At 61.1% G+C, this 55,904-nt stretch carries 56 protein-coding genes and 1 pseudogene (2 of these 57 running past the window's edge); 24 read left to right on the top strand and 33 right to left on the bottom strand.

Going from position 1 to position 55,904, the window contains the following annotated elements; translation table 11 throughout:
- Positions 1-821: the 3' portion of an RNA polymerase sigma factor gene (locus PQR54_RS14185; protein ID WP_408246606.1), read on the top strand. Its footprint begins 454 nt before the window's first position; only the last 821 of its 1,275 coding nucleotides appear in the window; its start codon lies off the left edge, out of view; its stop codon occupies positions 819-821.
- Positions 822-847: 26 nt separating this feature from the next.
- Here PQR54_RS14185 and PQR54_RS14190 read toward each other — a convergent pair whose 3' ends face one another.
- The 6 genes from PQR54_RS14190 to PQR54_RS14215 all read right to left on the bottom strand — a co-directional run bounded on the left by PQR54_RS14190 (position 848) and on the right by PQR54_RS14215 (position 5,497).
- Positions 848-1,480, bottom strand: a complete 633-nt coding sequence (locus tag PQR54_RS14190) for a LysE family translocator (RefSeq protein ID WP_408246608.1) — start codon at positions 1,478-1,480, stop codon at positions 848-850.
- Between the two features lie 42 nt (positions 1,481-1,522).
- A complete protein-coding gene (locus tag PQR54_RS14195) occupies positions 1,523-2,101 on the bottom strand; it encodes a DUF4337 domain-containing protein (protein WP_408246610.1) in 579 nt (192 codons plus the stop codon).
- A gap of 128 nt (positions 2,102-2,229) precedes the next feature.
- Positions 2,230-2,406: a DUF1427 family protein gene (locus tag PQR54_RS14200; RefSeq protein WP_106299882.1), complete on the bottom strand. Its 177-nt coding sequence runs from the start codon at positions 2,404-2,406 to the stop codon at positions 2,230-2,232.
- 55 nt (positions 2,407-2,461) lie between these two features.
- Positions 2,462-3,427: a quinone oxidoreductase family protein gene (locus tag PQR54_RS14205; protein ID WP_408246612.1), complete on the bottom strand. Its 966-nt coding sequence runs from the start codon at positions 3,425-3,427 to the stop codon at positions 2,462-2,464.
- Positions 3,428-3,576: 149 nt separating this feature from the next.
- Positions 3,577-4,407, bottom strand: coding sequence for an AraC family transcriptional regulator (locus PQR54_RS14210; RefSeq protein WP_408246614.1), 831 nt, complete (start codon positions 4,405-4,407; stop codon positions 3,577-3,579).
- 145 nt (positions 4,408-4,552) lie between these two features.
- The gene (locus tag PQR54_RS14215) at positions 4,553-5,497 is read right to left on the bottom strand and encodes an AEC family transporter (RefSeq protein WP_408246616.1); all 945 of its coding nucleotides are present in this window, start codon (positions 5,495-5,497) and stop codon (positions 4,553-4,555) included.
- A gap of 122 nt (positions 5,498-5,619) precedes the next feature.
- Here PQR54_RS14215 and PQR54_RS14220 point away from each other — a divergent pair, with 122 nt between their 5' ends.
- The gene (locus PQR54_RS14220) at positions 5,620-6,486 is read left to right on the top strand and encodes a LysR family transcriptional regulator (RefSeq protein ID WP_408246618.1); all 867 of its coding nucleotides are present in this window, start codon (positions 5,620-5,622) and stop codon (positions 6,484-6,486) included.
- Between the two features lie 10 nt (positions 6,487-6,496).
- Here the strand turns inward: PQR54_RS14220 and PQR54_RS14225 are convergent, their stop codons facing one another.
- Positions 6,497-7,171 (bottom strand): VC0807 family protein, encoded by a 675-nt coding sequence (locus PQR54_RS14225; protein ID WP_408246619.1) that lies wholly within the window; start codon positions 7,169-7,171, stop codon positions 6,497-6,499.
- Positions 7,172-7,365: 194 nt separating this feature from the next.
- Between PQR54_RS14225 and PQR54_RS14230 the strand changes: the two genes are divergently transcribed.
- Complete coding sequence (locus PQR54_RS14230) at positions 7,366-7,899, top strand: GNAT family N-acetyltransferase (protein WP_408246620.1); 534 nt, start codon at positions 7,366-7,368, stop codon at positions 7,897-7,899.
- Between the two features lie 83 nt (positions 7,900-7,982).
- On the opposite strand, the gene PQR54_RS14235 is transcribed toward PQR54_RS14230, so the two are convergent.
- On the bottom strand, positions 7,983-8,723 hold the full coding sequence (locus PQR54_RS14235) for a GNAT family N-acetyltransferase (protein ID WP_408246621.1): 741 nt from the start codon (positions 8,721-8,723) through the stop codon (positions 7,983-7,985).
- 125 nt (positions 8,724-8,848) lie between these two features.
- Here PQR54_RS14235 and pdxR point away from each other — a divergent pair, with 125 nt between their 5' ends.
- Together pdxR and PQR54_RS14245 are read left to right on the top strand one after the other, a co-directional pair.
- Positions 8,849-10,369, top strand: a complete 1,521-nt coding sequence (gene pdxR / locus PQR54_RS14240) for a MocR-like pyridoxine biosynthesis transcription factor PdxR (protein WP_408246622.1) — start codon at positions 8,849-8,851, stop codon at positions 10,367-10,369.
- 229 nt (positions 10,370-10,598) lie between these two features.
- A complete protein-coding gene (locus PQR54_RS14245; RefSeq protein ID WP_012428912.1) occupies positions 10,599-10,931 on the top strand; it encodes a hypothetical protein in 333 nt (110 codons plus the stop codon).
- A 68-nt stretch (positions 10,932-10,999) separates the two neighbouring features.
- Here the strand turns inward: PQR54_RS14245 and PQR54_RS14250 are convergent, their stop codons facing one another.
- Positions 11,000-11,803, bottom strand: coding sequence for an aminoglycoside phosphotransferase family protein (locus PQR54_RS14250; RefSeq protein ID WP_408246623.1), 804 nt, complete (start codon positions 11,801-11,803; stop codon positions 11,000-11,002).
- Positions 11,804-11,989: 186 nt separating this feature from the next.
- On the opposite strand from PQR54_RS14250, the gene PQR54_RS14255 reads away from it, so the two are divergent.
- A complete protein-coding gene (locus PQR54_RS14255) occupies positions 11,990-12,574 on the top strand; it encodes a flavin reductase family protein (RefSeq protein ID WP_408246624.1) in 585 nt (194 codons plus the stop codon).
- A 31-nt stretch (positions 12,575-12,605) separates the two neighbouring features.
- On the opposite strand, the gene PQR54_RS14260 is transcribed toward PQR54_RS14255, so the two are convergent.
- Positions 12,606-13,091: a GNAT family N-acetyltransferase gene (locus tag PQR54_RS14260; RefSeq protein ID WP_408246625.1), complete on the bottom strand. Its 486-nt coding sequence runs from the start codon at positions 13,089-13,091 to the stop codon at positions 12,606-12,608.
- A 368-nt stretch (positions 13,092-13,459) separates the two neighbouring features.
- On the opposite strand from PQR54_RS14260, the gene thrS reads away from it, so the two are divergent.
- The 3 genes from thrS (at position 13,460) to PQR54_RS14275 (ending at position 17,781) form a co-directional block, all read left to right on the top strand.
- The gene (gene thrS / locus PQR54_RS14265; protein ID WP_408246626.1) at positions 13,460-14,674 is read left to right on the top strand and encodes a threonine--tRNA ligase; all 1,215 of its coding nucleotides are present in this window, start codon (positions 13,460-13,462) and stop codon (positions 14,672-14,674) included.
- A 255-nt stretch (positions 14,675-14,929) separates the two neighbouring features.
- Positions 14,930-17,116, top strand: a complete 2,187-nt coding sequence (locus PQR54_RS14270) for a hypothetical protein (RefSeq protein WP_408246628.1) — start codon at positions 14,930-14,932, stop codon at positions 17,114-17,116.
- Positions 17,113-17,781, top strand: a complete 669-nt coding sequence (locus PQR54_RS14275) for a hypothetical protein (protein WP_408246630.1) — start codon at positions 17,113-17,115, stop codon at positions 17,779-17,781. Before PQR54_RS14270 ends, PQR54_RS14275 begins: the two co-directional genes overlap by 4 nt.
- Positions 17,782-17,837: 56 nt before the next feature.
- On the opposite strand, the gene PQR54_RS14280 is transcribed toward PQR54_RS14275, so the two are convergent.
- The 8 genes from PQR54_RS14280 to PQR54_RS14315 form a co-directional block, all read right to left on the bottom strand.
- Positions 17,838-18,587 carry a maleate cis-trans isomerase family protein gene (locus tag PQR54_RS14280; protein WP_408246632.1) on the bottom strand — a complete coding sequence of 250 codons (750 nt, stop codon included), beginning with the start codon at positions 18,585-18,587 and terminating at the stop codon, positions 17,838-17,840.
- Positions 18,588-18,607: 20 nt separating this feature from the next.
- Positions 18,608-19,987 carry an isoxanthopterin deaminase gene (locus tag PQR54_RS14285; protein ID WP_408247162.1) on the bottom strand — a complete coding sequence of 460 codons (1,380 nt, stop codon included), beginning with the start codon at positions 19,985-19,987 and terminating at the stop codon, positions 18,608-18,610.
- An 80-nt stretch (positions 19,988-20,067) separates the two neighbouring features.
- Positions 20,068-21,408, bottom strand: coding sequence for a nucleobase:cation symporter-2 family protein (locus PQR54_RS14290; RefSeq protein ID WP_408246633.1), 1,341 nt, complete (start codon positions 21,406-21,408; stop codon positions 20,068-20,070).
- Positions 21,409-21,497: 89 nt separating this feature from the next.
- Complete coding sequence (locus tag PQR54_RS14295) at positions 21,498-22,586, bottom strand: CobW family GTP-binding protein (RefSeq protein ID WP_116122862.1); 1,089 nt, start codon at positions 22,584-22,586, stop codon at positions 21,498-21,500.
- Positions 22,587-22,626: 40 nt separating this feature from the next.
- Entirely contained in the window at positions 22,627-23,217 is a 591-nt protein-coding gene (locus PQR54_RS14300) for a UbiX family flavin prenyltransferase (protein WP_408246636.1), read from the bottom strand.
- Complete coding sequence (locus tag PQR54_RS14305; protein ID WP_408246638.1) at positions 23,214-24,608, bottom strand: UbiD family decarboxylase; 1,395 nt, start codon at positions 24,606-24,608, stop codon at positions 23,214-23,216. The genes PQR54_RS14300 and PQR54_RS14305 overlap by 4 nt, the downstream gene beginning before the upstream one ends.
- 80 nt (positions 24,609-24,688) lie before the next feature.
- Positions 24,689-25,615 (bottom strand): amidohydrolase family protein, encoded by a 927-nt coding sequence (locus tag PQR54_RS14310; protein WP_012428924.1) that lies wholly within the window; start codon positions 25,613-25,615, stop codon positions 24,689-24,691.
- Positions 25,615-26,571, bottom strand: a complete 957-nt coding sequence (locus PQR54_RS14315; protein WP_408246640.1) for an amidohydrolase family protein — start codon at positions 26,569-26,571, stop codon at positions 25,615-25,617. Before PQR54_RS14315 ends, PQR54_RS14310 begins: the two co-directional genes overlap by 1 nt.
- 241 nt (positions 26,572-26,812) lie before the next feature.
- Between PQR54_RS14315 and PQR54_RS14320 the strand changes: the two genes are divergently transcribed.
- Positions 26,813-27,700: a LysR substrate-binding domain-containing protein gene (locus tag PQR54_RS14320; protein ID WP_408246642.1), complete on the top strand. Its 888-nt coding sequence runs from the start codon at positions 26,813-26,815 to the stop codon at positions 27,698-27,700.
- On the opposite strand, the gene PQR54_RS14325 is transcribed toward PQR54_RS14320, so the two are convergent.
- Positions 27,697-28,593, bottom strand: a complete 897-nt coding sequence (locus PQR54_RS14325) for a LysR substrate-binding domain-containing protein (RefSeq protein WP_408246644.1) — start codon at positions 28,591-28,593, stop codon at positions 27,697-27,699. The genes PQR54_RS14320 and PQR54_RS14325 overlap by 4 nt on opposite strands.
- Before the next feature lie 147 nt (positions 28,594-28,740).
- Here PQR54_RS14325 and PQR54_RS14330 point away from each other — a divergent pair, with 147 nt between their 5' ends.
- Together PQR54_RS14330 and PQR54_RS14335 are read left to right on the top strand one after the other, a co-directional pair.
- A complete protein-coding gene (locus PQR54_RS14330) occupies positions 28,741-29,268 on the top strand; it encodes a (2Fe-2S)-binding protein (protein ID WP_408246645.1) in 528 nt (175 codons plus the stop codon).
- Positions 29,269-31,527, top strand: a complete 2,259-nt coding sequence (locus PQR54_RS14335; RefSeq protein ID WP_408246647.1) for a xanthine dehydrogenase family protein molybdopterin-binding subunit — start codon at positions 29,269-29,271, stop codon at positions 31,525-31,527. It begins immediately after the preceding gene.
- Positions 31,528-31,854: 327 nt separating this feature from the next.
- On the opposite strand, the gene PQR54_RS14340 is transcribed toward PQR54_RS14335, so the two are convergent.
- The 5 genes from PQR54_RS14340 to PQR54_RS14360 all read right to left on the bottom strand — a co-directional run bounded on the left by PQR54_RS14340 (position 31,855) and on the right by PQR54_RS14360 (position 34,223).
- Complete coding sequence (locus tag PQR54_RS14340; protein ID WP_408246649.1) at positions 31,855-32,430, bottom strand: hypothetical protein; 576 nt, start codon at positions 32,428-32,430, stop codon at positions 31,855-31,857.
- An 87-nt stretch (positions 32,431-32,517) separates the two neighbouring features.
- Positions 32,518-32,673, bottom strand: a complete 156-nt coding sequence (locus PQR54_RS14345) for a hypothetical protein (RefSeq protein WP_408246651.1) — start codon at positions 32,671-32,673, stop codon at positions 32,518-32,520.
- Positions 32,674-32,992: 319 nt separating this feature from the next.
- Positions 32,993-33,271 (bottom strand): hypothetical protein, encoded by a 279-nt coding sequence (locus tag PQR54_RS14350; protein WP_408246653.1) that lies wholly within the window; start codon positions 33,269-33,271, stop codon positions 32,993-32,995.
- 375 nt (positions 33,272-33,646) lie between these two features.
- A complete protein-coding gene (locus PQR54_RS14355) occupies positions 33,647-33,898 on the bottom strand; it encodes a GNAT family N-acetyltransferase (protein WP_408246655.1) in 252 nt (83 codons plus the stop codon).
- 103 nt (positions 33,899-34,001) lie between these two features.
- A complete protein-coding gene (locus PQR54_RS14360; RefSeq protein WP_408246656.1) occupies positions 34,002-34,223 on the bottom strand; it encodes a DUF6434 domain-containing protein in 222 nt (73 codons plus the stop codon).
- A 366-nt stretch (positions 34,224-34,589) separates the two neighbouring features.
- Here PQR54_RS14360 and PQR54_RS14365 point away from each other — a divergent pair, with 366 nt between their 5' ends.
- Positions 34,590-34,760 carry a hypothetical protein gene (locus tag PQR54_RS14365; protein WP_408246658.1) on the top strand — a complete coding sequence of 57 codons (171 nt, stop codon included), beginning with the start codon at positions 34,590-34,592 and terminating at the stop codon, positions 34,758-34,760.
- A 576-nt stretch (positions 34,761-35,336) separates the two neighbouring features.
- Here the strand turns inward: PQR54_RS14365 and PQR54_RS14370 are convergent.
- Both PQR54_RS14370 and PQR54_RS14375 read right to left on the bottom strand, forming a co-directional pair.
- The gene (locus tag PQR54_RS14370; protein WP_408246660.1) at positions 35,337-35,939 is read right to left on the bottom strand and encodes a hypothetical protein; all 603 of its coding nucleotides are present in this window, start codon (positions 35,937-35,939) and stop codon (positions 35,337-35,339) included.
- A 255-nt stretch (positions 35,940-36,194) separates the two neighbouring features.
- The gene (locus PQR54_RS14375; protein ID WP_408246662.1) at positions 36,195-37,085 is read right to left on the bottom strand and encodes a LysR family transcriptional regulator; all 891 of its coding nucleotides are present in this window, start codon (positions 37,083-37,085) and stop codon (positions 36,195-36,197) included.
- A 105-nt stretch (positions 37,086-37,190) separates the two neighbouring features.
- On the opposite strand from PQR54_RS14375, the gene PQR54_RS14380 reads away from it, so the two are divergent.
- Positions 37,191-38,306, top strand: coding sequence for an NADH:flavin oxidoreductase (locus PQR54_RS14380; protein ID WP_408246664.1), 1,116 nt, complete (start codon positions 37,191-37,193; stop codon positions 38,304-38,306).
- 77 nt (positions 38,307-38,383) lie between these two features.
- Here the strand turns inward: PQR54_RS14380 and PQR54_RS14385 are convergent, their stop codons facing one another.
- On the bottom strand, positions 38,384-39,340 hold the full coding sequence (locus PQR54_RS14385) for an AraC family transcriptional regulator (protein ID WP_408246666.1): 957 nt from the start codon (positions 39,338-39,340) through the stop codon (positions 38,384-38,386).
- Between the two features lie 119 nt (positions 39,341-39,459).
- Here PQR54_RS14385 and PQR54_RS14390 point away from each other — a divergent pair.
- Together PQR54_RS14390 and PQR54_RS14395 are read left to right on the top strand one after the other, a co-directional pair.
- Positions 39,460-39,998 (top strand): annotated as a pseudogene (locus tag PQR54_RS14390) (carboxymuconolactone decarboxylase family protein).
- 65 nt (positions 39,999-40,063) lie between these two features.
- Positions 40,064-41,458 (top strand): FAD-dependent oxidoreductase, encoded by a 1,395-nt coding sequence (locus PQR54_RS14395; RefSeq protein WP_408246668.1) that lies wholly within the window; start codon positions 40,064-40,066, stop codon positions 41,456-41,458.
- Between the two features lie 459 nt (positions 41,459-41,917).
- Here PQR54_RS14395 and PQR54_RS14400 read toward each other — a convergent pair whose 3' ends face one another.
- From PQR54_RS14400 to PQR54_RS14410, 3 genes are all read right to left on the bottom strand, one after another.
- Positions 41,918-42,643, bottom strand: coding sequence for an alpha/beta fold hydrolase (locus PQR54_RS14400; protein ID WP_408246670.1), 726 nt, complete (start codon positions 42,641-42,643; stop codon positions 41,918-41,920).
- The gene (locus PQR54_RS14405) at positions 42,562-42,966 is read right to left on the bottom strand and encodes a hypothetical protein (RefSeq protein WP_408246672.1); all 405 of its coding nucleotides are present in this window, start codon (positions 42,964-42,966) and stop codon (positions 42,562-42,564) included. The genes PQR54_RS14400 and PQR54_RS14405 overlap by 82 nt, the downstream gene beginning before the upstream one ends.
- Before the next feature lie 63 nt (positions 42,967-43,029).
- Entirely contained in the window at positions 43,030-43,905 is an 876-nt protein-coding gene (locus PQR54_RS14410; protein ID WP_408246674.1) for an AraC family transcriptional regulator, read from the bottom strand.
- 350 nt (positions 43,906-44,255) lie between these two features.
- Between PQR54_RS14410 and PQR54_RS14415 the strand changes: the two genes are divergently transcribed.
- The 5 genes from PQR54_RS14415 (at position 44,256) to hutG (ending at position 48,269) form a co-directional block, all read left to right on the top strand.
- The gene (locus PQR54_RS14415) at positions 44,256-45,005 is read left to right on the top strand and encodes an IclR family transcriptional regulator (protein ID WP_408246676.1); all 750 of its coding nucleotides are present in this window, start codon (positions 44,256-44,258) and stop codon (positions 45,003-45,005) included.
- A gap of 84 nt (positions 45,006-45,089) precedes the next feature.
- Positions 45,090-45,845, top strand: a complete 756-nt coding sequence (locus PQR54_RS14420) for a transporter substrate-binding domain-containing protein (RefSeq protein ID WP_408246678.1) — start codon at positions 45,090-45,092, stop codon at positions 45,843-45,845.
- A gap of 17 nt (positions 45,846-45,862) precedes the next feature.
- The gene (locus tag PQR54_RS14425; protein ID WP_408246680.1) at positions 45,863-46,531 is read left to right on the top strand and encodes an amino acid ABC transporter permease; all 669 of its coding nucleotides are present in this window, start codon (positions 45,863-45,865) and stop codon (positions 46,529-46,531) included.
- Complete coding sequence (locus tag PQR54_RS14430) at positions 46,528-47,304, top strand: amino acid ABC transporter ATP-binding protein (RefSeq protein WP_408246682.1); 777 nt, start codon at positions 46,528-46,530, stop codon at positions 47,302-47,304. The genes PQR54_RS14425 and PQR54_RS14430 overlap by 4 nt, the downstream gene beginning before the upstream one ends.
- Positions 47,301-48,269, top strand: a complete 969-nt coding sequence (gene hutG, locus PQR54_RS14435) for a formimidoylglutamase (protein WP_408246684.1) — start codon at positions 47,301-47,303, stop codon at positions 48,267-48,269. Before PQR54_RS14430 ends, hutG begins: the two co-directional genes overlap by 4 nt.
- A 301-nt stretch (positions 48,270-48,570) precedes the next feature.
- Here the strand turns inward: hutG and PQR54_RS14440 are convergent, their stop codons facing one another.
- Positions 48,571-49,542 (bottom strand): AraC family transcriptional regulator, encoded by a 972-nt coding sequence (locus PQR54_RS14440; RefSeq protein ID WP_408246686.1) that lies wholly within the window; start codon positions 49,540-49,542, stop codon positions 48,571-48,573.
- A 208-nt stretch (positions 49,543-49,750) separates the two neighbouring features.
- Between PQR54_RS14440 and PQR54_RS14445 the strand changes: the two genes are divergently transcribed.
- Positions 49,751-50,452 (top strand): alpha/beta hydrolase, encoded by a 702-nt coding sequence (locus tag PQR54_RS14445; RefSeq protein ID WP_408246688.1) that lies wholly within the window; start codon positions 49,751-49,753, stop codon positions 50,450-50,452.
- 298 nt (positions 50,453-50,750) lie between these two features.
- Here the strand turns inward: PQR54_RS14445 and PQR54_RS14450 are convergent, their stop codons facing one another.
- Positions 50,751-52,430 carry an ABC-F family ATP-binding cassette domain-containing protein gene (locus PQR54_RS14450; protein ID WP_408246691.1) on the bottom strand — a complete coding sequence of 560 codons (1,680 nt, stop codon included), beginning with the start codon at positions 52,428-52,430 and terminating at the stop codon, positions 50,751-50,753.
- A gap of 455 nt (positions 52,431-52,885) precedes the next feature.
- On the opposite strand from PQR54_RS14450, the gene PQR54_RS14455 reads away from it, so the two are divergent.
- Together PQR54_RS14455 and dctA are read left to right on the top strand one after the other, a co-directional pair.
- Positions 52,886-53,818, top strand: a complete 933-nt coding sequence (locus tag PQR54_RS14455) for a LysR family transcriptional regulator (protein WP_211608437.1) — start codon at positions 52,886-52,888, stop codon at positions 53,816-53,818.
- Positions 53,815-55,116, top strand: coding sequence for a C4-dicarboxylate transporter DctA (gene dctA, locus PQR54_RS14460; protein WP_408246693.1), 1,302 nt, complete (start codon positions 53,815-53,817; stop codon positions 55,114-55,116). The genes PQR54_RS14455 and dctA overlap by 4 nt, the downstream gene beginning before the upstream one ends.
- Before the next feature lie 15 nt (positions 55,117-55,131).
- Here dctA and PQR54_RS14465 read toward each other — a convergent pair whose 3' ends face one another.
- Positions 55,132-55,904, bottom strand: partial view of a substrate-binding domain-containing protein gene (locus tag PQR54_RS14465; protein ID WP_408246695.1) — the 3' portion only. It continues 10 nt past the right edge of the window; 773 of the gene's 783 nt are visible here — the last part of the coding sequence; its start codon lies off the right edge, out of view; its stop codon occupies positions 55,132-55,134.

Raw genomic sequence — 55,904 nt, forward strand, 5'->3', positions numbered from 1 at the left:
TCGCGCGCGCGTTTCTCGTGCCGGAGCCGACCGTCGCACAGCGCATCGTGCGGGCCAAGCGTACGCTGTCGGCGGCCAAGGTGCCGTTCGAGGTGCCGCAAGCGGACGCGCGCGCGCCGCGGCTCGCTTCGGTGCTGCAGGTCATCTATCTGATTTTCAACGAAGGCTATTCGGCCACCGCCGGCGACGACTGGATGCGTCCGGCGCTCTGCGAGGAAGCGCTGCGGCTCGGCCGCGTGCTGAGCGGTCTCGTGCCCGACGAAAGCGAAGTGCACGGCCTCGTCGCGCTGATGGAGATCCAGGCCTCGCGCACGCATGCGCGCACGGACGCGCAAGGCCGTCCGGTGCTGCTGCTCGATCAGGATCGCAGCCGCTGGGATCCGCTTCTGATCCGTCGTGGACTGGCTGCGCTCAACAGCGCGCATGCGCTGGGCGGCGCAAGTGGCCCGTACGCGTTGCAGGCAGCGCTCGCCGCATGTCACGCCCGTGCCCGTCGCGCGGACGATACCGACTGGGCGCAGATCGTCGCGCTGTATGACGCGCTGTCGCAGGTGGCGCCGTCGCCGGTAGTCGAGTTGAACCGCGCGGTGGCGGTCGGCATGGCGTTCGGTCCGGCGGCCGGCCTGGAGATCGTCGATGCACTGGCAAGCGATGCCGCGCTGGCGAACTATCACTGGTTGCCGAGCGTGCGCGGCGATCTGCTGGCGAAGCTCGGACGCGTGGAAGAAGCGCGCGCCGAATTCGAACGTGCTGCCGGGATGACGCGCAATGCGCGCGAGCGCGAGTTGTTGCTCGAACGTGCGCACGGTATCGCGCATTGAGCGCAGCACGTTAAACGTTGTAACCGCTAGCGGATCAACTGACGCACGCCCAACGCGACGATCAACCCGCCACATACGCGATCGATCCACGCCTTCCAGCTCCGGTACGCGATTGCAATGCGCTCATGCGACAAGGTCAGCGCGACGAATCCGTACCAGCTGCTCGCGACCATGCCAACCATGCCGAGCATCGCCACAAACGTGCCGACGCTGACATGCGTTGGCGCGGCGGAAGAGAACACGGCGGCGAAGAACGCCATCGACTTCGGATTCGCGATGTTAGTCGCGAAGCCTTGTGCGAACGCTTGCCGGAAATCGCCCGCCGCAGTATTCACGCCGGTGGTCGGCTTGCCCGCCGAAGCGTTGACGATCAGACGTCCGCCGAACCAGATCAGATAGCCGGCGCCGGCCAGCTTCACCGCCAGCGCGAGCCACGGAAAAGCCGTGAACACGATGCCGACGCCGAGAATCGCGCAGCTCGCCCAGAACAGATTGACCAGCACGATGCCGCCTACCATCGCGAGCGCTTCGACGCGCGTCGCCGATGCGGCCTTGTGCGCGACCGCAACGAAGTTCGGCCCGGGAATCACCACGCCGGCCACGTACACAGAAAAAACGCCTAGAACTGCGGATCCATCAACGACGCTGTACTCCTTCATTCGCGGCGTGCGGCGCACTATCGCCGCACGCCGTTTCGCTCATCAAGCCGAGAAAAACGCCAACGCGCCGGTGATCACGCCCGCGCCGGCCACGACGAACGAGAGATTGCGCAGCCACTTCTTGCGCGTCAGCAAAGTGATCGCGCACAGGGCGATCGCCACCTGAATCAGCGTGGTGGCCTGTGCCCAGCGATGATGGCCATGCAGCAACGCTTCGCTGCGCGCGTCGTTATCGACGACTTCCTTTTCGATCGCTTCGGCCTTCGCGCGGATCGGCTCTTTCTGCTGCTTGTATTTGTCGACGTCGGCGAGAAATTTCGTATGCGCGTCCGTGTTGCCGGCGGACAGCGCCGCGCCGAGTTCGGCGAGGTTCTGCTTTTCGCCCTTCGCCTGGTAGTAGTTCCACTGGTTCGACGCTTCGGTCTTCTTGATCGCGGCTTCGTTCTTGTAGTACAGCGCGAGATTTTCGCTGTTGCCGCTCTGGTACGCGCACAGCGCGCCGATTGTCGCGAGAATGGCCGTGATCACAGCCATGCGGCTCGAAAACGGATCCGCGTCGTGATGACCGGCATGTTCCACGGCATGGTCGTGCGGACCATGTACTTCATATTCTTCAGGCATCTGATTCTCCGAGGCAAAACTTTTCTTGTCGTCTGCGGGCGACGCACGAGCCCGTCGGGCTCAATCTTAGCGTGTGACGCAGGGTGACGGAAAAGGTGCCTCTGAGAGACACGGCCGCAAGATGCGTGTCAATGAATGCCCGATGCCAGCCAGGTCCGCACCAACGGAATCATATGTTCGCCGCCGAGCATGCCGAGCAGCCCGACCAGCGCGACGGTGGGCGGCGCGGGCGACTTCACGTCCATCACGCTGTAGAGGAGGCCGACCAGCACGCCGGCGGCCAGCGAGATCAAATACGCTTTCATGACTGTTGTATCCAGGTGAGAGGCGGGCTGCCACGCCCGCCGGTCGCAATGGCGATCACATCGTGATGACGACCCGGCCGCGTGTGCCGGCGGCCACGGCCTCGTAGGCTTCGCGAGCGCGTTCGAGCGGGAACGTCTGCGCGATGGCCGGACCGGTCAGCTTGCCGGTTTCGAATCCCTCGACCAACGCAGTCATCAACGGCGCCGATTCCGCGACGCCGAGTTTCGCGCTGTCCACACCCAGCAATTGCGTCTCGTTGTGATAGAAGTCGATCAGATCGAATTCGACGCGGCGCTTGCCCGTGCCGCTGATTTCGAGCACGCGGCCGCGACGTTTGACGAGGCTCAACGCGGTCTCGAACGCCACGCCGCCGACCGTGTCGTACACCACGTCCGCGCCCGCGCCGTCGGTGAGCGCTCTCAAGCGGTCCGTGACGTTTTCATCGAACGGCACGTAGTCGTCGATCAGGCGGCCCGCGGGTGTGTCCGCGTCGAGCGGATGACGGTCCACGGCGATCACACGAGCGCCGCGCGCCTTGGCGATCTGCACCACCGCACCGCCCACGCCGCCACCCGCGCCGATCACGGCGATGGTTTCGCCCGCTTGCAGATGCGCGTACTCGACCGTGCCGAGCCAGGCGACCACGAAGTTCACGCCGATCGCGGACGCTTCGGCATGGTTCAGCGTTTTGGGTTTGCGCGAGAGTGCCGCGAGCGGCACCTTGATGAACTCGGCGTGCGTGCCGTCGCGCGTGAAGCCGATGTCGCCGCCGGTGCCCCACACTTCGGCGCCGAGCCAGGATTGCGGGCCGCCCACCACCACGCCGCTGAAATCGCGGCCCGGCGTGCGCGGCAGCACCGTGTGTGCGAAATGCCCGGAGACGTTCTTGACGTCGCTCGGGTTCACCGAGGCGGCCTTGACCTGCACGACGACGTTGTCCGCATCGGCTTGCGGGGTCGGCAGATCGGTGTAGTCGAGCACTTCGGGGCTGCCAAAAGATTTGAACTGGATGGCTTTCATCGTGTGTGGCTCCAATTGGATTCCGGACTGCGTTGCGCAGCAGATTGAACGTTAGTCTAGGTGACCGGCACAAAGGCGTTGAGACAAAGACTTTCGAAATTCGGACAAGACGTTTGGGGACCCTCGCGCCCGTAACGCAGGGAACCTGATCAACTTTGGCGGCTTTTCACAGGCTCGGGCGAGACAGCAGAGGTCGCCTCGCTCAACGTGCCGCTCGGATCGAAGCTGGTCGGCGGCGCGCCCAGTTCGCGCCGGAACATGTCGCTGAAGCTGCTCGGCTGAAAACCGAGCGAGCGCGCGATGCTGCTCACCGGGCGTCCTTCGGCGAGCCAGGAGACGGCGACCGCCAGTTGCACCTGGCGGCGCCATTCGGCAAAGCCGACGCCCAGTTCGCGTGTGAAGAGCCGCGCCAGTGTCCGCACGCTCGCGCCAACGGACGCCGCGTGCTGTTCGAAGCTGATCGCAATCGACGGATTGTCGATCACCGCGCGGCACAACGCGTGGAGCCGCCGGTCCGACGCGTCGGGCAGCGCGATTCGCAGCGACGAGCGCGGCGCATGTCCCAGTTCCAGCATGGCGAGTCGGTAGGCGGCGTCGAGATAGGTTTGATCGCGCGAATCGCTGCCTTCATGCTCCGCGATCGAGGTGATCAGTTCGCGCAGCAGGCCGTTCACCTCGAACACGTCGCTGCGGCGGCTCAGGTGACCGACATTGCGCGCGTGGAGATAGAGATTGCGCATCTCGACCTCGCTCATCATATGGATGGAGTGCAGCGTGCCAGCCGGCAGCCAGACCGCGCGTTGCGGCGGCACGACCAGCGCTTCGCGGCCGACCTCGACCCACATCACGCCCGACACCGCATACAGCACTTGCGCCCACGTGTGCGAGTGCGGGTCGATGCGCAGCCCGCGCGGATAGTGCCGCGCGAGCGAACGCGCGTCGGCGTCGTCGTGGAGTTCGGGTGGGCGGGCTTTGGGCACGGCGGCTTAGGTCAGGCTCCGCACATTGCGGATGACGGTCGCGGACCGGGGCGATCCGTTCGCGAAGCATAGCGCGAGGCGCGCGCCTGTGCAGCTTGCGCGCCGGCCGGCGCGTTCGGATGCGCCTGGATGCGCTTATGTGCGCTTACGTGCGGTGGCCCATCAACAGCAGCAGCAACGAGAGGGTCACGATCGAGCCCACGGTCGACAGCAAGATCGTTCGCGAGGTGATGTGCGCCTCACGCTCGTAGAACTCGGCGAGCATGAACGGGCCGGTACCGGTGGGCAACGCGGCGAGGATGACCGCCATCTCGACCAGCGTCGACGAGAGCCCGAACACGCGCGCCGCGAGCCACCACGTCAGCGCCGGCTGCACAAGCAGCTTGACGCCCGTCAGCAGCCAGGAAATGCCTCGTGCACCGGCGTCGGCCGGGCGCTTCTCGGCGAGGAACAGGCCGAGGCTCACCAGCGCGCACGGGCTCGCCGCGCCGCCCAGCAGTTTCAGGAAGGTCTCCGCGCTGGCTGGCAACGCGACATGGAGGCTGGCAAACAGCACGCCCACAATCGGCGACACGATCAGCGGGTTGCGCGCGAGCGAGCGCAGCACTTTCAAACCCAGCTTATGCGGCGTGCGTTCGGTCTGCAGACCCACTTCAATCAATACGATTGCAACCGCGAACAGCACGCACGCGACGAGGATCGTGGCAATCGTGGTCGGCGTCAGGCTCGCCGAGCCGAACGCGATCATGCCCAGCGGGAAACCGATATAGCCGGTGTTCGGATACGAAGCGGCAATCGCATCGACGCTTGCATCCGCGAGATGCCGGCCGGTCATCAACCGCATCGCCAGAATCAGCACGAACACGCTGACGCACGCAATCGAAAATGTGGCGACGAACGCCGGTTGATAAAGCTGCTGCCACGTGGCGTGCGCCATGATGTCGAACAGCAGCGCCGGCAGCGCCAGCCAGACCACGAAGCGGTTCAGTTCCGACGCCGAGTTCGGTCCGAGCACGTTGCGCCGGCGACAGGCAAAACCCGCGAAAATCAGACCGAAAACGGGAAGCAGGATTTCGAGCGTGGCTAACATCGGCGCAGAGATGTGGGAAGGAGGGCGATTCGCCAGCGTAGAGGTTAGCGGCGATACAATCCAATACTGTTTTCTGCGCTCAATAATACCTTTTTTGCATTGTCATTTCGCGTGAGGGCGTCGTGATCGATATCAAGCCGCTGCGCTACTTCGTGATGCTTGCCGAGACGCGCCATTTCGGCCGGGCGGCAGCGCGTCTGAATCTGTCGCAGCCGCCGTTGAGCCGGCAACTGGCGGCGCTAGAGGCGAGCGTCGGCGTGACGCTGGTCGAGCGCAGTCCGCGCAGCGTGAGTTTGACCGCCGCCGGCGAGCGTTTTTACGCCGACGCGAAAGCGATTCTCGCCTCCGTGGAGCAAGCGGTCAGCAATGCGCAAGCCGCCGCGCACGGTGACGCCGGCAAGCTCGCCATCGGCTTCACGATGTGTGCGGCGTATAGCGTCGTGCCCGGTTATGCGCGGGCTTTCGGCGCGGCGTATCCTGAGGTCGCGTTGAATTTGCGCGAGGTCGTCTCCAACGATCTCGCCGCGCAGGTGCTGGCCGGGCAGATCGACGCGGCCATCATGTTCCCGAATGTGCCCGACAAGGGACTCGCCACACGCACGATTCTCAGCGAGCCGCTATGTGTTGCGCTGTCGCGCAGCCATCCGCGGGCGCGCGCGCGGCGTCTTAAGATCGCGCAACTGGCCGGCGAGCCGTTCGTGCTAGCGTCCGAGGAAGTCGTGCCGACATTGCGCGCGACGATCCTCGAGCATTGCCGCTCGGGCGGCTTCGAACCCGACATACGTTTCGAAGTGCAATTGCAACAGACGGTGCTGAGTCTCGTCGACGAAGGGGTGGGCGTGGCGCTGGTGCCGGCTTCCATGCGCCGCGCACAACTCGCGGGTGTGGTGTTCCGGCCGTTGGTCGATGCGCCGCTGATCGAACAGGTGTTGGCGTGGTCGCTGGCGAATCGCAACCCGTGTCTGGCGCGCTTTCTCGAGTTGGCGTGAGGGCTTGGGCTTATGAACTGGCGAGGTGATTTGTCTTTGTCGCGTCTACGGTGTCGTCCGGATAGCGCAGCGCATCTCGCTTGATGAGCCGGCGGCACCAGAAAGTCCAGGCGGTCAGGCCGGCATAGACGCCGTACCTCAGCACGTTGGAGGCAATGACCGAGTGCGGATCGTCGGGCCATTGCCACACGATCAGACTGCGCAAGATGTTCTCGCCCGTCATGCCGATGCCCCACACGAGGGTCATCAAGCGAATGTACGCGACGAGCGAGGGACGTTCGCGCCAATGCTTTTCGAAGCTCTCGACGCTGCGATGATCCTCACGCGACATGGTCGAGCGGGCGAGGTAAAACACCAGCGGCTTGGGTAGCATGAGCGACAGCAGGAACGATACGCCGATGATGCCGGAGACCATCGGGTCTGCGATCTCGCGCATTCGCGTGTTGCCGCCGAAGCCGATGCTGAGTGCAAGCAGCGACAGCATGATGCCGATCAGCACTTGCGCGCTGAGCGCGTCGAAATGGCGATAGCGCAGCAGGTCCCAACTCATCCACGCGATCAGCGGCAGCGCCGACGCGGCCAGCGCGCCGAGCTGGCCCCAGTGCGGGAACGCGAGCCGGTAGGCGAGCACGGGCAAGGCGACGTTCACGATCAGCGCGGTGAGGTAGCGCAGGCGAGGTTTCATCGACGGAGCGGTGGTGAGCGTGGCAACGATGTATGGCCGTACCCGGCGAGTGTAGGGCGAAGTCTCTTCGCATGCCATAGCTTTGCGGCACGCGCGCGCGGCGGGATTTTGTCCACGTCCCTGACGCGCAAAAAATCTGCGATCATCGAGCCGCTGATTGCCGAGCCACTCCACCAACTATCCGCTCCTACGCAATGTCGATTGCTCCCACGCTCCTCACCACCCCCCGCCTCACCCTGCGACCCCACACGCGCGACGATTTCCTCGAGAGTTACGCGATGTGGTCCGATCCCGAAGTGATCCGCTATATCGGCGGCAAGCCCTTTACGCGCGAAGAAGTCTGGGCGCGTCTGCTGCGCTACGCGGGACATTGGGCGATGCTGAACTATGGCTATTGGGTCGTGCGAGAAAAGGAGAGCGGCCGGTTTCTCGGCGAAGTCGGCTTTGCCGACTACCATCGCGAGATCGAGCCGTCATTGATGGTGCCCGAAGTCGGCTGGGCGCTGGACCCCGCCGTGCATGGCCGCGGCTACGCGACCGAAGCCGTGCGCGCCGCGCTGGAGTGGGCCGACCAGCAGTGGCCGGATAGCGAAACGGCCTGCATCGTTGCGCCGGAGAATCTACCGTCGCTGCGCGTTGCTCATAAGTGCGGGTATCGTGAGCAACTCCGCACCACGTACAAAGGCAAGCCGACCATCGTGCTGCGTCGGCAGGCCCACGCGGTTTGAGCCGGCGCGCGGCGAGCGCCGCGTTCGCCGGTTATGTCGAGCGAGCCGTTGTGCGCCGGCCGCCGCCCGGCTCGACAATCAGCTCACTGCGCGTCGCCGCTTGCGGCTGCGCGCTGCCGTGCAATCAGATCCACCAGCCGTTCGACCTGCCGGCCTTGCGCATCGAAGTTGCCGGCATCGAGCCATCGCGTATAGCTCGGACGCAGCGCGGGCCATTCGCTGTCGATGATCGAAAACCACGCAGTGTCGCGATTGCGTTCGCGATACACGATCGCCTGGCGGAAGATCCCCTCGAATGTGAAGCCGTAGCGCAACGCCGCCGCGCGCGACGGCTCGTTCAACGAATCGCACTTCCATTCGAAGCGCCGATAGCCGAGTTTGTCGAACACCTGCGTCATCAGCAGAAACATCGCTTCGGTGGCGATGCGGGTGCGCTTCAAGCGCGGCGAATACGTGACGTGGCCAACTTCGATTACGCCGTTCGCGCGGTCGATCCGCATCAGCGCCAGCGTGCCGACAGCCTTGCCGGTCGCAAGGTCGATCACCGCGTGGTGCAGCGGATCGGCGGAGGCGGCGGCGCGCGTCAGATGCTCGCGATAGGCGGCGAGACTCTCGAACGGACCGACCGACAGATAGGTCCAGTCGCGGCCATCGGCGGCTGAACTGTACGCGTCGTAGAGGTCCTCGGCGTGACGTTCCACGTCCACCGGTTCGATCCGGCAATAGCGGCCTACCAGCGGCTCGCGGCCAGGAGCCTGAGCGCCGTTCCAGTCCGGCACGGGGGCGCCGATCGGCTGGTCGAATGCGTTGCGTCTGGATTCCATATCGTTGGTCCCATGCAGGGTGGTTGCTGTCGGTTACGAATGATCGTCGATGGTGAGAGAACGATACGGCAAACGTGGTATGTTAAAAAGATCCAAGCCAATGTCATTTGATAGGTCCAGCCGCGATGATCGAGATCATTGGCCCACTTACCAGCCCGGTTGCGTCCGCGGCCGCCGGCAGCGCAAAGCCCGAGCCGCTGCAAAAACAATTGCTCGAGCGCCTGCAGCAGGCGATTCTCGCGGGCCGTTTGCCGGCGGGGTCGCTGCTGCCGTCGTCGCGCCTGCTCGCGGCGGAAATGGGCGTGTCGCGCAACACGGTGGTGATCGCGTACGAGCATCTGGCCGCGGTGGGTTATGTGGTCGCCGACAAGAAGGGCACGCGCGTGAGCCCGCTCTCCAGCCCGTCCGCACGCGGTGAGCCACCCTTGCAGCCGGCCGCGCGGGATGTGGCCTACGCGTCGCGCGTCGGGCAGTTCGCGGCCACGCGCACCCACGCCGACAACACCTTCCCTCTGACCCCCGGCACGCCCGCCCTGGACCGTTTCCCGCTGACCGCGTGGCGGCGCGCGCTCGAACGCTCGATGGAGCGCGCATTGCCCCTCGCGCTGGGCTACGGCACGCCCGCTGGCGAGCCGGCGTTGCGCGACGCCATTGCCGCACATTTGCGCATGGCGCGCGGCGTGCGCTGCGAAGGCTCGCAGGTGGTGATCACCGAGGGCGCGCAGGAGGCGCTGAACCTATGTGTGCGCCTTTTCACCAACCCGGGCGATGTCGCGTGGGTCGAGGATCCCGGCTATCGCGGCGCGAAGGCCGCGTTCAATCTGGGCGACCTGACCACGCTGCCGATACCCGTCGACGCGGAAGGCATGGCGGTGCCATCCGACGCATGGCGCGCGCAGCCGCCGAAGCTGATCTACACGTCTCCCGCGCATCAGTACCCGACGGGTTCGGTGCTGTCCGTGGCCCGTCGTCTGGAGCTGATTGCCCAGGCGCGCCGCAGCGGCGCGTGGCTGATCGAAGACGATTACGACGGCGAGTTCCGCCACACTGGCGAGCCGATCGCCAGCATGCAAGGGCTGGTCGAGGACGCGCCGGTGTTGTACGTCGGCTCCTTTAGCAAAACGATGTTTCCCGCGCTGCGCATCGGCTTCGTGGTGTTGCCGCGGCCGATCGCCGAGCACACCGCCGTCGCGGTGCAGGAGATGCTGCGCGGCGGACACCGGTTGGAGCAACTGGCGCTCGCGTATTTCATCGAGAGCGGCGAGTTCGGGCGGCATCTCGGGCGCATGCGGCGTCTGTATCGCGAGCGCCAGCAGGCGCTGCGCGACGCGCTGACCGAGCATTTCGCGCCGTCGCAGATTCTCGGCGGCAACTGCGGCATGCATCTGACGCTGCGCTTGCCGCCGCGTATCGACGATCGGACGCTGGCCGAACGTGCGCTCGCGCAAGGGCTCAATCCGCGCGCGCTTTCCGGCTTCGCATTGCAACCGCGCGCCGAAACGAATGGGCTCGTGATCGGTTACGGCAGTACGCCGGCCGAACGATTGGCGCCTGCAATCCGAGTGCTGGCCGGGCTCGCGGCCGCGTTGGACGGCAAGCCGAAGCGCCGTCCGGCAGCCACGTCGGGCACGAAGATGCGCGCGTAACTTTTTGCGTTTGTCCGCGCGGCCCATGTCGCGCTATCGTGTCGCTTATGCGCGGCGATTTCGGAAGTACGACATCGACGAATCGCCCGCAGCTCATGCCGCACGCGCCGCACTGCAACATCGCGTGACACGCGGTGCCGCAAGCGCGCTTGCCGGGCCGTTGCTGGCCCCGGCGTGAAGAAAGCCTTTGTTGTGGTTATCTATGATGATTTATCCGACCGGAGACGACATGAAGGAAATCGAACCGACCCCGTGGTTTGAGCTTGAAGCCCACACGCCCGTCCGTGAAGGCTGGTATGAGGTGCAGTTGACGAGCGGGGACACGGCCTTTGCGAAGTTTGGCGACGGCGTATGGACCGAGAAACCGTTGCTCGTGTTCACACACTGGCGCGGCTTGTCCGCCGATCCATCGACAGCCGGCGAAGGCGAAGCCGAATCGATCGCTGCCGAGGCCACCGCGGCCCAAGGCGTGCGCGCCGCCTGGAACGCGTTCTTCCCAGGACTTGGCGAGGAACAGCACAAGCCACTGGACGCTGTACCCAACGGTAAAGCGCCGCACTGATGCACACCCGGGCGGCGGCTCGCGAGTTGCCGCCCTGATTTGCCTGAGCTTACTTGCGCTTTCGCGGTTCAGCGTTTGAGCGCCTCGGCAGCCAGCCTGCCAATCTCCATATCGATGTCGGGCGCCTCGCCTGTCTCGAGAATCCACGCCGCGGACAGACCGGACCACGCCACTATCCACTGCAGCAAACGGCGCCGGTCGAGTCCAGCCATCCGCGCGACCCGCTCGACGCGACGCTCGAACCATCCCGTTCGCAACGCCGACGCCTCATCCGGATTGCAGAAAATGTTCGCGTAGTCGAATCCGCGTTCCCCGTAGAGGCCTTTCGGGTCGATGGCCAGCCAGCCGCGCGTGCCGAAATCGAGCACATTGCCGTGATGGATGTCGCCGTGCAACACCACAGGGTCTTGCGGCGCGGCGAGCAGGGCTTGCGCGACGGTGGCGCTGTCCTGCAACCAGCCGCCGTATTCTTGCGCGGCGGGCCAGAGACTTGCGAACCAGCGCGGCAAATCGATCAATTCAGGTGGCGGTTTGTTTCGCGGCGCGTGGAGCCGCGCGGCGGTGGCGCAGAGAATGTCGGTGGCGTTGTCGTCGGCGTCGCTATTGCCCGAGCGTGCCAGGTCCGGCAGCGCGTGACTGCTTAGCGCGCGCTCGAGCAGCAGGGCGTCGGCATCGTGCGCGAGCACGCGGGCCGCGCCTTCGCCGTCCCACCACACCATCAACCGCGCGCCGAATTTCTCTTCAGGTTCCTGCGCGACTTTCAGCATCGCGGGAATGCCTTGGTGGCGCACCGGCAGGAGCCGGCTACTGTGCGTGCGAATCGGCTCGCCGTCCTGCTGCAGATCCCATTTGACGATGTACTCGGTGAACATGCGAGCTTCAGTTCGCGAGTGCTACGACGCTACTGTCAGCGGTATGCGGGCAGACGATATGCACGGTTCCTCCAACAAGTTCGACGGTCTTGCATTCTCGCCTGGATCGACCCGACATGGCGTGCGCAACGCGTATCGAGCCCCAACGCTACAATCGCTCTCATTCATTTGACGCGGAATCTACGTATGAAACTCACCCGAGAACCCGTGGCCTTGCCGCGGGCCACGCAACTGCTGAATCATGGGCCGGTCACGATCATCACCAGCGCGCATGGTGGCCGCTCGAACGTGATGGCGGCGTCGTGGGCGATGCCGCTCGACTTCAACCCGCCGAAGGTGGTCGTGGTGGTGGATAGCCGCACGCTCACGCGACAACTGATCGAGGCAAGCGGCGTGTTCGGACTGCAATTGCCGAGCCGTGGATTCGCCGCACAAACGCTGGCGGTGGGTACGAACGCTGGCACCGAACTCGACAAGTTCTCCGCCTTCGACCTGGAGACGTTCCCCGCGCAACAGATCGACGTGCCCATGCTCGCGGGTTGCATCACCTGGATGGAGTGCAAGGTCATTCCGGACGATAGCCAGCGCCACGATCTGATCATCGGCGAAGTCGTCGCGGCGTATGCGGATAGCCGCGTGTACTCGAACAACCGCTGGCATTTCGGCGACGATCCCGATCTGCGCACCTGTCATTACGTGGCCGGCGGAACGTTCTTTGCCACGGGCGATGCGTTCGAGGTAAACGCCGTGGCTAACGGCGCGGCGGAGTGAATGTTGGCGGGTGCGCGAACACGCGCACCACTCACGCGTCGCCCTCGGCAAACTTCTTCAACGCGTCTCCCGCTAACCGATACCGTACCCATTCGCTTTGCGCGCTTGCGCCGATCGATTCGTAGAAGCCGATGGCCGGCTCGTTCCAGTCGAGCACGCTCCATTCGAAGCGGCCGCAACCGGTGTCGCGGGCAATGCGCGCGAGGTGACGCAGCATCTGTTTGCCCGCGCCGCTGCCACGCGATGCCGGCGACACGTACAGGTCTTCCAGATAAAGCCCCTGCTTGCCGAGCCAGGTGGAATACGAGAAAAAGTAGACGCAAAAGCCGATGGGCTCGCCGTTCATCTCGCAGATCAGCGCCTTTGCGCTGGAAGCGGCGGAAAACAGGCTCGCTTCGATGTCGTGGACGGTTGCGACGACTTCGTGCTCCGCTTTTTCGTACACCGCGAGTTCGGTGATGAAGCGGAGAATCAACGCTGCGTCGGCGGCGCGAGCGGGGCGGATATGGATAGTCAAGGTCAGAGGCTCGATGGATCGGTTGAGTGGTGCAGATCGAAGTTTCGCGCAGACGCGCTGGCTTCGGATCAGACATACATCGTAGCGTTTAACGTGCTGTTCTGACCAGAGCGCGACGAGAATACGATTGACGTCCCGTCACAAAATCGTTTACTGTCGATCCATGGACTTCCACTCGATTCCCTTCGCCGCCGTCACCACCATGACGACCACCTTCACAGGCGGGTCGTCTGGAGGTTGCACGCGCTAGAAGCAGGACGCTGTGGCAAACCACCAAAGGCCTCGCCGGAAACGGACGAGGCCTTTGGCGTTTCTGGACCTCCGTTTGCGGCAACCATTCGCGGTAAGCAATCAAATGGAGCAAGACTGTGAACGATATCGACCATCGTGTACTAGGTAATAAGCTCGACCTCTTCCATCAACAGGAAGAAGGCGCCGGCATGGTTTTCTGGCACCCGCGCGGCTGGGAGCTGTATCGCGTGCTCGAAGATTATGTGCGTGCGCGCATGCGTCGCGCGGGCTTTCGCGAGATTCGCACGCCGCAATTGCTGGCGCGCTCGCTGTGGGAGAAGAGCGGGCATTGGGAGAAGTTCGGCGCTGCGATGTATTCGTTAGCCGATGCGGAAGAAGGCCGCGCGTTGTGTCTGAAGCCGATGAGTTGTCCCTGTCATGTGCAGGTATTCAACCAACGCGTGCGGTCTTATCGCGAGTTGCCGGTGCGGTACAGCGAGTTCGGCGCGTGTCATCGCGATGAGCCGTCGGGTTCGCTTGAAGGATTGAAACGCACGCGTGCTTTCGTGCAGGACGATGCGCATGTGTTCTGCACGGAGGCTCATATCGAGGCGGAAGTCGGCCGCTTCTGTGCGTTGTTGCGTGCGGTCTATGCGGATCTCGGTTTTCCCCAGTTCAAGGTCGCGCTGGCGACGCGGCCGGCCGTACGCGCGGGCGACGATCAAACGTGGGATCGCGCGGAAGATGCGCTGGCGAACGCGGCGCGTGCGGCCGGGCTCGAGTTCGACGTGCTCGAAGGAGAGGGCGCATTTTACGGGCCGAAACTCGAATTTCATCTGATGGACAGCCGCGCGCGGAGTTGGCAGTGCGGCACGATCCAGCTCGATTTCGTGCTGCCGGAGCGGCTCGACGCGGAGTTCGTCAACGAGCGCAATGAGCGGGAACGGCCTGTGATGATTCATCACGCGGTGCTCGGTAGCATGGAGCGGTTCATCGCGATGCTACTCGAACATCACGAGGGATGGTTGCCGGTGTGGCTGGCTCCTGAACAGGTCGTGGTCGCGACGATTAGCGAGGCGAATAGCGCTTACGCGCAAGAGGTCATGCAGGCGCTCGATGATGCGAATGTCAGGGCGGTGCTCGATAGTCGGCCTGAACGGCTGGAGAAGAAGATCGTCGATGCGCGCGAGAAGCAGGTGCCGCTTCTGGTCGTGGTGGGCTCGCGCGACGAGCGGGATCGGACGATTAGTATTCGCTTGCGGGATGGGCGGCAAACGACGGTTTCGTTTGTGGAGGCTGTGGAACGGTTGAGGTCGATGGCGTTAGCGCCTGTGATGGCATCGAAGCTGTGATGTGGCGAGTCAGGTGTCGTAAAAGAACGCGAGGTTATGCGCGACACCTATCTATTTAACATCTTGACCAATTTTCACAGCGATCCTATATACGCCTTCAGCTGTCAATTTGATAATAAAAACAACGAAAAATCTGGCAGAGGAAAAGGTGTATGAAAGCATGCGCAAGTCTGTCGTATCACGTCAGTCTCGGTTAGTCGCGTGATTATCAGCCCACCTTTTCTTTCAGCAGCACATCCGCAGCAGAATGACTCGATGACCACGGCGGAGGCCGGCAACACTGTCGTGCCCGACGGCGATGTATGCGCGCCCAACATGCTGGAATGCGCGCCAGGCAACGGCGCCTATCCGGTCAGCTTCAACCTCGGCTGGCACGGCGGTGCGCATCTGATGGCGCCAGCAGATGGCACCCAGCCGGCCTCGGTGCGCGCTATTGCGGACGGCAGGATCGTGTACGTGCGCCACACGGACGCGACCCGCAAGCCGACGCTCCAGTACCGCAACGTCCGCACGGACGATGGCTGCGTGGTCGTCCGGCACGACACGGAGATCGGCGAGGGTGACAATGCAAAGGTCAGCTACTACTCGGTGTACATGCACCTGCAGCAGGTGCTTTCATCACTCGTCGTGGGCAAGAGGATCTATCGCAAGGACCTCATCGGCACGCCTGGTCAGATCTATGGGCAGTATCCGCAGATCCATTTCGAGATCGTTTGCGACGAGGCGAACCTGAGGAAGCTGATCGGGCGCGCGCCGGCGCCGCTGGGCAGTACCCCGGCGCGCACCGACGCGGTCTATGGCGACGCGTGGTTCTTCGTGCCCCGAGGCGCCAGGCTCTTCGCCAGTGAGCCTCACCCCTATCGTGAGGACGACAGCCTTCCAGCGATTGCGACGCTGCAACCCCAACCACCTCTTGTCCCGGCTGGGACCAGCCGGGATCTCGTCATTCGCATGCGTTACGAGAAGCACTGCACGCTAACCACCTATGAGCAGAATAGGGATGGAAGCTGGACCGCCAGCGGAGCAATGCTGACGGAAAGTGAAGCAGAGTACAACCTGTACAGACGGGCCACAGGTCTCCACGGGCGATATACGGACAGCAGTCTGGCGCCTATTGCTGCGGGCATGGTGGTCCCGTCGCCCAGCGCCATCTTCGAGATGCTTCGTTTTGGGCGCTGTATCAATGACCAGCTTGCCAGCGGCGCGCGCTTCAATCACTGGCGCAAGGTGAAGACGCCGGAGGGCGACGGCTGGATCAACCTGTCAAAGGCCAACGTGCGCGTCTATAGCGATGCCGATTTCCCCGAATGGGCGGGCTGGAGTTTTATCAACGACGATCCGACGCCCGACAGTCTGTGCCATTCTCCAACGCTAAAGCGTTGGCTGGACGTCGATCGGTCCGGGCAGGTGAGCCATGCTGACGCCGTGGCGGCGTTGAGCATCGACGCGGTGCGTCAGCGCCTGGCGCACGCAGTCTGCAAGTTTCCATCCGAGTGGAGCCGAACTGGGTTGGAGGCGCGCTACACCTGGTTGAAGAGTCCACACGAGGCATTGTCCAGTCCGTTGTCGGAAGCGGATTTCAACAAGCTGATGGATCATGCGCGTGATCTGGCTTTCTGGGAGGATGTCAGCGATCCCGATCTGCCGCAGGCCAACGAGGTCTGGCATTGGCCGCCGACAGCATTTATCCGGCACATGCGGGCCTGCAACTGGTTCAGCAAATCCGAGTTCAGCAGAATCTATCCTGCAGCGAATGCTTCCGCCATCGACAAATATCTCGTCAGTATCAACAAGACATTGCGCAAATACCGCATCAGCAACGGATTGCGTCAAGCGCACTTTCTCGCGCAGTCTTCGGTGGAATCCGGCCAACTCCGTTACATGAGCGAGCTGTATAACGGCGATCCATTCGAGTATTTCAGACGGTATGAACGTGCGAAGAACTACGTTGGCTGGTTAGGCAACGTCGAATGGAACGACGGCGGGAAATTCAGAGGGCGGGGATTCAAACAACTAACAGGCCGCGCGAACTATGGCATGTACTTCACTTACCGGGGATGGCTCGCTCCGCACAGTGTCGGGGCGAGATGGTGGCGCGACCCTCGATGGTGGGGATTTGATCCGCCGTACTCGTCTGCTCAGCATGCAAACCTGCTGCCAATTCGCGACGCGACCGCGATTGCGACGCTTACCGCATCTCTCATGCCGCCAGTCATTGATGACCCGGAGATCGTAGCGAACGACCCGTTGACGTCTATCGACACGGCTGGCTTTTTCTGGGCGAACAATAGACTTTTGCCGATCGCTGACAGTGACAACGTAATCGAACTCACCAACAAGGTGCGCGGCGATAACGCGCAGTCAGCCTCCGACTTTCCGGAAGATGCTCATTTTGATCAGCGCCAAGCAGAAACGGCCAGAATCAAGAGGATCCTGTTATGAAAAAGATATGGCTTGGCCTTCTGATTGCCTGCGGGCCTTTAATGCGGGTATCTGCACAGGACATTCAACAATCTTCTATAACGGTGGTTGTCGAAAACGCGACGTATGTTTTTTCCTGCAACAGTGTCTCTGGTACTCAATCCATTGTGGTATCACAGTTGGAGGGACATGCGGGCGATCTGCGGCTAGTCGGGCCGCAACACCTGGATGACGCGGACGACTGTTCGCAAGTGACGTGGACAGCTCAGCCAGCCAGTGAATCAGGTGCTCAGCTTGTCATGGCCAATCCAGGAAGGTTAGGCCTCCATGCACATATGCTGGTGTACTACGCAGACAAGAATGGCGTCGACTTTTCCGGTTATTTGCCATTGGCTGCGGATACGTTGAGTCCCGGACAGTTTCGGGTCGTTGGCTCCGACGCCTATGGAGAATGGGAGCGCACATACGCTTTTAAGAACCATAAACTGAATGTCGCGCAAGAGTTGCTGCTGGTGCAGGCGGGAACAGTGTGTTTAGAGCGCAGTGGAACCGTGAAAATGAATCTGCCATGTGTTGGCTCGACGATTAAAGCCAGCGCGAAAAGACCCGTTTGCGTCCTACACCGCGAAGGCAAGACGAAGCTCGCGACATTACGCGCCTGCTCATTACTCACGATGCACGGATGACGGTGCGAAAAACATCTTTGAGCGGTTCAATGATCGCGCGTATCGATTTTTCAACTTCAGGTCGCCCGCATAGCGTCACACCCAAACGTAAACAACCGCCCCCATTTCGCTAACGGCCCCACATCCACCCCCACGATCCTCAACGCCTTCCAAACCACCGTCGCCACCGTGTCATAAGCAGGAATATCCGTCGCCATCTCAAACGCACGCACCAGATGCGCCGCCTGCAGATTCGTGCAGAAGGTCGTCACTGCATCCGGTCTCGCGAACGCGGCCTCGCGCATCATGATCGCGAGTTGCGTATCGGACACTTCAGCAAAGCTGAAATTATCCCGCAGCCCCAAATGCCGTTCCGCGACGCATTCAATCCCGAGCTTTTCGTAGTTACGCACGATCCGCTGCTGGACATCATCGGTATAGGGTGACACGAGACCTAATCGCCGCACACCGGTCTTCTCGAAGATCTCGTTAAGCGCCAGCACCGAAGTCGTCGCGGGAATGCCGGTCGCCTCCGTAATCTGTCGACACAACGCCTGATCGCGCTCGAACCCCAGCCAGCCCGCCGACGTGCCGCTCCAGCCAATCACGTCCACCCGCGCATCGGCCAGTTGGCGCGCGGCCGCCAGAATCCGGCTCATGTCGAACTGTCCGAGCGCCTGCTCGGACAACGCGATCTCCGTCACCGTGAAGCGGGCAAAATGCGCGCTGACGTGCGGCAGTTCGCTCAGCATCGCGGCCGTCATTGGCTCGAGCGCGGTGTTCGACGACGGCGTCAGGATGCCGAGCCGGATTCGTTTGCTTTGCATCTTGAAGCGTCCCCTTTCCTTTAATCGGCAAGCAACAGCTTTACGCCCTCGGCAGCTTCATAACGCAGCGCGTCGAGATCGAGACCCGGAATCACGCCGTTATCCACCACCACGCGACCATTCACCACGTTATAACGAACCCGCGCCGGCTCGCCTGCCGTCACCGGCGCAACGGCAGCATCGTGAAAGCCGTTGAAGCGCAGATCGCTGACGTCATACAGCACGAAGTCCGCCGCCTTGCCGACTTCGAGCGTGCCGACCGCATCGAGTCCGAGCACGCCCGCGCCACCCGCGCTGCCCCAATGGATTGTCTCTTCCACCGTGGTCGCCGACGCGCCCTGCGCCGCGCGATGCACGAGCCACGCGAAATGCGCTTCGTTGGTCATGCTGCCGGATTCGTTCGACGCCACGCCATCCACGGCGAGCGACATCGGCACGCCCGCGGCTGCCATCTGCGGCGCGGGCGCGATGCCGCTGCCCAACCGTGCATTACTGACCGGGCAATGCGAGCATCCGCTGCCGGTTTCAGCGAGCATCGCGATCTCGCTCGCCTGCAGATGCACGAGATGCGCGAACCACACATCCGGTCCAAGCCATTCATGATCGGCGACGAACTCGACCGGTAGCTTGTTGAAGCGCTCCTTGCAGAAATCGACATAACGGGTCGTCTCGGACAGATGCGTATGCAACCTCAAACCCATCCGCCGAGCCGCGCGCGCGACCTCGGGCAACAGTTCGGGCGGCAAGGAAAACGTCGGCGTGGTCGGTGCCACTACAACGCGACGCATTGAAGCCTCGCCGCCATCGTGATAGCGCGACTTCAATCGCTCGATATCGGCAAGCATCTGATCGAGCGTCTCGGGCTTGAGCGCGACTTTGGAAAAACCCGGATGATCTCCCGCCGCCTGCAATGCGCCGCCGCGGCACAACACGAAGCGCATGCCGAACGAAGCCGCTTCGTCGAACAGCAGATCGCCAGTTTCGGTGGTGCCGTCCGCGTGATAGAGGTAGTGATGATCGGCGCAGGTCGTCACGCCGGAGAGCAGTAACTCGGCAAGACCCAGGCGAGCGGCAACGCGCGCCAGATCCGGCGTAAAGCGCGCAAGACGCGGATACGGTACAGCGGCGAGCCATTCCTGCAAATCCGCATTGATACCGGACGGCACCGCCTTCAACAAATTCTGGAACAGATGGTGGTGCGTGTTCACCCAGCCCGGATACACCACGCAGGAACGCGCGTCGATTACGCGTTCATCGGCGCGCGGTTCGAGATTCGGCGCGATAGTCTGGATACGGCCATTGCGAATCCGCAGATCGACCTGGCCGAGCCTCGCGCGCTCGCCGCTCATTCCGCTCATCACCGCGATAGGGTTCTTGATCAGCAACGCTTCAGTTTGCATGCTCACGATTCGATATCCTTTCAGTTACTGCGAAGCGGCCGCCTTTGCAAAGACAGCCGCGCTCGTCATGCAACATCCGCTTATTCGCGGACCATGTTGTGCGCCGGCACCACGTCCTCTTCATGCGCGCCGTTGAGCACGGCATTCAGCACCACGGAGACGAGGCACGCCAGCACCACGCCGCTATGCAGGAACGGTTGTGTCCAGTCGGGCATGTGTTTGAAAACTTGCGGCGCCATCACCGGAATCAACGCGGTCGCGATCGTAAAGCCGACGATCAGCACGTTGTAGCGATTGCGCTCGAAGTCCACTTTCGCCAATGTCTGCACACCGGCCGCGACCACCACGCCAAACATGGCGATACCGGCGCCGCCGAGCGCGGCAGAGGGCGTCGACGCAACCACCGCGCCGATCTTCGGCACCAGCGCCACCACGCACATCAGCACGCCGCTGATCGCCACCACCCAGCGGCTGCGCACACCGGTCAGAATGACGAGGCCGACGTTCTCCATGAACGCGATGAACGGAAACGCCGCGAACATGCCGGCAATCGCGCTCGCCAGACCGTTGGCACGCATGCCGCGCACCACGTCCTCCTCGCTCACGTCCTTATCGACGATGTCGCCGATCGCGACGAACAGGCCCATGGATTCGACCATCTGCACCACCATCACGACGATCATCGTCAGCACCGGCACCAGCGAAAACACGGGCGTGCCGAAGTGAAACGGCAACGGCATGGTGAACCACGGCGCCTGCGCCACGCTTGCGAAGTTGCCCATGCCGAGCGAGCACGCCAGAACGCCGCCGGCAATCAGACCGATAAGCACCGACAGATTGCGCAGAAACGCATTGGCAAAACGGTTGATCGCGAGAATCACCACCGCGACGAACAGCGTGACGCTCAGGAAGGGCAGCGCACCGAACTGCTGCTGCGCGGCCTCGCCGCCACCGGCCCATTGATACGCAACAGGGAACAACTGCAAGCCGATCACGGTCACGATGCAGCCGGTCACCACGGGTGGGAAGAACCTTCGTAAGCGCCCGACCAGCGGCGCGGCGAACATCGTGAACAGACCCGCGCCAATCACAGCGCCACACACGCCGGCAAAGCCGACGCCCGGACTCGTGCCGATCGCAATCACCGGTCCGACGCTGCTGAACGCGACGCCCTGCAGAATCGGCAGACGCACACCGAACTTCCAGACGCCGACGGTTTGCAGAATCGTCGAGATGCCCGAGCAAAACAGCGCCGTGCTGATGAGCACGGTGGTGTCGGCCGGCGACATCTTCAGTGCCGACGCGACGATCAGCGGCACCGCAATGGCGCCGATGTAAGCCACAAGCATGTGCTGCAAGCCGAGCGTGATCATCTGGCGCTTCGGCAGAATGCGATCGACGGGGTGTATGGCGGTGTTCATGACGTGTCTCCAGATTATGTTTATCGATCGGAGCGCGCCGCACGGACCTAGCCGCGCGGCACTACGACGCGCGCCGACCGGATCTCCCGTCAGGCCGCAACCGGCACGGCAAGACAGGCATGGAAGCGGTCGGTCAGCGCGGCGCGATCGAGATCGCGTCCGATGAAAACGATGCGGCACGAGCGCGGTTCACTGCCCCACACTTGCGCCGCGCGCAGTTCGATGACGTTGTGCACGCCTTGCAGCACATAGCGATGCGACTGGCCTTGCACCGCGAGAATGCCTTTCATACGGAACAGGTTCGTGGCATCCGAATCGCGCAGTTCGGCGAGCCACGCTTGCAGCGCGTCGAGGTCGATATCCGCGTCGACTTCGATGCCGACAGAGGACACGCTTTCGTCGTGCTGGTGGTCGGCGTGATCGTCGTCGTGATGGGCATGCTCGTGTTCGTGCTCATGTTCTTCATGGCCGTGCGCGTGTTCTTCTTCATGCAAGCCGTCGGTCTCGACGAGAATCTGCGAGAACTCGTTTGCACCTACGCCGAGAATCTTGCCGAGGTCGATCTGTGCATAGCTCGACTCGACGATTTCCGCCGTGGCATTGAGCCCGCGAATACGTTGCGTGAGCGAAGCGATATCGTCCGGTCCCACCAGATCGACCTTGTTGATGACGATACGGTCCGCGCACACGATCTGATCGACGGCCTGGTTGTCGCTGCCGTCCAGCACCAGATCGTCCAGATGCGCGGCGATATGCTTCGCGTCCACCATCGTGACGACGGCGTCGAGAGTGACCTGTTTGGCGATGGGGTCGTCGAGAAAGAACGTCTGCGCGACCGGATACGGATCGGCGAGCCCGCTGGTTTCGACGATGATGTGATCGAGCCGGTCCGGCCGTTCCACCAGCATGCGCACGATCCGCACCAGATCCTCGCGCACCGCGCCGACGCAGCACACGCAGCCATTCGTCATTTCATAGATCTCTTCGGTCGATTCGAGCACGAGGCCACCGTCGATGCCGATTTCGCCGAACTCGTTTTCGATCACCGCGATCTTGCGGCCGTGCTTCTCGCGCAGGATGTAGTTGAGCAGCGTCGTTTTGCCGGCGCCGAGAAAGCCGGTCAGCACCGTGACGGGAATTTTCTCGATTTCGTTGTGGGTGGTGTGAATGTGATTCATGGCTCGTCTCCGTTTCTTCGTTCGTACTGCGGTTCGGCTATCAGGCGATATGCGGTGCTTGTGCTTCAACTTCTCGCCAGCGTTTGACGGTGCCCGCTTCGAGACCGAACAGATCGAGCACGCGGCCAAGCGTGTGATCGATCATCTGGTCGAGTGAAGCGGGGCGCGCGTAAAACGCCGGCACGGGTGGCGCGACGATCGCGCCCATTTCGGTTACGGCAATCATGTTGCGCAGATGCGCCAGCGTGTACGGCGTTTCGCGCGCCAGCAGTACTAGCGGGCGGCGTTCTTTCAACGTAACGTCGGCGGCGCGTGAAATCAGGCTCGATGACATGCCGCTGGCAATTTCGGCAAGCGTTTTCATCGAACATGGCGCGACGATCATGCCCAGCGAGCGGAACGAGCCGCTGGAAATGGCCGCGGCCATGTCGTCGCAGCGGTAGGTGGCGCTGGCTAGCGCGCTGACGTCGGCGAACTTGTAGTCGGTCTCGTGCGTCATCGTGAGCAGCGCGCTGCGCGAGACAGTCAGATGTGTTTCGATATCGAGTTGACGCAGCAATTGCAGCAGACGCATCCCATAGGTAAAGCCGGATGCGCCGCTGATGCCGACTACGAGTCGCCGCGTGCTCATCGCGGTACTCCGGCGGCGCGGGACAGAATGTCGACGGCCTCTTGCGAGGCACGTTCGCTGATCCGCGCGCGGATGCCGTCGAAATGCGAACCGCGCGTCGCGTCGATGCCCATGCGCGACGTAGTGCCCGCCGCGGACGACGATGGATCGAGCGGACTGCCCGGCAATCCATCGACGATAAACACGTCCTGGTGCGGTTGAAAATGCGTGGCGATCGCCCACAGCACCTGCGAGTCGTTGGTGATGTCGATGTCGCTGTCCACCGCGACGACATTCTTCAGATACGGATCCCAGCCGAGCAGCGCGAGCATGATCTGACGCGCTTCGCCGTCGCGTGTCTGATTCAGCGCGACGTAGCAGTGAAAGTGTGTGCCGGAGTTGGGATAGTGCAATGCTGTGACAGATGGAAAGCGCGCCTTCAGCTTCTCGCTCATCTCTGCTTCACGCGGCAAGCGGGCTAACGTCAAATGTTCTGCGTAAGGACCGCCGACTACATCGACGAGCCATGCATCGTTACGACGCATCATCGTATCGACGCGCAGCACGTTATTGGTTGAGCGGTCCGACGAATAGCCGGTGAATTCGCCGAACGGGCCTTCTTCTGCGTGAACTGAGGGATCGATCGAGCCTTCCAGCACGAACTCGGCGGAAGCGGGCACGCCGATGCCGTAGCGCGGCGTGCGCACCAGCTCCAGCGGCGCACCGAACAAACCACCTGCGATGGCGCGCTCGTCGGTGCCAAACGGCACGCGCGCGGCGGCAGCCAGCATGAACAGCGGATGCGCGCCGATCACCATCGCGACCTTCAACGTATCGCCGCGTGCCTGGGCGGTTTGCACCATGCGCCAGAGGTGTCCGCGCGAATGCAGGCTGGTGGCCAGAGCGTTTTTCGCGTGGCGCATCGACCGGTGATAGCTGAGGTTCGCCACGCCGGTGACCGGATCTTCTGCGACGATCACCGCGTTCGTGATGTACGGGCCGCGGTCGGTATCGAAGTGGCGGATCATCGGCAATTGCGCGAGATCGACGGCATCGCCTTCAATCACCTGATCCAGTACGGCGCCGTTCTCCACGAACACGGGTGCGATGGGTGCATTGGCGCGTTGTTGATATGCTTCGAACAAGTCGGACGCTTCAACATCGAACAGGCGTCCAATGCGTGTACGTGAAGCGAAGAAATTGGTGACGAGAGGCGTTGCGATCCCATCGACCTTTTCGCAAACCAGCATGGGATGCTGTCCGCGCGCTGCGAGTTCAGCGACGACGGCCGTGACGTCCTGGTCGGCGGACAGCGGGTGCTTAAGCGTCAATACATCGTCGGAAAAGTGCTCGCGATACGCAAGCGCAAAGCGATGAAAATCCTGCGTGGCGCGGAAGAGGTTATCCGCCATAGTGAACTCCGTATGAGACAACCGAGGCAGGCACGGCGCGAACCGCGCCTGCTTTCTTTCGAACGGTCAATCAGTCAGCGTTAAGCCGGCTGCGTGACGTCATTCACATAAGTCGCCTTCAACCGCTTCTCCGCTTCGGCGAGATCCTTCGGCGGCTTGGTCGGCTCGATTCCGACCAGACGAGCGATGTTGTTGCCCATATAGTCTTCGAGACCATCCTCATCGAGATTCATGCCTTGCGGCGCGGGACCGCACAGCATTTCCAGTTCACGCAGCCACATACCCGGCTCGTTCGGCGGCGAATCCGTGCCGAACACAATCTTGTTGCGCGGCAGTTCGCGAGCGAATTCGACGATGCGCGACTGGTAGCACCAGCCCGATTCGCAATAGACGTTCGGTGTATCCATTGCCATCCAGAAGGCTTCGAACGAGTAGTTGCCACCCGTCTGAATCCCGAAGTGACCGATGATGAAATTCACCATCGGGAATTCGCGGATGATCGGATAGAACTGCGTCGGAATCGTGTACGGTCCATCGCCGGTGTGAATCAGCACGACCACGCCGAGCTCCGCACACTTCTTCATGGCGGGACGCAGCCAGTCGAGCGCGCGATCCGGCCGATAGCCGTGCATGTTCGCGTGCAGCTTGAGCATCTTGAAGCCGTATTCCTTCACGTGGAATTCGAGTTCGGCCGCGCCATTCTCCGGACCCCAACGCGGGTTGTACGTGAAGTTGCCGATAAAGCGATCCGGGTACTTCTGCGTCAATTCGGCGATATAAGACATGTAGTCGCGAATGCCTTCACGGCCGCGTCGATTGCCGTCGCGGTAGCCGGTGTTGCCAGGCGGCGGCTGAATGAAGCCCATGTCGATCCGGCGCGGCTTGCCGTTGATGATGTACGGACCGTCCATCATCTTCAGCAGACGCTCGCCGGTGAACGGCTCGCCGGTATGGCGCCACGCTTCGTCGACGAGGTTCGTGGGGTGCAGATGGGTATCGATGATCATCAGCGGGCTCCTGCGTAGTCGGCCTGGCCCGCGTGTTTCTTCGCGGTGCCGGCGTGGTGTTTCAGATAGGCTTGCGCTTCTTCGACGCTCTTCGGTCGAGCGGTCGGCTCGATGCCGATCATGCGAGCGAGGTTGTTGCCGAGATAATCTTCGAGCGTGTCTTCATCCAAATTCAGGCCTTGCGGCGGTTCGTGACACAGCACTTCGAGCAAACGCAGCCACATGCCGGGCTCGTTCGGCGGCGTGTCGGAACCGTAGAGAATCTTGTGCGTGGGCAGCACCTTCGCGAATTCGACGATTCGCGATTGCAGGCACCAACTCGATTCGCAATACACGTTCGGCGTATCGAGCGCCATCTGATACGGCTCGAAGCAATACACGCCACCCGTCTGCACGCCGAAGTGCGCCATGATGAAATTCACCGACGGGAATTCGCGAATCAGCGGATACCACTCGCTCGGAATGCTGTACGGGCCGTCGCCGGTGTGAAGCTTCACGAGCAGGCCGAGGTCCGCGCATTTGCGCAACGCGGGGCGCAGCCAGTCGAGCGCGCGGTCGGGACGGTACGCATGCATGTTGGCCTGCAGCTGCACCATCTTGAAGCCGTGTTCCTTCGCATAGAACTCGATCGCTTCAGCACCGTTCTCCGGACCGCAACGCGGGTTGTAGACGAAACAGCCGAGCAAGCGGTCCGGATACTTCTGAACGCATTCGACGGTGTACGCCATGTAGTCGTCGATCGACTCGCGGCCTGAGCGATTGCCGTCGGTCCACGTATAGATGGTGTTGCCTTGCGGCGGTTGAATGAACGCCTTATCGATGCGGCGAGGCTTGCCGTTGATGATGTAGGGGCCGTCCATCACCTCGATCAGACGCTCGCCGGAAAATGGCTCGCCGTCATGGCGCCACGCGAGGTCGACCAGGTTGGTCGGATAACAGCTAGTGTCGATGATCATGTACTCGATCTCCTTGAGAGGAACTGGTGTATCCAGTTGCCGGATCGCGGGCAGGCGCATCGATGGAACCCAGCCCGTTGGGCTTGCCCATGCGGCCCTTTGCAAGGCGCTGTTTTTGAGCGCCTTCCCCTCGCCGGCATCGAGTGTCACACTGATGTGCACTGCTGCTTGCGATGCAGTCTCACAAGTTAAAAACGCTCTGTACAATATTTTTTAACCACGATCTTGATACGTTTGCGATATGGACATCCGGCTGTTGCGTTACTTCGCGGTGCTTGCCGACGAATTGCATTTCGGCCGGGCAGCCGCGCGGCTGCACATTTCCCAGCCGCCGCTGAGTCAGCAGATTCGCATCCTCGAAGAGGAGATGGGCGCCGCGCTGTTCACACGCTCGCAGCACCGTGTCGAACTCACCGAGGCAGGGAAAACACTTAAAGAACAGGTGCCGTTGATCTTTGCGCAGTTCGAACGCGCGATCGATCTGACACGTTGTGCCGGGCGTGGCGAAGTGGGGAGTCTCGAGATCGGCATCATCAGTTCGGCGATGGTCGAGCCGATTCCGCGCGCGCTACGGGTATTCGCGGAGAAGCATCCGCAGGTGCGGTGGACGCTGCATGAGATGACACCGGCCGCGCAAATTCTCGCGTTGAAAGAGCGCCGGCTCGATGTGTGTTTCTTCCGCGTTTCGCATGAAGATCCCGAGATTCGCAGCGAAGTGGTGATGCGGGAGTCAGCGGTGGTAGCGTTGCCGTTGGGGCATGCGCTGGCCTCGCGTGGGGAGATTGCGTTGCGGGAGTTGGAGGCCGAGCGTTTCGTGTCGTTCGGTTTGCGGCAGTCGCAACTGGCGCGCTTTCTACAGGACTGTTGCGTCGAGGCAGGGTTTACACCGCGCATCGAACAGGAAGTGGTTGAGGTGCATACGCTGTTGTGCCTTGTGCGCGAAGGGTTGGGTGTGGCGTTGCTGCCTTCTTCAGCGCGGCAGTTGTCGACGGGCGGCGTCGCGTTCGTGCCGGTGGCCGCGCCGCGTCCCGAAGTGTCGCTGCACGCGCGTTATCGCGCCGAGACGCCTTCGCCGGTGTTGTCGCTGTTTCTCGACACCGTGCGGGAAGTGGCGGCTAGTACGACCTAACGCGTGCTGTTGGTTTGCGCGACCAGGTCTCGGATCACGTCGATTAGCGGCGCCACGCGCCCGGCTTTCTCACGCGGCCACACGGCGTAGAGGTTGTAGTGCGTTGGAATTTCCACTTGCGTGAGTTCGACAAGATCGCCGTTGCGTTGCGCGTCGGCGGCGAGCAGGCCGCGCGCCAAACCCGCGCCTACGCCTGCGCTGGCGGCGGCGATCAGACCCGCAGCGTTGTCGAAAACCGCTACGGCGTCGGGCTCGACCTCGGGCAGGCCAGCAGCGGCGAGCCACGGAATCCACGAACGCTTCGTATAGCCTAGCAACGGCAAATCCAATAGCTGCTCAGGCGTGAGCGGCACGCTGAGGCCGCGTGCCTGCAATAGCGAAGGCGAACCCACCGCCGTCAGACGGTCGCCGCAAATGAGTGCGTTTTCGAAGCCGTCCCATTCTCCATACCCATATCGCAACGCAATATCCACACGCTCGAACGCGCTGCGATCGTGGCGCGGCGTGGACAACACCGTGAGCGACGTGCCCGTCAGCGCGCCGAGCAGTGCGGGCAAACGCGCCACCAGCCAGCTCTGCGCGAGTTCGGGATCGACGTCCAGCGTGATGGATTGCTTGACCGTGCGCTCTTTCACCGACGACAACGCGCGGTCGATCTGCTCGAAGCCATCCGCCAACTGATTCGCAAACAGCACGCCTGCATCCGTCAGCACCACGCGACCGCTTTCGCGCACGAAGAGCGGCTGGCCGACGAACTCTTCGAGCGTGCGGATCTGCTGGCTGATCGCGCTATGCGTGAGCGACAACTGCCGCGCCGCGCTCGAAAAGCTGCCGACGCGCGCGGCTTGCAGGAAGGCCTGCATCGACTGAATGGACGGATAGCGCTTCAACATGGTGTTAGCCGGACTTACAGACGGTGGAAGAAATGGTCGCTGGCGTTGTGCTTAACGGCTTTCAATAATGGCCGCAAGCACGCGGCCCTTGTCACGCATCCACTCATGCATGCGCCGCGCTGCACAACGACATTCAGGAGACAGCGCATGATCGAGATCGTGGTCAACGACACGCGGCACTCGCTCGACAATGTACCGGAAGACATGCCCTTGTTGTGGGTGTTGCGCGACCGGCTCAAATTGACCGGCACCAAATTCGGCTGCGGCGGCGGCTTTTGCGGCGCGTGCACGGTGCATCTGGAAGGCGAGGCGGTGCGCTCCTGTTTGCTGCCCGCTGTGGCCGTGGCCGGCAAACGCATTACGACGATAGAAGGGTTGTCGAAGGACGGCCGGCATCCGCTGCAACTCGCGTGGGTCGCCGAGGATGTGCCGCAATGCGGCTACTGCCAGTCCGGTCAATTAATGCAGGCGGCCGCGTTTCTCAAGGACAAGCCGACCGTCAACGACGAAACCATCACGACGGCGATGTCAGGCAACATCTGTCGATGCGGCACCTACTCGCGGATTCGAAAGGCGATCAAGCGCGCGGCGTCGGGCGATCCGGCGTTGGCCGCTGTAGATATGCATGAATGTGCGTCGGCCTGCTCGTCCTACGTCAAGAACGAGGAGGTCTGAATGTACAACGACAAAGAGGTGTTCACCAGCGCTCGCGGCGCTGCGCGTCGTCGGTTTATCAAACAGAGTTCGGTGTTGTTGGCCTCGGGTCTCGCGATCGGCTTCCAGTTGTCCGAAGCCTTCGCCAAGGGCGACGACAAAAGCGGCGACCCCAAACCGCAGGCCGGTGAATTCGAACCGAATGCGTGGGTGCGCGTGTTGCCGGACGATACGATAAAGCTCGTCGTCCATAAACACGATTCCGGAACGGGCACGCGTACCGCGCTCGCTGCGATGGTCGCGGAAGAACTGGACGTCGATCTGTTTCGCGTCGATGTGATCACGCCGGAGAATCCGTTTTACGGCGATTACATTCATCCGTTGTGGAAGGTGTTTTCCACGGGCGGGAGTACGAGCGTGTCGTTGGAATACGAGCGCTTGCGACGTGCGGGTGCGACCGCGCGCGCCATGTTGATTGCGGCTGCGGCAAAACAATGGAACGTGGCGCCGTCGACGTGTTCGACGGACAGCGGCTTTGTGGTCAATAAGGACATCGGCAAGCGTGCGAACTATGGGTCGCTTGCGCAGGTCGCGGCGCAAATGCCCGCGCCGAAAGACGTCGTGTTGAAAGATCCGTCGCAGTTCAAATACATCGGCAAATTGCGGAAGAAACGCGGCGCCGCGGAGAAGGCGAGAGGCGCGTTTCCGTACAGCATCGACGTGTCGTTGCCGGGCATGCTGGTCGCGGTCGTCACGCGTGCGCCGGTGATCGATGCGCGCGTGCGCAGCGTGGATGCTAAAGCTGCGTTGGCCGTGCCGGGCGTGCGGCAGGTGTTGCAGATTCCTGGTCGGCCCGACATTCTCGGCGGCAATCAGGCGGGTGTTGCTGTGTTGGCCGATGATTATTGGTCCGCTCACAAGGGGCAGGCGGCGTTGCATGTGGAGTGGGAAGACAGTCCGCTGGAGACTTTCGACAGCAGCACGCTTGCCGCGCGTCAGGCGGCGTGGCTCGATGATCCTGAAGCGCGGGTGGTGCCGACTATTCAGAGTGGGGATTCAAAGACTGCGTTTCCACAAGGGGCGCGGGTGATCGAGGCTTCTTATTCGATGCCTTATAAGGCGCAGTGTCCGCTCGAGCCGATTAATGTGACTGCGTGGGCCATGAAGGACGGTTCAATTGAGTATTGGGGCGGGCTGCAAGTGCCGTCGACGGTGCAGGAGGCGGCTGAGGTGATCGGCAGTATTCCTGCGAATCGTGTCGTGCTGCATGAGCTTGTTTCGGGTGGCAGCTTTGGATCGCGTGAGTCGAAGTACTGGCTTTTTGAAGTGACGTGGCTCGCGTTGAAAGTTGGAAAGCCGGTCAAGTTGATGAATAGCCGTGAAGATGAAATGCGCGCGCTTTACTACCATTCGGCGAGTTTTCATCGGGCGAAGGCGGTGCTTGATTCGCGCGGGAATCTGGCGACGTTGCAATTGCGCGCGGTGATGCCTGCTTCGCCGGAACAATGGGAGCCTGGGTACTTCGATCGGCCGGACCGCATGGATTACAGCACCACTGAAGCGATCAGCAAGTATGAGTTCGCTTATGGCGCGCCGCATGTGGATATTGGTTGGGTGCGGCATGAGACGGGTGTGCCGACCGGGTGGTATCGGGCGGTGAGTTATATCTCGAATGTGTTTGCGGTTGAGTCGTTTATGGATGAGGCCGCGCATGCGGGGCGTCGAGATCCTGTTGAGTTTCGGCTCGCGCATATGAAGGATCCGAGGCATCAGGCTGTTTTGCGGGAGGCGGCGAAGCGGGCTGGGTGGGGAACGGCGCTGCCTGCTGGGACTGCTTTGGGCGTGGCGACTAATCAGGCGTATAGCAGTTATGTGGCGGTGGTTGCGCGGGTGGCTCGAAAGGGTGACAGCGTTGTGATTGAGAAGCTGACTTGTGTGGCGGATTGTGGGTTGGCGGTTTCGCCCGGTGGGGTCGAGGAGCAGCTTTATGGTGGGTTGATGTGGGGACTAGGGCATGCGACCGCGGATCGGGTTGATATTCGACATGGGCAGGTTCAGCAGAAGAACTTTGATAGTTATCGGGTTATGCGGATGAGTGATTTGCCGGAGATTGATATTTTGATTGTGCAAGGTGATGCATCTAAACCTGGCGGTGTGGGGGAGTTGTCTAGTCCTTCGGTGGCGCCGGCGGTGGGGAATGCGGTTTTTAGACTTACTGGGAAGCGGATGAGGGAGACGCCTTTTGAGCTGGTGAAGATGGGCGGGAAAGTGAAGGCTTGAGGATGGGGCGGGGCGGTCACGTTGGGGTGTTTCAAGGGGCGATAGGTTGTGTAACTCGACCGCTGCCTTGGTGTGCTCAAGTCGGCCAGAGCCGACATGCGCATGTTGACGTCGGCGTGCCCGCTGTCTGCGGCACACCGGTCGTTCGGCAGCGGCAATCGTGAACGGCCGGTATAACATTAACGAATGCGTACTTTCGACCCGGAGCGGACAATTGGCGCTTCCGTTAACGGAAAATCGCAGGCTTAGTTGGCCGCCTGGCCGAGCTAGATGCGGCCGTCACGTACACAAGTCGCTTTCCGGAATCGACGGAAGTGGTGTACGTGCTCAATGACTCTGCTTAGCCGTTGTCGATGTGTCGGTTGTCTGCAACCCATGTCGTCGGAGGACAATGGAGACCACCATCCACATCTGATTATTCACCTGTTGCGATAGCTTTGCCATATACGCCGTAGTGCTACTGTCGCGCATCGCAATGCCCCATCTTTGCATGACAGGATCTTGCATTATCGTTATTAGATGCCTGAGTTCATCATCCGAGAATTTCGCGCTTTCAACGAAGTGTCTTGTTAGAAGAGCTTGCTCGCCGTACCCGGGCTTTATTTTGTTTGAAATAATGTCATTGACATCAGCACGGATAGATCCCCATGTGTCGTCCGGAATCCCTGGATTGAACTTCCTTGATGCATCAATCTGATATCCAGCTGTTGTTTTTTCCATGGCGGCTGGATCTCCATGCTCGGTCAACGCAACAACTCTATCGATCAAAGAGTCGGTAGCTGTGTTGGTCTGTGCGGAGGCGTTTACGGGCCCGTAGAGAAAGGCGAGGAGTAGCGAAGCCATAATTACCCCTGCTCGTCGAGAAATAGCAAATTTTTCTATCATATTCTTCAAAATCGCCAACTAGTCGATTGCTGCCGCCGCGCCGATTGTCGACTATCGAGACGACTGACTCGGCGGGCGTGCCGCTCATTTGAGGGCTGCCTATTGTCAGCACGTGGCTGCGACCATAGCCCCGGTCTTGGTGTCTACGTATTGTTCCAGCCACTGTCGCGCGTCGCCGAGATAGGTGTATTCGAGGTCCGGGTAATCAGCCGCGTATTTCCGTCCCAGCGGTTCCTTCAGCCATACATTCACGTTTGGCATTGGCCAACCACTGCTGATTTCGACCATAGCGTTACCGATGCAAAGCTCGGCGTCGAGTATCTCGCGAAGAGGGCCGCTGAGACGAGGCAAGATAACCGAAAGTCGTCGTCGTGAATCATGGGCATCCGGAGGCTTGGGCATAGAACCAGGGCACATTGTCGACGATCTATGTTGCTTCGTCGACCGTCCCTTTATGGCCGCGTGCCGCCAACATCCACCTGCTCGAAGCAGGCTATTGCGATGCGGAACGGCTACTGGCAAACGGTTGGCGATTAGCCAAAAAGTAGCCTCCATACCCTTCATAGATGCGAACAAGGCGTTACTTTGACTCGTTCACATAGATTTTGTAGTTTTTGCCGCGATCATCAACGGCAGCCATGAATTTTCGACCACTTACGGGCCAGTGAAACTGCAGCTTGACGAGCGATCTAAGCTCGACATTTTCAGACAATAGATGGCGCTCGAGACCAGAGCGGTAGCTCTTGATTGAGATCAAAATTCGGTCGGTTGCGTTTTCCGCCGGTCTAAAGATGCCGCCCAGCCAATCGATCTCAATGTCGATCTGCTGTCGATGGATCAGTTCGAGATCGTCGATCACGTATCCGTCGGCAAAATAATTCATCAGGCTTGTGAAGCTAGCGCCGAAGTTGTGTATCGCTGAGTGAATATTTTTATATCGCATTGGCGCCGCCCTTACGCTTTGGATAAAACCTAGCTCCTCCAATTGTCGTCGATTCGAGGGCGTTCGTCGAACGACCGGTTGTGGCCGAGCGGTGTCGCTAACCTATTCCGTCCGACGCTGCAATCAAGACTTTGCGTAAGAAGCGGCGTTCATGCCGACCACTAAATCCTGAAAGGCGACCGAATTCCGAATAGCCAAGCCTCATATAGAACCCGAGAGCTTAAAAGCTAAGTGTGTCGAGAAACGCATGCTTGCAGCCGCGCCTACATGCTTCTGCTTCGGCAGCTACGATCAACTGTGATCCCAAGCCTGCACCAAGCCTCCATCACGGTGGTCTTCGTGGACCCACAAAAACTGGATTTCGAGGTATTCCCAGTATGTCTTCGCCGTCACTCCTCCAACGCTGCGCTGCTCATCGTCTCGGATGAAAACGCACAGTGACTGGACATCCTCGTCCGTGAATACCGCGTTATACGCTCGGGTTTGAGCGATTACGAACGCTTCGTCGCGCTCGTCAGGAGTGTCGGTGAGTTCAACGCGCATAGGAGTGTCGGAGAGACGCGGGCCTCACATTGTCCACGATATGTCCGCTGAGGTCGATCGTCCGCTCTTGGCCGCGCTGCCTGACGCGTTCAGCATAGAGTAGTTAAGTTTCGACAGCCACCTTGCGCAACCTGATCCATTCGTCTGCCACCTCCCCCATGTTCCTAGGTACTCCGCTTTTAATCCAAGCCATGAAGGAACGATCGAACCTGGATGTCTCACCACACTCACTAGTCAGAAATCGACGAACGTTTTGAGTGTTCTTGTAAGCCTCGTCAATTTTGGTGGTCCGATTAATCGGGTCTCGGTGCCAGTCAAATTTCATAGATGGTCCCCTTCTTAAAAGTTTCTGTGGAAGAGACTAGCTATTGTTAGCGATCTACGCCGCTGCGTCGAGTGGCTGATATTGGCCGGACGCGGAAGTTCGCCGCCCAGTGGCCGACGCGAATGGCTCGAATGGGAGGCGGGTGCAAGGCTTAGCGGTATCAGAAGCAAAGACAACTTAGAGGAGCGGCCAGCAGCCCAGATCGTGCCGTGTACCCTCCTATCCCGTCGGTCGCTTGAATATCCGCAGTGCCCGCGTCATCTCCCTCCGTAAACCCGGCAAGCAATCGGGATTAATTTTGGCAGTTGCCGGTTCAGAATGTGTTCGCCGTCACTTGAGACGGTGAACACAACCGGAGATATAAAGATGAGCAAGAACAGTAGCGGCACGGGAAGCAGTAACGGTTCGTCGCGTGACCGGGCAAGCGATCACAATCGTGAGCAACAGCTAAATGACAACAACGACAAATACTGGCAATCGCGCGGAGAGGAAAGCCGCCCGACGGACTGGGAGGATCGCACGCGCGACGGTGACTGAAGAATCCTCAGGTCAGTACCTTGGGCCAAGGCTCGCACCCGATCGTCGCACCGCTGGCGCGGGCGGCTGCGAGTCTGGCATCCCAAGGGTAAAGATCCTCGCCCAACGTGACGATTGAACGAGGGACGACGCTGCGCGTCTCTTTGCGGCGTTGCACAAGCATAAGTTCGAAGGCCTGTGCTGCCACATATAGAGGGAATGGAGCAGGCACCCCACCGTTATCCGCTCCCGGCGACGCTCTATCCCAGAGTTGTTCAAACTTCGAGAACGGCAAAGGGCGCTCCCCAGCCCCAACTTTGGCTAACCAACCAGCATCTTCGCCCGACCACGACGCGAGATCCGCCAGAAGCCGAAGTCTGGCGAGAAGTATCGCACTGGCATCTAGTAACCTGTTGCTGGGCGTCGCGAGTAGGCCGCGCCGACCTTTGCCAGTCTGGGGATCATCCTCTGGCTCTGCGCGGTCGACAAGACCATCTTCGCGCCTTTGACCATTGACTTCTCTGACTCGAACTCGAGACGAAATCCTAGGCGCAACTAAAGCAAAGACTGAGCGGGGGGTGAAGTGGACAAAATTGCTCAAGCAGAAGTCGACATCCCAGCACGCCAGCCAGTCGAGCAGCGCACGGCCAACGAAGGTCCGTGGTGGTGCATCCATCTCTTGCCAGGTCCGCGCGGCAAGGAGAGCGCGCCAAGCCGCTGGTTCCGGCACAGCATCCGGATTCTCATTGGTATCGGCGAACCAAAGAGGGGATAAGAAGCCACTGTCGTCGAGGACTTGCCGCGCGGCCGCGACCGATCCGTGTTCCCGAGCAGCCGCGAGCCGTTCGCTGAGCTCGTCAAGTTGCTGGGCTGCCGATAGCGTCCGCGCGTAGTAGCCCTGCATTGCACCGGGCTAAGGAACACGAGATCGCAGAGCGGTCGGGGAGTCACCGTGTTTCCGGTGAAGCTCGGAATCTGCGCCATAAGGGCGGTGGCCTCATCCCAAGAAAGGCCTTCATTCATGAGCGAGGAGCGCTTGCGCTCCAGAATAGCCTTGTGCAACGTCGCCACTGCGTCCTCCTTTCTCTCCAGCCGCTTGATAGCTCGAGGAGAGAAGCCGGTGACGAAACTGACAATGCCGCTCTCACGTCTACCCAAAACTTTCTGTTGAAGCTTGCTGAGGAAAACGTTGAAGATCATGGAATGTCGTTACTTGTTGTGACGTTGGCGCAATGGTGCGACAGCTTTCTCAGATTGTCAGAGATTCAAGTCGGCGTGTCGAACGTCTGTTCATGGCCAACCTGTGCCTTATGCGATCGGCTTTGGTCGACCCTGAGCCGACCTTCTCCGGCTAGGCTGTGAACGTCCCCAATCGGGCGAAAGGTGCCGCTCGCTGCCCGTCGGCTCTCCACGGAAGTTCAACGAGCCGGAATCAGTGCAAGGTTGACCTCGACGTCAATGTCCTTCGCTGAGTTCAGCGAGCTTACTTTGAAGCGCGCCCAGGAAGACATTCACCCTATTTGGAACATACTGTCTGCTCGGCATCACCGCCCAGACCGATAAGTCCTCCATCGCCGCATCCGTCAAATGGATCTGCACTAGCGAGTTGTCAGCTAACTGTCGGAAAACGTCCCAATACGTCAACTGCACAAGTCCGAGTCCCTGTACGGCGGCGCTCCGCGCGGCTTCGACACTGGACGTGGTTACGCGGGCATCCACGTGTTTGCGGACCAACGTTCCCTCGACGATAAGCGGCCACCGGCGCAGCGCACTCAATCGGATACAGGCGTGACTGTCCAGATCGGCGACCGTCAAGGGACGTCCATGTTTTTCCAGATACGCCGGGGCGGCGCACACCAGGCGAGGATTCGAAGCGATTTTCTTCGCCACTAGCTCAGAGTCCTCCAACGGCGCAATCCGCAAGGCCACGTCGAGGCCTTGCCCGACAATATCAACCTGACGATCCGAGACATCGAGGTCGATGCGAAGCTCTGGATTGGCTTCTAGCAAATCCGAAAGCATGGGCAGCACGACGGACTGTCCAAACCCGCTTGGCGCCGTCAGACGGAGCACGCCCGACGCCGTTCCCGGCGACGGCCTAAGCTCGGCGCGCGCGCCCGATTCGGCATCTACCATTGCCGTGGCGAATGGAACAAACGCTTCACCTTCGGCAGTCAATGTGAGCGAACGAGTCGTCCGATGGAAAAGCCGCACGCCAAGATCCTCCTCTAGTGCCGCGATACGCCGCGACACTTGCATAGGAACGACATCTAGCTGGCGTGCCGCCGCCGAAAGACTGCCCGCCGACGCAACGGCGAGGAAGGTTCGAACATCTGGAACGAGCATGGTTTATATCCGAAAGCGTTATGGAGGCTTCACCATTCGATGTCTGTTTTTCCACCCTCCCGACGCCTACGATGAAGTCACTTTCATTTCACGATGAGCCACAAAATGAACGACTCCATCGCCCAGATCCTTTCCCCGTACGACGGCAACGGCATTGCAGTGCGCAACCGCGTCGCAGTCGCCCCGATGACGCGCATCACGGCCACGGAATATGGCCACCCGACACAGACGATGTTCGACTACTACAGTCGTTTCGCAAAAGGCGGCTTCGGTCTCGTAACGACAGAAGGCATCTATACCGATAAGGCGTTTTCACAAGGATACCGTTTTCAGCCCGGCCTGGCCGATGACGAACAGGCGTGGGCATGGGCGACCTTCAACCGTAGCATGCAGGCACACGGAGCCCGCGTGTTCGCGCAACTGATGCATGCAGGCGCACTGAGTCAGGGCAATGTTTATCGACAGCACACGGTAGCACCATCGGCTGTTCGGCCCAAAGGCGAACAGATGGCGTTCTATTACGGCGATGGACCGTATCCCGAACCAAAGCAGATGACGGATGACGAGATCGACGAGGCGATCCGCGGTTTCGTACAAGCGGCGCATCGTGCGGTGACCATTGCGGGCTTTAGCGGCGTGGAGATTCACGGCGCGAATGGCTATCTGCTCGACCAGTTTCTGGGCGCACACACGAACCTCAGAAACGACCGTTGGGGTGGCAGCATGAGAGCGCGGGTACAACTGCTCATAGATATCGTGAATTCGGTCCGGCTCAGCGTCGGCGACGCAGTGCCGGTCGGCATCCGTATCTCACAGGGCAAGGTCAACGACTTCGCCTCCAAGTGGCCAGGCGGTGAGGCGGACGCCGAAGTGATCTTCGGTACGCTTGCGGACGCAGGCGTGAACTTCATCCACGTGACCGAGCACGAAGCGTGGCAGCCCGCATTCGAAGGCACGCGCGACAGCCTCTTCGCGCTGGCGCGCCGCTTTGCGCCGGACGTGACAATCATCGCGAACGGCGGCTTGCACACCGCCGAGCGGATTACCCATGCGCTCGGGTCCGGCGCGGACATCGTGACAGTCGGACGCGGCGCTCTGGCCAACCCCGATCTGCCGATGCTTCTCGCGAGCGGGCGCGAACCGAAGAAGTTCGATAGCTCAATTCTGCAACCCATTGCAAGCATCAAGGACGATGAACTCGCGATGCAGCTCATTGCCTGAACCTGATTGCGAACGCAACGAAGCCAATGACGATTGCAGGCCACCAGGGCCTGCGATCGTCGTCAGCGTCCGTAGGCTCACTGCTGCGTCTCCTCTTGCGAGCGCCGCCAGTGCGCCGGCGTCATATCGAAGTGCTGACTGAAAGCACGCCTGAAGGCGGCCACCGATTGATAGCCGACCGTCTCGGCCACGACTTCGGTTGATATGCCTGGCCTTTGCAGCTCATTTGCCGCCAGCGCCATTCGAACGCTGGTTAGCAGATCGATCGGTGAACGTCCCACCTTGTTCTCAAAATGACGGATCAACGTTGCGCGCGACATGCTGCACAAACTCGCCAGTTGCGGCAGCGTCCAGTCTCGTGCCGGGTCATTAAAGATTGCTACAAGCGCGGGGGACAGTCGAGAATGTCCGGCGAGCGTCAACAGTCCGGCGGGCGCTTGGTCGGACGCCGTGCTTGCACGCAACGCCAGCGCGAAAAGCGCCGCTGACAGCGCATTCATCATCGCATAGCCGCCGAGATTGCCAGCGATCGATTCCGCGCGCATCAGCGCGACGAGACCATTCAACTGTTCCAGCGCTGTGCCCTGCCCGCTGCCCTTTGCTGTCGACGTTCGAACGACTAGCCGCGTCGGCAGATACGCACGAACGAAGCGGTCATGCGGCGGCGCCAGGATGATGCGTCCGCACAGCATGTCCAAACGCTCGCCGGTGCCCTTGTTTTCGCTGATGATCAAGTTCAGCGCCGCGCGTTGCCGAGCAGGCTTCGGCCGCGCGCCGCTGCCATCGCGAAGCGTATGCGCCGAACCGTGCGGAAGCATCACGATGTCCCCGGCGCGCAAGTGTTGCGGCTGGCCGCCATCGGACGTCTCTAGTACGGCCGATCCGCTAAGCACAATGTGATACGGCATTTCGCCCGCATCCGAATCGGCGTAGATGACTTCCCACGGCGCGCCGTAGGAGCACCGAAGTTCTAGCTGACCGCGCACCGTCATCATGCCGAGCAGTCGGCTCAGCCAATCGATCGAAATCGGCATACATGTCCCGGTTGAAACGTTGATACTTTTGAGCATGATATTGAGTTTTTAGATACTCAACAAGCTCATCCGGCGGCCCTAAAGTGGAGGCTCCTAACCACCACTGAACGAGGTCCACCATGAGTCGCATCGCCATACCCGCCGTCGCCAACGCCACCGGCGACGCCGCCGAGGTCTACACACGCGTTCGCAAGATCGCGGGTGGCAGCGTGCCAAATCTGTTCGCGGCGCTGGGGCACCTCGCGCCCGCAACGTTGAACGCCGCCCTCGACGCCGAAGGTACGCTTGCCTCCAGCAGTCTGAGCAAGCAGGATCTGGAAACCATCAAGCTGCTGGTCAGCGAGCAGACGGGTTGTGACTACTGCGTGGCCGCGCACGTCATGCTTGGCAAGCTTGCCGGACTTGCGCCGATACCCTTAGGCAAATTCGCGCGAGCCAGCCGACTGGTGATGCAAAACGGGACGCGCTGATCCATTTTGTGACGATCCTGCACACGACGCGCGGCACGATTGCCGAAAGCGAGTATGTCGCGATTCACGCGGCTGGCTACTCGGACACGCAGCTGGCCGAAATTTCGCTGGCCATTGCCATGACGATCTTTACCAATACCTTCAATCGCATCAACGACACAGATGTCGATTTCCCGCGCGTCGCGTAATGCGCAGCGGCGGTGGTGCCGCTGTTTGCATTTTCATTCAACTCGTAGCTGGTTCGGAGACGGTCATGTCCAAAATTGAAAGTTTCGAAACGTTAATTCTCGGCAGTGGCCAGGGCGGCAAGCTGCTGGCGTGGCATCTTGCCCGCTCCGGGCAGCGGGTCGGGGTAGTCGAGCGGCAATGGGTCGGCGGTTCGTGCCCGGCAGTGGCGTGTCTGCCCAGCAAGAATGAGATCTGGAGTGCGCGCGTCGCACATTTGACGCGCCACGCCGCGAATTTCGGGGCAACCACAGGTCCGGTTGTGATCGACATGGCAAAGGTCCGCGATCGCAAGCGGAGCATGGTCGAACGCGAAGTAGCGTTCCACCTGGACGCTTATGCGGCGAGCGGTGCTGAACTGATCATGGGTGTTGGACGTTTCGTCGGGCCGAAAACAATCGAAGTGCAACTCAACGATGGCGGTACGCGTACGCTCCGGGGTGAACGGGTGGTGATCAACGTCGGCACGCATGCCGCCATACCGGACGTGCCGGGTTTGCGGGCGGCCAATCCGCTGACGCATATTGGCGCCCTGGAGCTGGATCGCGCGCCGGAGCATTTGATCGTGCTAGGCGGCGGCTATATCGGTGTTGAGATGGCACAGGCGTATCGCCGGTTCGGCAGCCGCGTGACCCTGGTTGAGCGCAACGCGCGTCTCATGTCGCGGGAAGACACGGACGTAAGCGCCGAAATGCTACGAATTCTGCAAGCCGAGGACATCGACGTCGTGCTGAACGCGCAGACCGTTCGTGTGGAAGGACGGTCGGGTTCAGATGCGCGCGTCGTTCTGCGCACGCCTGGCGGAGACCAGACGTTGATTGGTACCGACATCCTGGTTGCAGCCGGACGCGTGCCGAACACCGCTGGGATAGGACTGGAGCGAACGGGGATCGAACTAGACGAGCGCGGCTACGTAAAAGTGAACGACAAGTTGCAGGCGTCGGCACCCGGCACCTGGGCGATCGGTGAAGCCGCTGGAAGCCCGCAATTCACACATGTGTCGGTCGATGATTTCCGGATCGTGCTCGGCAATATGGAGGGTGGACATCGAAGCACGAAAGATCGATTAATCCCGTACACGCTGTTCACCGACCCGCCGCTTGCGCGCGTGGGTTTGAGTGAAACCGACGCAAAACAGGCTGACATGGCTGTGCGTGTAGCGACGCTGCCGATGAGCAACGTACTACGAACGGAAGCGACCGACGAAAAGCAGGGCTTTATGAAGGTGCTCGTCGGTGAAAAGGACGACCGCATCCTGGGCTTTACGATGATCGGGTCGGAAGCAGGAGAAGTGCTGGCGGCGATGCAGACGGCAATGATTGCCGAGCTTCCTTATCCGAAACTCAGGGATGCAGTGATCTCTCATCTGACAGTTGCCGAGGGTCTTGGACCACTGCTGGCGAAGTTGCCCGCACGCAAGTAGCGAAAAGGTCGGCAACCGCAGTGGAGCTGGTCTGTTGTGCGGAGTGTCTTTCGCATCCGGGCACCCCGCACGTCACTTTCTGGCGACGGAAATCGCCATTGAGACTACGAGTGATCATCCAGGACTGTCAACAGATCATCGAGGCCGCCCAGTTTTCAATCGGGCTTCTGGCCCATTTCCTCGAAGGTGTTCTCGCCGTGATTGATCCACGCCGTCGGAAAACCGAAAAAGCGCGCGACTGTCGCGTCCCATGTATCTGGCTAGGCGAAATCGCGACGCGTCCAGGAGTGGAAAAAAGTAGGTCGCCCTAAGGGATTCCAGCTTGGACACAGTCAGGCAGCTGTCCGTCAGCTTGAGATGTGTTGCTGCCGCTCAAGCGGCAGGGTCGCCATTCACCAAATGACCGCTCGTGGCCGAACTGCGCCCGCGTGACCACCTCCGATCGACTTCCTCGGCCATTCACCGAAAGCCGCCATTCGCCCCGATCTCGCCGGCAACGATCGGGGCATTGCGCGGCAGCGGTGTGCTGGCTCGTTGCGCAATCCATTCGATTATCATTTCGTGTACGGCAGTGTCCGTGAAGACACCAAAATGATCCATGCCCGCAAGCACCTCTAGCGCGGTAGCGGGCGACTCCCGCTTGATCATCCTCGCCAGACATTGCGCGTCGACGGCCTCGTCAAGCTCGCCGATAAAGATGGCCGACCTCTCCGTCAGTTTGCGCACGTCTGCGACGAAACGGCCGCGAGGATGATACGACGTGTTCAGGCGGTACGAATAGGTCAGGGTTTCCGTCCCGTCCCAGAAGCGCACTGGCTTGTTGAATTCGATGACTGGAAGTGCATTGAATCCGCGGATGCCGAATGCGTTCAGGAGCGCCAGGCCGATGATGCGTCGCATGTGAAGGTGCGCCCAGCCACCGGCTGATCTCTGCCTGATGGTGTCAGACCTCGGAATGACAGGGCTCAGCAAAAGAAACCGCGAAACGAGGTGAGCGTGGCGGCCACCCGCAAAGCGGATTCCAAAGCCTCCGCCGCTGGAGTGTCCTCCGAGCACAACCGGCCCATGAAAGTTCTGGCGCCGCAGTTGGTCAATCAGATCTGCTATGTCGTCTTCCAACTGGCCGATGTAGTCGACGTCTCCCCGATGGCGGCCAGACTGATAGTGACCCCGAAGATTCGGCAAATGACTTTCGCTGCGCCGGATCGGCTGATGGCCTGGGCTAGCGCATGATATGAACGTCCGTGATACGACGATCCGTGGATGAAGATCAACAACTGGTCAGTAGGGGAGTCATAAAAGCGCCAGGCGAGTTGCTCGCCGTCCCGCGCCGGGTATCGCAGAAGGGGCGGCAAATCGGCATCGGGCGTCGATTTTAGAGAGCTGAAACTGAAAATGCCGCTCTTCACTTTTGCTGGGCGGAACGACGTCGCTACCATGGCCAGCGCAATGCAGACGATGACGGCTAGATGCCCAAAAAACATCGCTAGGGTATGCAATATCGTCATTGGCAACGCCGGTATTGGGGTAAGTTATCGCGACTCTCTGTTCGCCGCAGCAGGGCTTGCCTGTTACACCAGCGGAATGTAGATGTCGGTCTGCCATTGGTCTTGTGGTGTTTCGGGAAAGACGCTCAAGTAATGAAAGAACAACGGGTAATCCCGCAACTCTTCTCCGCTCCCAGGAAGCCAGTCGCGATAGAGCGGATAGATTGCCTCGCCAATGTGGTCGGTTGAACCCGTATGTCGAATAACCGCGCATCGGCCAGCTGGAATAACGAGTTCGCGCACGCCGTAATTATTCGGCGCGACGGCTTCTTCGATCTCTGCGCAGATGTCGAAACGGAAAGCTTCCATCGGCGTCGTATCCGGATTGCCGCGAGGGATGCCAAACGTCCTGCTCGACGATACCGGCGATTGCCCACTTTGCTTGCGCCAGTCAATGAACTTTCGAACACTCTCGTTGAGAAGCCCAGTCGATCCACAGTGTTCCAGCGCCGCGACGCGCGTTTCAGCGAAGTTGACTATTTGTACCTGCATGGTCAGTTTCCTTGAGAGATAGGGGACGACGAAGGTCGCACTCCAGACCAGCCAGCGTGGATGTTGTCGAAACGTGCTCGGCGCGACGCCGAACGCGCGCTTGAATGCCCGGCTGAACGCCTCCGGGCTATCGAAGCCCGCATCGAGCGCAGCGTCGAGTACCGCATAGGACCTGGCCGAAGCCAGGCGATGCGCGGCGCGACGCAAGCGCAGTAGTTGCACATAGCGGGCGACCGGCATCCCGACGTAACCGGCAAACTGGCGATGAAAATGGAACTTCGAGAAGTTGGCAATGCGGCTAAGCACATCCACCGACAGATCGCCCTCCAGGTTCGCGTCGATATAGGCGAGCATCGATTCGAAACGCTTCTTGTAAGCGGCGCTTGTGACATTGTCGGTGGTCTGCATTGGCTGCGGGCTCAGTCGTACTGTTTGCAACAGGTTCGTCGAAAATTGGGCATTGCGCCTAGCCGATCTTGCTCGATCTTCGCGGCGCGTCTCTAAGCCAGCGGCGTTCTGCGCGCTCGGGGTAACGTCGAGGCCGACCTGACTGGAGTGCACTCGATAGTTACTTCGGTCGAAAAAATCCGGGCAATAAACGGGCCATTCTGGATGTCGTGGCACGAGTATCCCTGCTGCCGATGTCCCTTCTTCGGGAAATCCCTCCCCTCTGATTCCCGCTGAATGGGAATTGTATTTTTGAAATTCGAGAATGGTCTGGCATTCTGAGTTCTGGTTGGATCTCGAGTGGCGTGATCGTGAACGTAGAACAGGGTGTGACAGGGGCTGAACGGGTATTGCTGGTGCTGGCCGCGCTCGCCAGTTATGGCAAGGCGATGTCAGTCAAAGATCTGCTGGCCGTGACCGGGCTTGCGCAAAGCACACTGTACCGTCAGATTGCGCTGCTCAAGCGTTGGGGTTTCGTCGCCGAAAACGCCGGGTATTACGCGCCTGGTCCGATCAGCTTGCAACTCGCGCTTGGCTTCGATGTGAATTCGCTGCTCGTCGAAGCGAGCCGCAGTGAGATGCAGCAGCTCGCGCGCGCGTCGCAGGAAAGCATTGGCCTGGTGGTCGCGGTCAGGCATCAGGTGATGTGCCTCGAGATGGTCGACAGCCAGCATTCGTTGCGCTGCTCGTTCGAGAAAGGCCGCGCCGTCCCGCTCAAGGCGGGCGCCTCGGCGAAGTCCCTTTTGGCATTCATGGCAGACAAGGCGCGCCTCGAAGTGCTCGACAGCCTGTTCGACAACGACCCCGCCGGCCGTACCGCGATTGAAGCAGAACTTCAACAGATTCGAGCCCAAGGCTACGCCGTTAGCGACAGCGAAGTCGACCCGGGCGTGTGGGGCGTCAGCGCCCCGATCTTTCATCACGGTGGACGCGGCGCCGGCAGCAGCGCGTCGATCACGTTGATGGCGCCATCCACGCGCGCCATCGGACGAGAAAGCCAATTCATCGACGGGACGCTACGTACGGCCCGCGCCATTTCCGAGCATATGCAAACCGACTAGCGGGACGAAGATTCTCAATTTCATCCTTCAGTTCGGTTTCCGAATCAATCGCATGACTTGATAGAACCACAAGGAGTCTACCTCATGAAGCTGCAACGACTGTTGTCCCTTGCATGCGTCACGTTCGCCGTGACGTTTGGCGGATTTTCCGGCGCGGCGTCAGCACAAACGCCGGATGTGCTGACCGTCGCCACCGACGCCACTTTCCCGCCGATGGAGTACACCGAGAACGGCGCGCGCACCGGCTTCGACGTCGACCTCATGAGTGCGCTCGCGAAAGCGATGGGCAAACGCGTGCAATGGACCGACATTGACTTCAAAGGGCTGATTCCCGGTCTGATCGCGCATCGTTTCGACGCTGCGATCTCTGGCATCTACATTACCGACGAGCGCGCGAAAGTGGTTGACTTCACCGATTCGTACTACGCGGGCGGTCTGGCCGTGCTGGTCAAAAGCGATTCACCGATCAAGACGGTGGCCGATCTGAACGGCAAGAAAGTCTCAGTCCAGGTGGGCACGAAGTCGGTGAACTTCCTGCGCGATAACTTTCCGCAGGTCAATCGCGTCGAGGTCGAGAAGAATCAGGAAATGTTCGATCTGGTGGGCATCGGCCGTGCCGACGCTGCGGTGACGGGTAAGCCGGCTGCGTATCAAGTTGCGAAAACGCGCCCCGGCTTCCGCGTACTCGACAAAACGCTGACAACCGAAGCCTACGGCATCGCAGTGCGCAAAGACGAGCCGCAGTTGAAGGCAGCGTTCAACACCGCGCTCGCCAAGATCAAGGCTGACGGCACGTATGCGGCGATCGTCAAGAAGTGGTTCGGCGCGAGTGCGCAATAAACGGCCGGGCAAACGAAATGGAACTCGATTTCTCGCCGGTGATTGCCGGTTGGCCAGACATCATGCGAGGCACGTTGGTGACGGTCGAAGTGACCGCCGCTGCGCTCGCGCTCAGTTGCGTGCTTGGCCTGTTGATCGGCATCGGCCGGCTGACGCCGAAGCGGCGCCTGGTGTACGGCTTCTGCACCGCGTACCTGACGTTCTTCCGCGGCACGCCGTTGCTGGTGCAACTTTTCCTGCTGTTCTTCGGCCTCCCGCAATTCGGCATTCTGCTACCGGCGTTTGTGTGCGGCATGCTCGGGCTCGGTCTGTATTCGGCGGCTTATGTATCGGAGATCGTGCGCGGCGCGATTCAGTCGGTCGACCGCGGGCAGATGGAAGCGGCGCGTTCGATCGGCATGTCGTCGGGGCAGGCGATGCGCGCGATCATTCTGCCGCAGGCCATCGTGCGGATGATCCCGCCGCTCGGCAACGAATTCATCGCGCTGATCAAGAACTCGGCGCTGGTGTCGCTGCTGACAATCGACGATCTGATGCATGAAGGCCAGAAGATCATCAGCGTGTCGTATCGTTCGCTCGAAGTGTATCTCGCTATCGCGCTGGTGTATCTCGTGTTGACGCAAGCGACCAATTACGCGCTGCATCGTGTCGAACGTCGTTTGCGTGCTGGAGGAATGGTGCAATGAATACCGTGGCCAAAGTCAATGAGCCTATCGTCAGCATTCGCGGGCTGACCAAATCGTTCGGTTCGCATACCGTGCTCAACGGCATCGATTTCGATATCCAACCGCAGCAGGTCGTGGTGGTGATCGGGCCGAGCGGCTCGGGCAAGAGTACATTTCTACGCTGCTGTAATGGACTCGAACAAGCAGAGGGTGGCACGATCGACATTTGTGGGCATCGGCTAGTCGACCAGGGCGAGATGCTCAAAGAGCGTTCGCTGAATGCGCTGCGCACCGAAGTCGGCATGGTGTTTCAGTCGTTCAATCTGTTTCCGCACCTGTCGGTGCTGCATAACATCACCGTGGGGCCGCGCATGTTGCGTGGCGCCAGCAAGGCGCAGGCCGAAGCGGCTGCGATCGCGTTGCTGGAGAAGGTCGGGCTCGCGCACAAGGCGCATGTGATGCCGGCGAGTCTGTCGGGCGGTCAGAAGCAACGGGTTGCGATTGCTCGCGCGCTAGCGATGCAGCCGCGGGTGATGCTGTTCGACGAGCCCACATCCGCCCTCGATCCCGAACTGGTCGGCGAAGTGCTGCAAGTGATGAAACTGCTCGCGAGCGAAGGCATGACGATGGTGGTCGTCACACACGAAATGGGCTTTGCGAAGGAAGTCGCCGATGTAGTGGTCGTGATGGACGGCGGTGTGATCGTCGAAGCGGGGCCGCCCGCGGAGATTTTCTCTGCGCCATCACAGCCGCGCACACGCGCATTCCTGCAGGCGGTGTTGTCACGCGCATGAGAGTCCCATTCAATAACAAGGTGTGGGCAGGCCGTTCCGACGACGGCGAGGCCGGCGACACGCGGCGTATTTTCAATCAGGTGACGCCGTTCGGTAGCGCGGCGCATGTGCAGCACGATGCGCCGGTGATCGTAGGCTTTTGCTCCGATGAAGGCGTACGCCGCAATCAAGGCCGGATCGGCGCGGCGCATGCGCCCATGGAATTGCGCCGGGTGCTGGCGGGCTTACCGGCCAAAACGGCGATGGCGACACTGGCCGATGCGGGCGACGTGGTGTGCGACGACGGCGACCTCGAAGCCGCGCAGGCGGAACTGGCCCACGTGATCAGTGAGGTGCTGGCGGGCGGCGGACGCCCGTTGGTGTTGGGCGGCGGTCATGAGGTCGCGTGGGGCACATATAGCGGTTTGCGGCTGCATCAGCAGCGTGAAGCCGAGATTGAAGCCACGCCGCTGATAGCGCGCAAACTGCTGATCATCAACTTCGACGCTCACTTCGATCTGCGTCAAAAGCGTCCCGCGAATTCCGGCACGCCGTTCGATCAGATCGCGCTTGATTGTGCGGAACGAGGGGTGCCGTTCAATTATGCGTGCTTCGGCATCAGCGATCTCAGCAATACAGCCTCGCTGTTCGCGCATGCGGAGCGACTCGGCGTGCACTATGTGTTCGACGTCGATATGCAGGAAGCGCAATTGCCGCAGCGTTTGAATGAGCTTCAGCAGTTGCTCGACGCGGCGGACGACGTCTATCTGACGATCGATCTCGACGTGTTGCCGGCCGCCGCGGCGCCGGGTGTGTCGGCGCCCGCTGCGCTGGGCGTACCGCTATCGGTGATCGAAGTGATGGTGCTGCGCGTGCGGGCTTCGGGCAAGCTGCGCGTGGCGGATATCGCGGAGTACAACCCGATGTTCGATCAGGATAAGCGCACTGCGAGAGCGGCCGCGCGACTGGCGTACCGGTTGCTTTGATTCACGTCGTCAAGCTTGCCTTCTCGCGAATCGAACTTGCGCCCCCGCGCGTGATTGTCGGGGTGTGAATTACCCCGTTATCGGACAGGCCTTACTGCTGCCATTCCCTCTGAACTATCACTGCCAGGGAAGACCCAGCACAGTGACTTCGAGCGGCGCAGTTCAACCCTGAGGGGACAGTCGCATGACCGGAAAGCGGCCATTTCGCGTTGCCGAACGACAGGGCTTCAGGATCACCCCGCGCCGCCGAAATGCGCCACTCGACGGACTTGCAAGATCTACTATCCTTTCGCAAAGTCATTCAAACGCGTTCGCGATAATCCGTCGGTGACATCCCGAACGCTCGCCGAAAACCCCGACTGAATGCAGCCTGGGACATGTACCCTAACTGCTCGGCGATTTGCGAAACACGAAGACTCGACGAAAGGAGCCGGTTACTGGCGAGTTCCATACGCCAAATGGTCAGATAGCGCATGGGAGATTCGCCTACCAATTGCACGAATCGTTGGGAAAAGTTGGATCGGGATTGGGCGACGTGCTCTGCGAGTTGGCTAACCGTCCAGTTGTGCCCGGGGTTTGCGTGCATGAGTGATAAGGCATGGCTGATCGCCGGGTCTCTTAGCGCAGCAATCCAGCCCTTCTGGTCAGCACGCTCCCCCGCCAGCCAATGACGGATCGCCCAGATGAACAATAGGTCCGCGATCTTGGCCAGCATGACTGCGCTTCCTATCGACGGATGACGCAACTCTTCTTCAATTGCCGCGACCGTCATAGGCAGCCACTCGGCGGCACCCTGCGCCGAAGTCTGGGCGACGGTGGATCGTTTGACATGGAGAATTCGCGGCAAGCCGTTCACCAGTGAGCGTCCATGCGATCCATCGAACTCCAGCACGCCCGTCGTCACTCTGGCTGAGGACGCTGCGGGCTGTTGCTTCGTTGCCCCACTATCAGCCGAACGACGCTCGAGCGTGTGACCGTGCGCATGCGGAAGGATAACGACATCGCCCGGCGCGAGGGCCAACCCGCCTTTATTGTCGACCATGCGCAACTGGCACACTGCGTCGTGAATGATGTGTATGTACGCGTCTCCGGGCGCGAACTTCAACGTTTGTCCGACCTCCACGACATCGTCGCCAACAATGCCGCCTCGCACACAGGCGAGATCGAATACATTGAAAAAGACGTCCCCAGCAAGGCGTTCGCGCGGCAACGCTATATTGCGTTGCCGCTGAGGGTTTCGGCGTGTCGGCATCATTTTTCGCGTTTCAGTCATGGCAAATGGGGATTCCAAGCCCAATAATCTAGTTCAGATTGCCGTGGTATCCAGAGCTCCCAAGCGCCGCGCGTCGATTAGCCGCGTTCTGACCGCGTGTGGGGGAACCGCATGGCGGTTTTCTGCTTGTGGTCCGAAGCGCCGGCGGATCGCATGAGGCAACGTCCGCCGGTGAGAAGCCTTTGTGAATATCGAACTGGAGTCAAGTATGAGCAACAAACCCACGATCGTACTCGTGCATGGATTTTGGGGCGGCGCCGCTCACTGGAGCAAAGTGATCATCGAGCTGTCACGCAAGGGCTATTCGTCGATACGCGCTGTCGAAATGCCCTTGACCTCGCTCGCGGATGACGCCGAGCGAACCCGGAAAATGGTTGCGCAGGTCAATGGGCCGGTACTACTCGTCGGTCACTCGTACGGTGGTGCGGTCATCACCGAAGCAGGCGATCTTCCGAACGTTGTCGGACTGGTCTATATCGCGGCCTTTGCACCCGACGCCGGCGAAAGCCCTGGCGGCATCACGCAGGAAAGCGTTCCCGTTGCCGCGGCCAATCTCTCCCCTGACAGCGATGGTTATCTGTGGGTCAAGCCAGAAAAGTTTCACGAGAGTTTCTGCCAGGACCTGACGCCGGAAGAGGGTCTGGTCATGGGGGTGACGCAAAAGGCGCCTCTCGCCAGTACGTTCGGCGATACGATCACGGCTCCTGCATGGAAGAAGAAGCCATCGTGGTATCAGATTTCAAGCGAAGACAGAATGATTTCGCCGGAAAACGAGGCGAGGATGTCAGCCCGATTGGGCGCGAAGAAAATCATTACGCTAGCGGCCAGCCATGCCTCGCTGGCATCGAAACCCGTGGAAGTTGCGGCCTTGATTGACGAGGCCGCAACGGAGGCGGTCAAGAGCCTGTGATCTGAGCGCTGATTGGGATTTGTACAGAGACAAATCTCTATTATCTGCGCTCCTGGCCCGGCGGCGAAGGGTTCGCCGGGCCCGCTAAGAATGACTCAACGGGACGCATGCACCGATTGTCGACGATCTAGACATCGATGTCGAACGGCCGAAACTGGCCGACTTCCGCCCGACACCCCCATCCGCCGGAATCCTCAACCCGCGCACTGCGCAAAGAACCCCAGCTGGCCTTAAGTGCCCCTTCGGCTCGATGCGAGCGCTATGGCCGCGTCCAAAACTGGAACTGCCAAGGGCTAACTCAAACGATGACCTTCTGTTCCCCCGCAGCCTGCTCGCGCATGCGACGGGCTTCGTCGCGCAGGAACTGCTGGTAATCGTCCAGATCGCCGTCGAAGGGCTCGACACCACCCTTGGTGACAAGCCAGAACTCGTCACACACCGCGCGCAGCAGCGACCGGTCGTGACTGACCAGCATCACCGTGCCTTCGAATTCGTTGAGTGCCATGCCTAGCGCTTCGCGTGTGGCCAGGTCGAGGTGGTTGGTCGGCTCGTCGAGCAGCAGCAGATTGGGGCGCTGCCACACGATCATGCACAACACGAGCCGCGCCTTTTCGCCGCCGCTCATCGTGCTGACCGCCTGATGGACCATGTCGCCACTGAAGTTGAACGTGCCAAGGAAAGTGCGAAGCGATTGTTCGGTGCCACTCTGGCCGGGGGCACGCATGTGCGCAGGCGTGTCCTTGGCAAGGCGGATCATGTGTTCCATTGGCGTGTCGAGGGGACGCAGCACGTCGAGTTCCTGCTGTGCGAAGTAACCGATGTTCAGGCCTTTGCCTTCGCTGATTTCGCCGGCGATCGGCGCCAGCTCGTGCGCCACCGTCTTCACCAGAGTGGACTTGCCCTGGCCGTTGGCACCGAGAATGCCGATGCGTTGCCCGGCCAGCACGGACCGGTTGATGCCCCGCACGATGACCGTCGGCGGCGTGCCCGGCGGTGCGTCGGTGGGCGCCGCGTAGCCGAAGCTCGCGTCCAGCATCGACAACAGCGGGTTCGGGACGTTGAGCGGCTCCTTGAACTCGAAGGTGAACTCCGCATCGGCAAGCACCGGTGCGATCTTCTCCATGCGTTCGAGCGCCTTGACCCGGCTCTGGGCCTGCTTCGCCTTCGAGGCCTTGGCCTTGAAACGGTCGATGAATTTCTGCAGGTGGGCGATCTTGTCCGCCTGCCGGGCCACCGCGGCCTGCTGCAACACCAGTTGCTCAGCGCGCATGTCTTCGAACTTGCTGTAGTTGCCGCCATAACGCACGAGCTTGGCGTTGTCGACGTGCACCGTCACCTGCGTCACCGCATCGAGGAATTCGCGGTCGTGGCTGATCACCACCAAGGTTCCTTGATAGCGCTTGAGCCAGGCTTCCAGCCAGACCAGCGCGTCGAGGTCCAGGTGATTGGTCGGCTCGTCGAGCAACAGCAAGTCGGACGGGCACATGAGCGCGCGCGCCAGTTGCAGTCGCATACGCCATCCGCCGGAGAAGCTGTTGACCGGCTGGCTAAGCTGCGCGGCACTGAAGCCAAGGCCCAGGATCAGCGCCTGGGCACGCGCGGGGGCATCATGTGCACCGGCGTCGTGCAGGGCCATGTAGGCGTGCGCCATGCGCATGCCGTCGTCGCTGGCCTCGGCGGCGGCTACTTCGGCCTGCGCGGCCAGCAGTACGGTGTCGCCGTCGATGACGAAATCGGTTGCACTCTGCTCGGTCTCCGGCATCTCCTGCGCGACCTGGCCCATCTTCCATGCAGCGGGAATCGAGAATTCGCCGCCGTCTTCGTGCAGCGTGCCGTTCAGAAGGCCGAAGAAGGACGATTTGCCGGCGCCATTGCGGCCGACAAGGCCGATCTTTTCGCCGGGGGTGAAGGTGACGGACGCGCTATCGAGTACGACATTGACGCCACGGCGCAGCGTGACATTACGGACGGAAATCATAAGGAGCTACTTCGGAGAGGATAGGCATGATAGCCCACCGGACGTACAGGGCTGTTTCTTTTCTGGCCGAACGAGTGAGGAACCGCTTGCGCTTTGCGGCGCCCACCGGCCGCAAAGGGAGGCTGGCACTGGCGCACCGGGCGTTCCGGCTACGGGGCTAGCAAATCGACGGTAAGTGACGGTTTCTGGCCGATAGCACCAGCTCGGCGACCGCTCTCTAGAGCGGACGTCGGACTCGTTAACGGCGGCGTTCCGGCGGCCGGGGCGAATGCGTGCTTCCGGCCATAAAGAAACATCCACCTCTCGGCCATGAATGACCGCTGACACCACGGAACCGGCCCCCCGCCCCGACTTCGGTGCGATCCCTTGGGCTGAATTTACCGAGTGTTGCTCTCGATGGGCGCTTTCGCCCGCATCATGCAAAATAGCCGCATCTAGAATTCGGAGGATGGCTCGTGGGCGTTAACTTCGACCTGAACGATTTGCAGGCGTTTCGAGCTGTCGTCGAGTTGGGTAGCTTCCGCAAAGCCGCGGAGGCGGTCAACATCTCGCAGCCGGCATTGAGCCGCCGCATCGAGAAGCTCGAAGCGGCCCTCGGCGTGCGGCTGTTCGAGCGAACAACCCGAAGCGTTACGCTCACGACCGTAGGACGCGTTTTCGCCCCGAGCGCGGAACAACTGCTCGACGATCTCGATGTCGCGTTGCTCGGTATCCGCGACGTCTCCACGAGCCGCCTGGGTCATGTGACCATCGCATGTGTGCCGTCCGTTGCCTATTATTTCCTGCCGAGCGTCATTGCCGCCTACCACAGCCGCTATCCGCGAATCCGGGTCAAGCTCCTCGACTCGAGCGCCAACGAAGTGCTCGGCTCAGTGATCAGCGGCGAAGCCGATTTCGGCGTCAGCTTCATGGGCAGCCAGGAGACCGAGGTCGAGTTCAAGGTCTTGCTGCAGGAACGGTTTGTCGCCGCGTGCCGCCGCGATCATCCCCTTGCTCAGAAAAAGCGCGTGACCTGGAACGAGCTTTATGAACACGAATATGTATCCGTGGACAAGACTTCCGGCAACCGCCTGCTGCTCGATCAGGCGCTGACCACCGTGGCGCCGAGGATGCCTAGCGTCTGCGAGACCCGCCATGTCACCACCATGCTTGGCCTGATCGAAGCAGGACTCGGTGTGGCCGCCGTGCCTTCAATGGCCATGCCCATGCGCGACCATCCGATTCTGACAAGCGTGCCGCTCGTCGATCCGGTCGTGACGAGACGCGTCGGCATAGTCAGACGCCGCGGACGTCCGCTCGCGCCGGCCGCGCAACAGTTCTATCAGACGATCCTCGACACGAAGCGCAGCGGCACGGTCGGCGCCGCGGGAAAGAAGGCGCCGAAATGAGGTTGGCGAGGCCGTTCAGGCTGCTTTACGTTCAGGTCCTGCTTGGAATGGGGCTCGGCATGGCCGTCGGCCACTTCTGGCCACAGGCCAGCGCGTCGCTCAAACCACTCAGCGATGCGTTCGTCGCGCTGGTGCGCATGATGATCGCGCCGATCGTCTTTTGCACGATGGTCACCGGCATCACGTCGCTGGCGAGCGGATCGAAGATCGGGCGGACGATTCTGAAGGCGCTGGCGTTGTTCTACTTTCTCACCATTGTTGCGCTCTTTCTGGGGCTGGCGACCGCGTTTGCGCTGCACCCGGGCGCGGGCCTGCACATCGACGCGCATCATCTGGATGCGACGATCCTCGCGCAGTATTCGACGCGCTCGCAGTCGCACGGATTCGTCGAATTCGCGCTGCATGTGATCCCTGAGACGCTCGTCGGCGCTTTCGAGAAAGGCGAGGTGCTGCCGGTGCTGCTGCTTGCCCTTCTGTTCGGGTTCGCATTGAATGCCAACAAAAGCGCCGGGCGCCGGGTACAGGAATTCATCGACGGCATCGCGCACGTGCTGTTTCGCATCCTTGCGATGATCATGCGGCTTGCGCCCGTCGGCGCATTCGGCGCGATGGCATTCACGGTGGGCCGCTTCGGCATTCGTTCGATTGGCTCGCTCGGCATGCTGATGGTGGCGTTCTATGCGGCGTGCCTGCTGTTCATCGTTTGTGTGGTCGGTCCACTCGCACGGCTGCATGGCTTCTCGCTCTGGCGACTGCTGCGCTACATTCGCGAAGAACTCGTCATCGTACTCGCGACGTCGTCGACCGAACCGGTGCTGCCACGCCTCATTGTCAAGCTCGAAGCGCTTGGCTGCGACAAGGGCATCGTGGGACTCGTGCTGCCCGCCGGCTATTCGTTTAACCTCGACGGCACGGCGATCTACCTGACGCTCGCCTCCATGTTCATCGCTCAAGCGTGCGATGTTCACCTCTCGGGCGGCCAGATCGCGACCATGCTCGGGGTCATGCTGCTCACGTCGAAGGGCGCGGCGGGCGTGTCGGGCAGCGGACTGGTTGCGCTCGTCGCGACGCTCGCCGTCATCCCCGACTTGCCGCTTGCAGGCGTCGCGCTGCTGGTCGGCATCGATCGCTTCATGTCCGAAGCGCGCGCCCTGACCAGTGTGATCAGCAATGCCTGCGCGGTGATCTTCGTATCAATGTGGGAGCGTTCCTGCGACCGGGTGCGCCTGACGACCGCATTGAGCCTGGCGCATGAGCCTGAGGATGCATTCGATCAGCCCGCCGACCTGACGGGCTGAATCGTTGCCTTGGTTTCAATGCGTGGCGACGGAATCAAGTCCGGTCGATGTCACCTCCGGCTGCACGGCGGGCGACGCGAGATAGTCGAGCAGCGCTTTGGCCTCCTTGGGGTGTTGCGCGCCGACAGGAATGCCGGCTGCAAAGCGCGTGACGGACTGCATCGACTCCGGAATCTTGCCGACGTACGCCGCGCCCTTCACGGGAAGCAACTCGCTCACCTGCTGGAATCCCACTTCGTAGTCGCCGGTCGCAACCACCGACGCCACCGGAATCTTGGGGATCATCTTCGCCTTGGTCTTCACCTGCTCTTCGATGCCTAGCCGCTTGAACAACTCGCGCTCGATATAAACACCGCTCGCGCTATCCGAGTAAGCGATCGACCGGGCATGCAGCAAGGTTTCCTTGAGCGCCGCCTCGGACCCGATGTCGGGCTTCGGCGCGCCTTCGCGCACGACCATGCCGATCCGCGAATCCGCGAGCTCGACGCGCGAATCGGGAATCACCTTGCCCTGCTTGATCAGATCGTCGAGGGCGTAGCCGACCATGATCACCACGTCGGCAGGTTCGCCGCGCTGAAGCCGGTTAGGAATGGCCTCAGGCGACTTGCCCATCGACGGGCCGAGCGCGGTATCGAGCGTATCGCCGGTGGACGCCGCGAACTTCGGGCCAAGCAGCTTGTAGGCGGCGGTAAAGCCGCCCGAGCTCATCACATGCAGATCGGCGGCCTGCACATTCGCCGCAGCGGCGGATGTGCCTAGCAACGCCGCGGTGCAGAGTTTCAGAAGGA

The sequence above is a fragment of the Paraburkholderia phytofirmans genome (assembly GCF_046028095.1).
In the GTDB taxonomy this organism is placed as follows: domain Bacteria; phylum Pseudomonadota; class Gammaproteobacteria; order Burkholderiales; family Burkholderiaceae; genus Paraburkholderia; species Paraburkholderia phytofirmans_A.

What these genes read in the sequence shown, in the direction of transcription:
- PQR54_RS14410 (WP_408246674.1), bottom strand. Translation starts at nt 43,905, where the DNA reads ATGCAGACCACCGACAATGTCACAAGCGCCGCTTACAAGAAGCGTTTC.
- PQR54_RS14280 (WP_408246632.1), bottom strand. Translation starts at nt 18,587, where the DNA reads ATGCAAAGCAAACGAATCCGGCTCGGCATCCTGACGCCGTCGTCGAAC.
- PQR54_RS14445 (WP_408246688.1), top strand. Translation starts at nt 49,751, where the DNA reads ATGAGCAACAAACCCACGATCGTACTCGTGCATGGATTTTGGGGCGGC.
- PQR54_RS14405 (WP_408246672.1), bottom strand. Translation starts at nt 42,966, where the DNA reads ATGACGATATTGCATACCCTAGCGATGTTTTTTGGGCATCTAGCCGTC.
- PQR54_RS14370 (WP_408246660.1), bottom strand. Translation starts at nt 35,939, where the DNA reads ATGATCTTCAACGTTTTCCTCAGCAAGCTTCAACAGAAAGTTTTGGGT.
- PQR54_RS14250 (WP_408246623.1), bottom strand. Translation starts at nt 11,803, where the DNA reads ATGTTCACCGAGTACATCGTCAAATGGGATCTGCAGCAGGACGGCGAG.
- PQR54_RS14345 (WP_408246651.1), bottom strand. Translation starts at nt 32,673, where the DNA reads ATGCCAAACGTGAATGTATGGCTGAAGGAACCGCTGGGACGGAAATAC.
- PQR54_RS14300 (WP_408246636.1), bottom strand. Translation starts at nt 23,217, where the DNA reads ATGAGCACGCGGCGACTCGTAGTCGGCATCAGCGGCGCATCCGGCTTT.
- PQR54_RS14425 (WP_408246680.1), top strand. Translation starts at nt 45,863, where the DNA reads ATGGAACTCGATTTCTCGCCGGTGATTGCCGGTTGGCCAGACATCATG.
- PQR54_RS14325 (WP_408246644.1), bottom strand. Translation starts at nt 28,593, where the DNA reads ATGTTGAAGCGCTATCCGTCCATTCAGTCGATGCAGGCCTTCCTGCAA.
- PQR54_RS14205 (WP_408246612.1), bottom strand. Translation starts at nt 3,427, where the DNA reads ATGAAAGCCATCCAGTTCAAATCTTTTGGCAGCCCCGAAGTGCTCGAC.
- PQR54_RS14305 (WP_408246638.1), bottom strand. Translation starts at nt 24,608, where the DNA reads ATGGCGGATAACCTCTTCCGCGCCACGCAGGATTTTCATCGCTTTGCG.
- PQR54_RS14355 (WP_408246655.1), bottom strand. Translation starts at nt 33,898, where the DNA reads ATGCGCGTTGAACTCACCGACACTCCTGACGAGCGCGACGAAGCGTTC.
- PQR54_RS14310 (WP_012428924.1), bottom strand. Translation starts at nt 25,615, where the DNA reads ATGATCATCGATACCCATCTGCACCCCACGAACCTCGTCGACGAAGCG.
- PQR54_RS14290 (WP_408246633.1), bottom strand. Translation starts at nt 21,408, where the DNA reads ATGAACACCGCCATACACCCCGTCGATCGCATTCTGCCGAAGCGCCAG.
- PQR54_RS14360 (WP_408246656.1), bottom strand. Translation starts at nt 34,223, where the DNA reads ATGAAATTTGACTGGCACCGAGACCCGATTAATCGGACCACCAAAATT.
- PQR54_RS14195 (WP_408246610.1), bottom strand. Translation starts at nt 2,101, where the DNA reads ATGCCTGAAGAATATGAAGTACATGGTCCGCACGACCATGCCGTGGAA.
- PQR54_RS14450 (WP_408246691.1), bottom strand. Translation starts at nt 52,430, where the DNA reads ATGATTTCCGTCCGTAATGTCACGCTGCGCCGTGGCGTCAATGTCGTA.
- PQR54_RS14225 (WP_408246619.1), bottom strand. Translation starts at nt 7,171, where the DNA reads ATGAAACCTCGCCTGCGCTACCTCACCGCGCTGATCGTGAACGTCGCC.
- PQR54_RS14190 (WP_408246608.1), bottom strand. Translation starts at nt 1,480, where the DNA reads ATGAAGGAGTACAGCGTCGTTGATGGATCCGCAGTTCTAGGCGTTTTT.
- dctA (WP_408246693.1), top strand. Translation starts at nt 53,815, where the DNA reads ATGAGGTTGGCGAGGCCGTTCAGGCTGCTTTACGTTCAGGTCCTGCTT.
- PQR54_RS14395 (WP_408246668.1), top strand. Translation starts at nt 40,064, where the DNA reads ATGTCCAAAATTGAAAGTTTCGAAACGTTAATTCTCGGCAGTGGCCAG.
- PQR54_RS14380 (WP_408246664.1), top strand. Translation starts at nt 37,191, where the DNA reads ATGAACGACTCCATCGCCCAGATCCTTTCCCCGTACGACGGCAACGGC.
- PQR54_RS14255 (WP_408246624.1), top strand. Translation starts at nt 11,990, where the DNA reads ATGAAACTCACCCGAGAACCCGTGGCCTTGCCGCGGGCCACGCAACTG.
- PQR54_RS14315 (WP_408246640.1), bottom strand. Translation starts at nt 26,571, where the DNA reads ATGATCATCGACACTAGCTGTTATCCGACCAACCTGGTCGACCTCGCG.
- PQR54_RS14245 (WP_012428912.1), top strand. Translation starts at nt 10,599, where the DNA reads ATGAAGGAAATCGAACCGACCCCGTGGTTTGAGCTTGAAGCCCACACG.
- PQR54_RS14420 (WP_408246678.1), top strand. Translation starts at nt 45,090, where the DNA reads ATGAAGCTGCAACGACTGTTGTCCCTTGCATGCGTCACGTTCGCCGTG.
- PQR54_RS14320 (WP_408246642.1), top strand. Translation starts at nt 26,813, where the DNA reads ATGGACATCCGGCTGTTGCGTTACTTCGCGGTGCTTGCCGACGAATTG.
- PQR54_RS14230 (WP_408246620.1), top strand. Translation starts at nt 7,366, where the DNA reads ATGTCGATTGCTCCCACGCTCCTCACCACCCCCCGCCTCACCCTGCGA.
- PQR54_RS14385 (WP_408246666.1), bottom strand. Translation starts at nt 39,340, where the DNA reads ATGCCGATTTCGATCGATTGGCTGAGCCGACTGCTCGGCATGATGACG.
- PQR54_RS14430 (WP_408246682.1), top strand. Translation starts at nt 46,528, where the DNA reads ATGAATACCGTGGCCAAAGTCAATGAGCCTATCGTCAGCATTCGCGGG.
- PQR54_RS14295 (WP_116122862.1), bottom strand. Translation starts at nt 22,586, where the DNA reads ATGAATCACATTCACACCACCCACAACGAAATCGAGAAAATTCCCGTC.
- PQR54_RS14335 (WP_408246647.1), top strand. Translation starts at nt 29,269, where the DNA reads ATGTACAACGACAAAGAGGTGTTCACCAGCGCTCGCGGCGCTGCGCGT.
- PQR54_RS14285 (WP_408247162.1), bottom strand. Translation starts at nt 19,987, where the DNA reads ATGCAAACTGAAGCGTTGCTGATCAAGAACCCTATCGCGGTGATGAGC.
- PQR54_RS14200 (WP_106299882.1), bottom strand. Translation starts at nt 2,406, where the DNA reads ATGAAAGCGTATTTGATCTCGCTGGCCGCCGGCGTGCTGGTCGGCCTC.
- PQR54_RS14365 (WP_408246658.1), top strand. Translation starts at nt 34,590, where the DNA reads ATGAGCAAGAACAGTAGCGGCACGGGAAGCAGTAACGGTTCGTCGCGT.
- PQR54_RS14235 (WP_408246621.1), bottom strand. Translation starts at nt 8,723, where the DNA reads ATGGAATCCAGACGCAACGCATTCGACCAGCCGATCGGCGCCCCCGTG.
- pdxR (WP_408246622.1), top strand. Translation starts at nt 8,849, where the DNA reads ATGATCGAGATCATTGGCCCACTTACCAGCCCGGTTGCGTCCGCGGCC.
- hutG (WP_408246684.1), top strand. Translation starts at nt 47,301, where the DNA reads ATGAGAGTCCCATTCAATAACAAGGTGTGGGCAGGCCGTTCCGACGAC.
- PQR54_RS14215 (WP_408246616.1), bottom strand. Translation starts at nt 5,497, where the DNA reads ATGTTAGCCACGCTCGAAATCCTGCTTCCCGTTTTCGGTCTGATTTTC.
- PQR54_RS14270 (WP_408246628.1), top strand. Translation starts at nt 14,930, where the DNA reads ATGACCACGGCGGAGGCCGGCAACACTGTCGTGCCCGACGGCGATGTA.
- PQR54_RS14330 (WP_408246645.1), top strand. Translation starts at nt 28,741, where the DNA reads ATGATCGAGATCGTGGTCAACGACACGCGGCACTCGCTCGACAATGTA.
- PQR54_RS14440 (WP_408246686.1), bottom strand. Translation starts at nt 49,542, where the DNA reads ATGACTGAAACGCGAAAAATGATGCCGACACGCCGAAACCCTCAGCGG.
- PQR54_RS14275 (WP_408246630.1), top strand. Translation starts at nt 17,113, where the DNA reads ATGAAAAAGATATGGCTTGGCCTTCTGATTGCCTGCGGGCCTTTAATG.
- PQR54_RS14375 (WP_408246662.1), bottom strand. Translation starts at nt 37,085, where the DNA reads ATGCTCGTTCCAGATGTTCGAACCTTCCTCGCCGTTGCGTCGGCGGGC.